Source organism: Streptomyces sp. NPDC053427, assembly GCF_044544985.1.
Taxonomy (GTDB): domain Bacteria; phylum Actinomycetota; class Actinomycetes; order Streptomycetales; family Streptomycetaceae; genus Streptomyces.
Genome location: NZ_JBITYA010000007.1, coordinates 1 through 56642, shown reverse-complemented (window position 1 = coordinate 56642; position 56642 = coordinate 1). Strand labels below are relative to the sequence as shown.

The 56642-nt window shown below is 71.6% G+C and carries 51 protein-coding genes, 1 tRNA gene and 2 pseudogenes (1 of these 54 running past the window's edge); 27 read left to right on the top strand and 27 right to left on the bottom strand.

Annotation, left to right across the window (positions count from 1 at the left end):
* Positions 1-291 carry the beginning of a dolichyl-phosphate-mannose--protein mannosyltransferase gene (locus ACIGWZ_RS20430; protein ID WP_400066564.1) on the bottom strand. The gene continues 1449 nt to the left of window position 1, outside the view, so the window shows 291 of its 1740 coding nt (coding positions 1-291); its start codon is at positions 289-291; its stop codon lies off the left edge, out of view.
* Between the two features lie 154 nt (positions 292-445).
* Between ACIGWZ_RS20430 and rsmI the strand changes: the two genes are divergently transcribed.
* The 6 genes from rsmI (at position 446) to ACIGWZ_RS20400 (ending at position 6019) form a co-directional block, all read left to right on the top strand.
* Positions 446-1324 carry a 16S rRNA (cytidine(1402)-2'-O)-methyltransferase gene (rsmI, locus tag ACIGWZ_RS20425; protein WP_400066562.1) on the top strand — a complete coding sequence of 293 codons (879 nt, stop codon included), beginning with the start codon at positions 446-448 and terminating at the stop codon, positions 1322-1324.
* A gap of 172 nt (positions 1325-1496) precedes the next feature.
* Positions 1497-1952: a hypothetical protein gene (locus tag ACIGWZ_RS20420; protein WP_400066561.1), complete on the top strand. Its 456-nt coding sequence runs from the start codon at positions 1497-1499 to the stop codon at positions 1950-1952.
* A 47-nt stretch (positions 1953-1999) separates the two neighbouring features.
* Entirely contained in the window at positions 2000-2878 is an 879-nt protein-coding gene (locus ACIGWZ_RS20415; RefSeq protein ID WP_400066559.1) for a TatD family hydrolase, read from the top strand.
* A 113-nt stretch (positions 2879-2991) separates the two neighbouring features.
* Entirely contained in the window at positions 2992-4146 is a 1155-nt protein-coding gene (locus tag ACIGWZ_RS20410) for a ubiquitin-like domain-containing protein (RefSeq protein WP_400066557.1), read from the top strand.
* Between the two features lie 62 nt (positions 4147-4208).
* The gene (gene rsmA / locus ACIGWZ_RS20405; RefSeq protein WP_400066555.1) at positions 4209-5105 is read left to right on the top strand and encodes a 16S rRNA (adenine(1518)-N(6)/adenine(1519)-N(6))-dimethyltransferase RsmA; all 897 of its coding nucleotides are present in this window, start codon (positions 4209-4211) and stop codon (positions 5103-5105) included.
* On the top strand, positions 5102-6019 hold the full coding sequence (locus tag ACIGWZ_RS20400; protein WP_400066553.1) for a 4-(cytidine 5'-diphospho)-2-C-methyl-D-erythritol kinase: 918 nt from the start codon (positions 5102-5104) through the stop codon (positions 6017-6019). Before rsmA ends, ACIGWZ_RS20400 begins: the two co-directional genes overlap by 4 nt.
* A 9-nt stretch (positions 6020-6028) precedes the next feature.
* Here ACIGWZ_RS20400 and ACIGWZ_RS20395 read toward each other — a convergent pair whose 3' ends face one another.
* Positions 6029-6754, bottom strand: coding sequence for an alpha/beta hydrolase (locus tag ACIGWZ_RS20395; protein WP_400066552.1), 726 nt, complete (start codon positions 6752-6754; stop codon positions 6029-6031).
* 87 nt (positions 6755-6841) lie between these two features.
* Here ACIGWZ_RS20395 and ACIGWZ_RS20390 point away from each other — a divergent pair, with 87 nt between their 5' ends.
* Together ACIGWZ_RS20390 and ACIGWZ_RS20385 are read left to right on the top strand one after the other, a co-directional pair.
* Complete coding sequence (locus tag ACIGWZ_RS20390; protein WP_400067237.1) at positions 6842-8641, top strand: ABC-F family ATP-binding cassette domain-containing protein; 1800 nt, start codon at positions 6842-6844, stop codon at positions 8639-8641.
* Positions 8642-8861: 220 nt separating this feature from the next.
* Positions 8862-9611, top strand: coding sequence for a response regulator transcription factor (locus ACIGWZ_RS20385; protein WP_400066550.1), 750 nt, complete (start codon positions 8862-8864; stop codon positions 9609-9611).
* Between the two features lie 379 nt (positions 9612-9990).
* Here the strand turns inward: ACIGWZ_RS20385 and ACIGWZ_RS20380 are convergent, their stop codons facing one another.
* Positions 9991-10563, bottom strand: coding sequence for an RNA polymerase sigma factor (locus ACIGWZ_RS20380; RefSeq protein ID WP_400066548.1), 573 nt, complete (start codon positions 10561-10563; stop codon positions 9991-9993).
* Between the two features lie 337 nt (positions 10564-10900).
* On the opposite strand from ACIGWZ_RS20380, the gene ACIGWZ_RS20375 reads away from it, so the two are divergent.
* Both ACIGWZ_RS20375 and ACIGWZ_RS20370 read left to right on the top strand, forming a co-directional pair.
* Positions 10901-11497, top strand: coding sequence for a TetR/AcrR family transcriptional regulator (locus ACIGWZ_RS20375; RefSeq protein ID WP_400066547.1), 597 nt, complete (start codon positions 10901-10903; stop codon positions 11495-11497).
* Between the two features lie 157 nt (positions 11498-11654).
* Positions 11655-12842 (top strand): MFS transporter, encoded by a 1188-nt coding sequence (locus ACIGWZ_RS20370; RefSeq protein ID WP_400066545.1) that lies wholly within the window; start codon positions 11655-11657, stop codon positions 12840-12842.
* 244 nt (positions 12843-13086) lie between these two features.
* On the opposite strand, the gene ACIGWZ_RS20365 is transcribed toward ACIGWZ_RS20370, so the two are convergent.
* The 7 genes and pseudogenes from ACIGWZ_RS20365 to ACIGWZ_RS20335 all read right to left on the bottom strand — a co-directional run bounded on the left by ACIGWZ_RS20365 (position 13087) and on the right by ACIGWZ_RS20335 (position 16254).
* Entirely contained in the window at positions 13087-13284 is a 198-nt protein-coding gene (locus tag ACIGWZ_RS20365) for a hypothetical protein (RefSeq protein WP_400066543.1), read from the bottom strand.
* A gap of 188 nt (positions 13285-13472) precedes the next feature.
* Positions 13473-14327, bottom strand: coding sequence for a helix-turn-helix domain-containing protein (locus ACIGWZ_RS20360; RefSeq protein ID WP_400066541.1), 855 nt, complete (start codon positions 14325-14327; stop codon positions 13473-13475).
* Between the two features lie 24 nt (positions 14328-14351).
* Positions 14352-14879, bottom strand: a complete 528-nt coding sequence (locus ACIGWZ_RS20355) for a DUF6879 family protein (RefSeq protein ID WP_400066540.1) — start codon at positions 14877-14879, stop codon at positions 14352-14354.
* Complete coding sequence (locus ACIGWZ_RS20350; RefSeq protein ID WP_400066538.1) at positions 14857-15084, bottom strand: hypothetical protein; 228 nt, start codon at positions 15082-15084, stop codon at positions 14857-14859. The genes ACIGWZ_RS20355 and ACIGWZ_RS20350 overlap by 23 nt, the downstream gene beginning before the upstream one ends.
* A 109-nt stretch (positions 15085-15193) precedes the next feature.
* On the bottom strand, positions 15194-15373 hold the full coding sequence (locus ACIGWZ_RS20345) for a DUF397 domain-containing protein (protein ID WP_400066536.1): 180 nt from the start codon (positions 15371-15373) through the stop codon (positions 15194-15196).
* A gap of 44 nt (positions 15374-15417) precedes the next feature.
* Positions 15418-15705: pseudogene (locus ACIGWZ_RS20340) on the bottom strand (UTRA domain-containing protein); the annotation flags it as partial.
* A 6-nt stretch (positions 15706-15711) separates the two neighbouring features.
* Positions 15712-16254, bottom strand: coding sequence for a GntR family transcriptional regulator (locus ACIGWZ_RS20335; RefSeq protein WP_400066534.1), 543 nt, complete (start codon positions 16252-16254; stop codon positions 15712-15714).
* Between the two features lie 69 nt (positions 16255-16323).
* On the opposite strand from ACIGWZ_RS20335, the pseudogene ACIGWZ_RS20330 reads away from it, so the two are divergent.
* Positions 16324-16638 (top strand): annotated as a pseudogene (locus ACIGWZ_RS20330) (protein-L-isoaspartate(D-aspartate) O-methyltransferase); the annotation flags it as partial.
* Between the two features lie 100 nt (positions 16639-16738).
* On the opposite strand, the gene ACIGWZ_RS20325 reads toward ACIGWZ_RS20330, so the two are convergent.
* Together ACIGWZ_RS20325 and ACIGWZ_RS20320 are read right to left on the bottom strand one after the other, a co-directional pair.
* Positions 16739-17041 carry a hypothetical protein gene (locus ACIGWZ_RS20325; RefSeq protein WP_400066533.1) on the bottom strand — a complete coding sequence of 101 codons (303 nt, stop codon included), beginning with the start codon at positions 17039-17041 and terminating at the stop codon, positions 16739-16741.
* A gap of 18 nt (positions 17042-17059) precedes the next feature.
* The gene (locus ACIGWZ_RS20320; RefSeq protein WP_400066531.1) at positions 17060-18730 is read right to left on the bottom strand and encodes a sodium:solute symporter family protein; all 1671 of its coding nucleotides are present in this window, start codon (positions 18728-18730) and stop codon (positions 17060-17062) included.
* Positions 18731-18965: 235 nt separating this feature from the next.
* On the opposite strand from ACIGWZ_RS20320, the gene galT reads away from it, so the two are divergent.
* The 4 genes from galT (at position 18966) to ACIGWZ_RS20300 (ending at position 23275) form a co-directional block, all read left to right on the top strand.
* A complete protein-coding gene (galT, locus tag ACIGWZ_RS20315; protein ID WP_400066529.1) occupies positions 18966-20015 on the top strand; it encodes a galactose-1-phosphate uridylyltransferase in 1050 nt (349 codons plus the stop codon).
* A gap of 8 nt (positions 20016-20023) precedes the next feature.
* Positions 20024-21013, top strand: a complete 990-nt coding sequence (gene galE / locus ACIGWZ_RS20310) for a UDP-glucose 4-epimerase GalE (RefSeq protein WP_400067235.1) — start codon at positions 20024-20026, stop codon at positions 21011-21013.
* Positions 21013-22185, top strand: a complete 1173-nt coding sequence (gene galK, locus ACIGWZ_RS20305) for a galactokinase (protein WP_400066527.1) — start codon at positions 21013-21015, stop codon at positions 22183-22185. Before galE ends, galK begins: the two co-directional genes overlap by 1 nt.
* A gap of 304 nt (positions 22186-22489) precedes the next feature.
* The gene (locus tag ACIGWZ_RS20300) at positions 22490-23275 is read left to right on the top strand and encodes a response regulator transcription factor (protein ID WP_400066526.1); all 786 of its coding nucleotides are present in this window, start codon (positions 22490-22492) and stop codon (positions 23273-23275) included.
* Here the strand turns inward: ACIGWZ_RS20300 and ACIGWZ_RS20295 are convergent.
* The 3 genes from ACIGWZ_RS20295 to ACIGWZ_RS20285 form a co-directional block, all read right to left on the bottom strand.
* Complete coding sequence (locus ACIGWZ_RS20295) at positions 23272-25299, bottom strand: beta-galactosidase (RefSeq protein WP_400067233.1); 2028 nt, start codon at positions 25297-25299, stop codon at positions 23272-23274. The genes ACIGWZ_RS20300 and ACIGWZ_RS20295 overlap by 4 nt on opposite strands.
* Positions 25300-25340: 41 nt before the next feature.
* Positions 25341-26147 carry an SDR family NAD(P)-dependent oxidoreductase gene (locus ACIGWZ_RS20290; RefSeq protein WP_400066524.1) on the bottom strand — a complete coding sequence of 269 codons (807 nt, stop codon included), beginning with the start codon at positions 26145-26147 and terminating at the stop codon, positions 25341-25343.
* Between the two features lie 126 nt (positions 26148-26273).
* The gene (locus tag ACIGWZ_RS20285) at positions 26274-26771 is read right to left on the bottom strand and encodes a MarR family transcriptional regulator (protein WP_362705066.1); all 498 of its coding nucleotides are present in this window, start codon (positions 26769-26771) and stop codon (positions 26274-26276) included.
* Positions 26772-26937: 166 nt separating this feature from the next.
* Here ACIGWZ_RS20285 and ACIGWZ_RS20280 point away from each other — a divergent pair, with 166 nt between their 5' ends.
* Both ACIGWZ_RS20280 and ACIGWZ_RS20275 read left to right on the top strand, forming a co-directional pair.
* Positions 26938-27759 (top strand): trans-aconitate 2-methyltransferase, encoded by an 822-nt coding sequence (locus ACIGWZ_RS20280; RefSeq protein ID WP_400066523.1) that lies wholly within the window; start codon positions 26938-26940, stop codon positions 27757-27759.
* A 20-nt stretch (positions 27760-27779) separates the two neighbouring features.
* The gene (locus ACIGWZ_RS20275; RefSeq protein ID WP_400066521.1) at positions 27780-28142 is read left to right on the top strand and encodes a VOC family protein; all 363 of its coding nucleotides are present in this window, start codon (positions 27780-27782) and stop codon (positions 28140-28142) included.
* A 54-nt stretch (positions 28143-28196) separates the two neighbouring features.
* On the opposite strand, the gene ACIGWZ_RS20270 is transcribed toward ACIGWZ_RS20275, so the two are convergent.
* Both ACIGWZ_RS20270 and ACIGWZ_RS20265 read right to left on the bottom strand, forming a co-directional pair.
* Entirely contained in the window at positions 28197-28883 is a 687-nt protein-coding gene (locus ACIGWZ_RS20270; protein WP_400066520.1) for a TetR family transcriptional regulator, read from the bottom strand.
* A 22-nt stretch (positions 28884-28905) separates the two neighbouring features.
* Complete coding sequence (locus tag ACIGWZ_RS20265) at positions 28906-29901, bottom strand: acyl-CoA desaturase (RefSeq protein ID WP_400066518.1); 996 nt, start codon at positions 29899-29901, stop codon at positions 28906-28908.
* Between the two features lie 351 nt (positions 29902-30252).
* Here ACIGWZ_RS20265 and ppc point away from each other — a divergent pair, with 351 nt between their 5' ends.
* Complete coding sequence (gene ppc, locus ACIGWZ_RS20260) at positions 30253-33027, top strand: phosphoenolpyruvate carboxylase (protein WP_400066516.1); 2775 nt, start codon at positions 30253-30255, stop codon at positions 33025-33027.
* A gap of 217 nt (positions 33028-33244) precedes the next feature.
* The gene (locus tag ACIGWZ_RS20255; RefSeq protein WP_400066514.1) at positions 33245-33454 is read left to right on the top strand and encodes a hypothetical protein; all 210 of its coding nucleotides are present in this window, start codon (positions 33245-33247) and stop codon (positions 33452-33454) included.
* A gap of 144 nt (positions 33455-33598) precedes the next feature.
* On the opposite strand, the gene ACIGWZ_RS20250 is transcribed toward ACIGWZ_RS20255, so the two are convergent.
* The 6 genes from ACIGWZ_RS20250 to ACIGWZ_RS20225 all read right to left on the bottom strand — a co-directional run bounded on the left by ACIGWZ_RS20250 (position 33599) and on the right by ACIGWZ_RS20225 (position 38407).
* The gene (locus ACIGWZ_RS20250; RefSeq protein WP_400066512.1) at positions 33599-34123 is read right to left on the bottom strand and encodes a hypothetical protein; all 525 of its coding nucleotides are present in this window, start codon (positions 34121-34123) and stop codon (positions 33599-33601) included.
* 92 nt (positions 34124-34215) lie between these two features.
* Positions 34216-34806: an aminoacyl-tRNA hydrolase gene (pth, locus tag ACIGWZ_RS20245; protein ID WP_400066510.1), complete on the bottom strand. Its 591-nt coding sequence runs from the start codon at positions 34804-34806 to the stop codon at positions 34216-34218.
* Between the two features lie 110 nt (positions 34807-34916).
* Positions 34917-35513, bottom strand: a complete 597-nt coding sequence (locus ACIGWZ_RS20240; RefSeq protein WP_400066509.1) for a 50S ribosomal protein L25/general stress protein Ctc — start codon at positions 35511-35513, stop codon at positions 34917-34919.
* 183 nt (positions 35514-35696) lie between these two features.
* Complete coding sequence (locus ACIGWZ_RS20235; RefSeq protein ID WP_393908514.1) at positions 35697-36671, bottom strand: ribose-phosphate diphosphokinase; 975 nt, start codon at positions 36669-36671, stop codon at positions 35697-35699.
* Between the two features lie 72 nt (positions 36672-36743).
* Positions 36744-38201: a bifunctional UDP-N-acetylglucosamine diphosphorylase/glucosamine-1-phosphate N-acetyltransferase GlmU gene (gene glmU, locus ACIGWZ_RS20230; RefSeq protein ID WP_400066506.1), complete on the bottom strand. Its 1458-nt coding sequence runs from the start codon at positions 38199-38201 to the stop codon at positions 36744-36746.
* A 134-nt stretch (positions 38202-38335) separates the two neighbouring features.
* Positions 38336-38407, bottom strand: a tRNA-Gln gene (locus tag ACIGWZ_RS20225).
* 358 nt (positions 38408-38765) lie between these two features.
* Between ACIGWZ_RS20225 and ACIGWZ_RS20220 the strand changes: the two genes are divergently transcribed.
* Together ACIGWZ_RS20220 and ACIGWZ_RS20215 are read left to right on the top strand one after the other, a co-directional pair.
* The gene (locus ACIGWZ_RS20220) at positions 38766-40136 is read left to right on the top strand and encodes a sensor histidine kinase (RefSeq protein WP_400066504.1); all 1371 of its coding nucleotides are present in this window, start codon (positions 38766-38768) and stop codon (positions 40134-40136) included.
* Between the two features lie 85 nt (positions 40137-40221).
* The gene (locus ACIGWZ_RS20215; RefSeq protein ID WP_400066502.1) at positions 40222-40881 is read left to right on the top strand and encodes a class I SAM-dependent DNA methyltransferase; all 660 of its coding nucleotides are present in this window, start codon (positions 40222-40224) and stop codon (positions 40879-40881) included.
* Positions 40882-40915: 34 nt separating this feature from the next.
* Here ACIGWZ_RS20215 and ACIGWZ_RS20210 read toward each other — a convergent pair whose 3' ends face one another.
* Together ACIGWZ_RS20210 and ACIGWZ_RS20205 are read right to left on the bottom strand one after the other, a co-directional pair.
* Positions 40916-41479 carry an SUKH-3 domain-containing protein gene (locus tag ACIGWZ_RS20210; protein ID WP_400066500.1) on the bottom strand — a complete coding sequence of 188 codons (564 nt, stop codon included), beginning with the start codon at positions 41477-41479 and terminating at the stop codon, positions 40916-40918.
* A gap of 8 nt (positions 41480-41487) precedes the next feature.
* The gene (locus ACIGWZ_RS20205) at positions 41488-42006 is read right to left on the bottom strand and encodes a YwqJ-related putative deaminase (protein WP_400066498.1); all 519 of its coding nucleotides are present in this window, start codon (positions 42004-42006) and stop codon (positions 41488-41490) included.
* A gap of 298 nt (positions 42007-42304) precedes the next feature.
* On the opposite strand from ACIGWZ_RS20205, the gene ACIGWZ_RS20200 reads away from it, so the two are divergent.
* The 4 genes from ACIGWZ_RS20200 to ACIGWZ_RS20185 all read left to right on the top strand — a co-directional run bounded on the left by ACIGWZ_RS20200 (position 42305) and on the right by ACIGWZ_RS20185 (position 48413).
* Positions 42305-43285: an SMI1/KNR4 family protein gene (locus ACIGWZ_RS20200; RefSeq protein WP_400066496.1), complete on the top strand. Its 981-nt coding sequence runs from the start codon at positions 42305-42307 to the stop codon at positions 43283-43285.
* 7 nt (positions 43286-43292) lie between these two features.
* Complete coding sequence (locus ACIGWZ_RS20195; protein ID WP_400066494.1) at positions 43293-46046, top strand: SUKH-4 family immunity protein; 2754 nt, start codon at positions 43293-43295, stop codon at positions 46044-46046.
* Between the two features lie 214 nt (positions 46047-46260).
* Complete coding sequence (locus ACIGWZ_RS20190) at positions 46261-47181, top strand: LCP family protein (protein ID WP_400066492.1); 921 nt, start codon at positions 46261-46263, stop codon at positions 47179-47181.
* Between the two features lie 77 nt (positions 47182-47258).
* A complete protein-coding gene (locus ACIGWZ_RS20185) occupies positions 47259-48413 on the top strand; it encodes a cellulose-binding protein (RefSeq protein ID WP_400066490.1) in 1155 nt (384 codons plus the stop codon).
* A 27-nt stretch (positions 48414-48440) separates the two neighbouring features.
* On the opposite strand, the gene ACIGWZ_RS20180 is transcribed toward ACIGWZ_RS20185, so the two are convergent.
* Positions 48441-49967 carry an MFS transporter gene (locus tag ACIGWZ_RS20180; RefSeq protein ID WP_400067231.1) on the bottom strand — a complete coding sequence of 509 codons (1527 nt, stop codon included), beginning with the start codon at positions 49965-49967 and terminating at the stop codon, positions 48441-48443.
* Between the two features lie 354 nt (positions 49968-50321).
* On the opposite strand from ACIGWZ_RS20180, the gene mfd reads away from it, so the two are divergent.
* Positions 50322-53867 carry a transcription-repair coupling factor gene (gene mfd, locus ACIGWZ_RS20175; RefSeq protein ID WP_400066488.1) on the top strand — a complete coding sequence of 1182 codons (3546 nt, stop codon included), beginning with the start codon at positions 50322-50324 and terminating at the stop codon, positions 53865-53867.
* Between the two features lie 19 nt (positions 53868-53886).
* Here the strand turns inward: mfd and ACIGWZ_RS20170 are convergent, their stop codons facing one another.
* Positions 53887-55389 carry a DUF2079 domain-containing protein gene (locus ACIGWZ_RS20170; RefSeq protein WP_400066486.1) on the bottom strand — a complete coding sequence of 501 codons (1503 nt, stop codon included), beginning with the start codon at positions 55387-55389 and terminating at the stop codon, positions 53887-53889.
* A gap of 181 nt (positions 55390-55570) precedes the next feature.
* On the opposite strand from ACIGWZ_RS20170, the gene ACIGWZ_RS20165 reads away from it, so the two are divergent.
* The gene (locus tag ACIGWZ_RS20165; RefSeq protein ID WP_400067229.1) at positions 55571-56374 is read left to right on the top strand and encodes an HNH endonuclease family protein; all 804 of its coding nucleotides are present in this window, start codon (positions 55571-55573) and stop codon (positions 56372-56374) included.
* Positions 56375-56642 lie beyond the last annotated feature (268 nt).

Sequence of the window (56642 nt, the reverse complement as noted above, 5' to 3'; positions counted from 1 at the left end):
ATGCCAGAAGCGCAGCACTCCCGCGACCAGCGCCACCAGGAGCGGGCCGCCCCAGGCCGCCCAGCGCGACAGCCGCACGGCGGCGTCCGGGCCCGCCCCGAGCACCGCCCACAGCCGGGTCGCCGGTCCCGGGAAGGCGGGTACCAGCCGCGCGCGGAGATCGCCTTGCGGGCGGGCCGGGTAACCGAAGCGGCGCAGCCGCCGCTGCCACACGGGGGGCTGCTGGGCCGGATACCCGGCGCGGTGCGCGCCGGCCTCGGTCGCGGTGGTGTCACTCGTCACCCGGCCCATCGTAGGGAAGCAGCCTGTGGACCGGCGCTCTGCACCGCGGACCGGGGTGCCGTGCCGTTGAGGTGGTGAGCGACCGGTTGTCCGGGAACGGCGACGGCTCCCGTCCCGGGCCCGCCCGCCGCGGGGCGCCGAGCGGCCCTGGGAGGATGGGGACGTGACTGGAACGCTGGTACTTGCAGGGACGCCCATCGGCGAGATCGCGGACGCGCCGCCGCGGCTGGCCACCGAACTCGCGGCCGCCGATGTGATCGCCGCCGAGGACACCCGGCGGCTGCGCCGACTGACCCAGGCGCTGGAGGTGCAGCCGGCCGGGCGGATCGTGTCGTACTTCGAGGGGAACGAAGCGGCGCGGACGCCGGAGCTGGCGGAGGCGCTGGCGGGCGGTGCGCGGGTGCTGCTGGTCACCGACGCCGGAATGCCGTCCGTCTCCGACCCCGGCTACCGGCTGGTGGCGGCGGCGGTGGAGCGCGGGGTGAAGGTGACGGCCGTACCGGGCCCGTCCGCGGTGCTCACCGCGCTGGCGGTGTCCGGTCTGCCGGTGGACCGCTTCTGCTTCGAGGGATTCCCGCCCCGTAAGTCCGGTGAGCGGCTCTCGCGGCTGCGCGAGGTCGCGGACGAGCGCCGGACCCTGGTCTATTTCGAAGCGCCCCATCGCCTGGACGACACCCTCGCCGCGATGGCCGAGGTGTTCGGCGCGGACCGGCGGGCCGCCGTCTGCCGCGAGCTGACCAAGACGTACGAGGAGGTCAAGCGGGGGCCGCTGGGGGAGCTGGCGGCCTGGGCGGCGGAGGGCGTACGGGGCGAGATCACCGTCGTCGTCGAGGGCGCGCCGGAGAGCGGGCCCGAGGAGCTGGGGCCCGAGGAGCTGGTGCGCAGGGTGCGGGTGCGGGAGGAGGCGGGGGAGCGACGCAAGGAGGCCATTGCGGCGGTTGCCGCCGATGCCGGGCTGCCCAAGCGGCAGGTTTTCGACGCGGTGGTCGCGGCGAAGAATGCCGCTCGGCCAGAACCGACCCACGGGAAGGTAAATGACTGACCTGGAAGGTAAAGGCAGAGGCCGCGCAGTGGGGTGTTTTCCCTGCCACCTGTCAAATCTGGGCCAATAGGCAGCAGCTCAGGTGCGCATCCGGCCGGAAAAGGCGTCCACTGGGGGTGGGACGTACGGTCCCGGAAACCTTGCCTTGTCCTGTGGACAAGAGGGAGCGCACATGAGCGACATCGCCAAGACCAGCAGCACGACTTCCCCGCGCGGAGTTTCCCCTTTTCCCCGGTCCGCCGAGCCGGCGGCGCATGAGGCGTATGCCTTCGCCTGCATGCGGTGCGGCCACGGCTGGGAGCAGGCGTACGAAATAGACCACCAGGTGGACGCCAAGGGTGACCTGCACGTCGTCTACTACGCGGACGGCGAGCGTGTGCCGTCTCCGTTGACCCGGCCCACGTGCCTGAACTGCGGCAGCAACGTCGTACGGATCATGCGCTCGGGCCAGGTCTCGATGGTCTCCGACGCGATAGCGAACATGCACCAGCGCCAAAGCAACAACGGGAAGAAGAAGGCTGCGGCTTCCGAGTCCGAGGACCGTACGGACCGCGGCGCCGAGGGCGCCGGGCGCCATCACTGGCACCTCTCCGACCTGCTGCACCCCTTCCAGCACCATCGCAAGTGACCATCTGCGGGTGAAGGCCTGGCCGCGGTCCTCGTAGGATCGCGGCCATGGCACCGCAGGACGACAAGACCACCCCGCCGCCGCTGCCCGAACCGCTCCGGGTACCGGTCGCGGATGCGCACACCCACCTCGACATGCAGGAAACCACCGTCGAGGAGGCGCTCGCCAAGGCCGCCTCGGTCGGGGTGACCACCGTGGTGCAGGTGGGCTGCGACCTGGCCGGATCGCGCTGGGCCGCGGACACCGCCGCCGCGTACGAGAGCGTGCACGCCACCGTCGCGCTGCATCCGAACGAGGCGCCCCGGATCGTGCTCGGCGACCCCGACGGCTGGTCGCGGCAGGGCGCGCGGCAGCCCGGTGGCGACGCCGCCCTGGACGCGGCGCTCGACGGGATCGACGCGCTCGCCGCCCGCCCCGAGGTCCGCGGCGTCGGCGAGACCGGCCTGGACCACTTCCGTACGGGCCCCGAGGGCATGGCCGCCCAGCAGCGGTCCTTCCGCGCCCATATCGAGATCGCCAAGCGGCACGGCAAGGCCCTGGTCATCCACGACCGGGAGGCCCACGAGGACGTGCTGCGGATCCTGCGCGAGGAGGGCGCGCCGGAGCGGGTCGTCTTCCACTGCTATTCGGGCGACGCGGAGATGGCCAAGATCTGCGCCGAGGCCGGCTATTTCCTGTCCTTCGCCGGCAACGTCACCTTCAAGAACGCCCAGCCGCTGCGCGACGCGCTCGCCGTCGCCCCGCCCGAACTGGTGCTCGTCGAGACCGACGCCCCCTTCCTCACTCCCGTGCCGTACCGCGGACGAGCGAACGCGCCCTATCTGATTCCGCTCACTTTGCGCGCGATGGCCGAGGTCAAGGGGATGACCGAGGACGCGCTGGCCTCGGCCGTCGCGGCGAACACCGCCCGCGCCTTCGACTACTGAGCCCCGCCGCACGACCCCGCGGCGACCACGCTCCGTAACGGCTCGACTTTGGACGGTCACCGTTGCTCCGCTACCCTCCGGCCGTCAACCGGATCCGTGGCATCTGGAGCGTCGTGAGTCCTTCGCAGAGCAGCCACCGCGCCGCGCGCGGCCGTCGCAGGCGCGTCCCCGAGCGCCCGGAAACCCTGCGGCGGCTGCTGCCGCGGGCCCTGGTCCTGGCTTTCCTGGCCGGCGGCACCACCGCCTTCATCGCGCACGACAAGGCCGTCCGGCTCAGCGTCGACGGCACACCGCGCACCCTGCACACCTTCGCCGACGGCGTCGACGACCTGCTCGCCGACGAGAACCTGGACATCGCCCGGCACGACATCGTCGCGCCCGCCCCCGGCGCCGAACTCCACAGCGGCGACGAGGTCGTCGTCCGGCACGGCCGCCCGGTCGTCCTCACTCTCGACGGCCGGCGCCGCCAGGTGTGGACCACCGCCACGACCGTGGACGACGCGCTGCGCCAGTTCGGGGTGCGCGCCGAGGGCGCCGTCCTGTCCAGCTCCCGCTCCCGCCGCATCGAGCGGCACGGTCTGGAGCTGGCCGTACGCACCGAACGCTCGATGGTGTTCGTCGCCGACGGCCGCGCACACCACGTCCGCACCAACGCCGCCACCGTCCGCGAGGCCCTGGCCGACGCCGGGCTCGCGCTGCACGACGAGGACACCGCCTCGGTGCCGCTGGAGAGCTTCCCGCGCGAGGGGCAGACCGTCTCGGTGCTGCGCATCACCGGCTCGAAGGAGGTCCGGGAGGAGCCCATCCCGTTCCGTACGGTCAAACGGCGCAACGCCGGGCTGGCCCGCGGCACCGAGTCCGTCGTCCAGCAGGGACGGCCCGGGGTCCGGCGGGTCACCTACCGCCTGCGGACCGTCAACGGCGTCCGGCAGAAGCCGCAGCGGGTGGACTCGGACGTGGTGCACAGGCCGCGCGCGCAGATCGTGCACATCGGCACCAAAGCGCTGCCCACCTCCGTCGCGGGCGCCGACCATCTCGCCTGGGGCGAGCTGGCGCGGTGCGAGGCGGGCGGCCGGCCGGACGCGGTCGATGCGTCGGGGGCGTACGGCGGGCTCTACCAGTTCGACGTCGGCACCTGGCACGCGCTCGGCGGCAGCGGCCGCCCGCAGGACGCCCCCGCCCAGGAGCAGACCTTCCGCGCCAAGAAGCTCTATCTCACCCGGGGTACGAGCCCCTGGCCGGTCTGCGGCGGCAGGCTCCACGGGTGAGGTCCGTGGGCTTGAGGGGTGAGGACCGAAGGCTTCCGGGGCGGGGGCCGTAAGCTTCACGGGTGAGCAAGAGCAGCAGTAGCAGCGACGATTCCGGTCCCCTCCTCGGGCCCGCCGACATCCGGGAGCTGGCCGCCGCGCTGGGCGTACGTCCCACCAAGCAGCGCGGCCAGAACTTCGTCATCGACGCCAACACGGTCCGCCGCATCGTGCGGACCGCCGGAGTGCGGCCCGACGACGTGGTGGTCGAGGTCGGGCCCGGTCTCGGGTCGCTGACGCTGGCGCTGCTGGAGGCCGCCGACCGGGTCACCGCGGTGGAGATCGACGAGGTGCTGGCGGCCGCGCTGCCGGACACCGTCGCCGCCCGGCTGCCCGAGCGCGCCGACCGCTTCGCGCTGGTGCACAGCGACGCGATGCACATCACCGAGCTGCCCGGTGCCGCGCCCACCGCGCTGGTCGCCAACCTCCCCTACAACGTCGCGGTCCCCGTACTGCTGCACATGCTCGCGACCTTCCCCACCATCGACCGCACCCTGGTCATGGTGCAGGCCGAGGTCGCCGACCGGCTCGCGGCCCGCCCCGGCAACAAGGTCTACGGCGTGCCGTCGGTCAAGGCCAACTGGTACGCCGAGGTCAAGCGGGCCGGCGCCATCGGCCGCAATGTCTTCTGGCCCGCGCCGAACGTCGACTCGGGGCTGGTCTCGCTCGTCCGGCGGGAGAAGCCGCTGGAGACGACGGCGAGCCGGGAAGAGGTCTTCGCGGTGGTCGACGCCGCCTTCGCCCAGCGCCGCAAGACCCTGCGGGCCGCGCTGTCGGGCTGGGCCGGCTCGGCCGCCGCCGCGGAGGCCGCACTGGTCGCCGCGGGCATCTCGCCGCAGGCCCGCGGCGAGGCGCTGACCGTGGAAGAGTTCGCGCGGATCGCCGAGCACAAGGGCGCGAAAGAGGGAGACAACGGATGAGGGCTTGCGGGACGAGCGGCGCTGCGGTCACCGTACGCGTACCGGCCAAGGTCAATGTCCAGCTGGCGGTGGGCGCGGCCCGGCCCGACGGCTTCCATGACCTGGCGAACGTCTTCCTGGCCGTCGGCCTCTACGACGAGGTCACCGCCACCGCCTCGGACGCCCTGCGGATCACCGCCGAGGGTCATGACGTCGACCAGATCCCGCTGGACCGCACGAACCTGGCGGCCCGCGCCGCCGAACTGCTCGCGGCCCGGCACGGCATCGAGCCGAACGTCCACCTCCACATCACCAAGGGCATCCCCGTCGCGGGCGGTATGGCGGGCGGCAGCGCGGACGCCGCGGGCGCCCTGCTCGCCTGCGACACCCTCTGGTCCACGGGCGCCGACCGCGCCGAACTCCTCGACATCTGCGCGGAGTTGGGCAGCGACGTGCCCTTCAGCCTGGTCGGTGGCGCGGCGCTGGGCCGCGGCCGGGGCGAACTGCTGACGTCGCTGCCCGTCGGCGACGCCTTCCACTGGGTCTTCGCGGTCGCCGACGGCGGGCTGTCCACCCCGGCCGTCTACCGGGAGTTCGACCGGCTGACGGCCGGTACGGACGTGCCCGAGCCGGAGCCCGCGCCCGAGCTGCTGGCCGCCCTGGAGGCCGGCGACGCCACCGCCCTCGCCGCGGCCCTCACCAACGATCTCCAGCCCGCCGCGCTCTCCCTGCGGCCCGCCCTGGCCGCCACTCTGGACGCCGGCACCGCCGCCGGCGCCCTGGCCGCCCTGGTCTCCGGCTCCGGGCCGACCACCGCCTTCCTGGTCAAGGACGCGCAGGCGGCGCAGCATGTGGCGGCGGCGCTGCGGGAGTCGGGCACCTGCCGCGAGGTACGGCTCGCGGACTCGCCCGCCCCGGGCGCGACCCTGACCTGACCGGGCGGCTCAGCCGGCCGCCAGCACCTCGGCCACCAGCCGCCCGGCCCGTACGGCGTGCTCCGCCGTCGTCGGGCGGCAGCGGTTCGCCGCGGGGTCGAACCCGGTCATGATGACGCCCGCGTGATCGGTGGCGGGTTCCTGGAGGGTCACCGGCAGGCCCGCGGCGCGCAGCGCGGCGGCCAGGTCCCGGGAGTGCCGGGCGTCCACGACGGTGTCGCGGGCGCCGTGCACGAGGTGCACCGGCACGGCCGGGGCCAGGCCCGCGGCGAGGTCGTCCAGCGGGACCGTGCCGGTGGTGCGGGCCGGCACGTCGTAGCGGCCCGCCACACCGACCACCGCCGTCGGCCGCGGGCCGTCCGTCGCCTCGGGCCGCAGCGCGACGCCCAGCGCGGCCCCGGCTCCGGCCGACCAGCCGGCCAGGACGAACGACTCCCCGTCGCCGCCCAGCCCGCCCGCTTCCTTGCCCGCGAACGCCATCGACTCCTGAAGCTGCGCCCGGCCGCCGTCCGCGGCGTCCGAGCGCCAGTCCGGTACCAGGACCAGCAGGCCGCGCGCCGCGGCGGCCCGCGCCAGCGGTTCCAGGACGTCCCGCTCGTCGGGGCCGATGCCGTGCCACAGCAGCACCGTCGGCACCGGCCCGGTCACCCCCGCCGGACGGTGCACGTCCAGCCGCTTGCCGCTCGGGCCGTAGACCAGCCCGCGTTCCGTTTCCCCTGCCCACTCCGGTCGCATGACGGGCACGCTATCCAACGGGTGAAGGGCGGCTTTCGCGCGCCGACTAGGCTGGGGAGGTCGATCGATGTGAAGCACAGGAGTGAGATGGCCGTCAACCTCGTCAATCTGGAAGCCGTCGGCAAGGTCTACGGAACCCGTGCCCTGCTCGACGGTGTCTCCCTCGGCGTCAACGAGGGGGACCGGATCGGCGTCGTCGGGCGCAACGGGGACGGCAAGACCACCCTGATCCGGATCCTCGCCAAGCTGGAGGACGCGGACAACGGCCGGGTCACCCACAGCGGCGGCCTGCGGCTGGGGGTGCTCACCCAGCACGACTCCCTCGACCCGGCCGCCACCATCCGGCACGAGGTCATCGGCGATCTGGCCGACCACGAGTGGGCCGGCAACGCCAAGATCCGTGACGTCCTGACCGGACTCTTCGGCGATCTGCATCTGCCGGGCTTCGACAAGGGCCTGGACACCGTCATCGGACCGCTGTCCGGCGGCGAGCGCCGCCGGATCGCCCTGGCCAAGCTGCTCATCGCCGAACAGGACCTGATCGTTCTCGACGAGCCCACCAACCACCTCGACGTGGAAGGCATTTCGTGGCTCGCCGGGCATCTGCGGGCCCGCCGCAGCGCGCTGGTGGTCGTCACCCACGACCGGTGGTTCCTGGACCAGGTCTGTACGCGGATGTGGGACGTCCAGCGCGGCGCGATCCACGAGTACGAGGGCGGCTACAGCGACTACGTCTTCGCGCGGGCCGAGCGGGAGCGGATCGCGGCCACCGAAGAGGCCAAGCGGCAGAACCTGATGCGCAAGGAGCTGGCGTGGCTGCGGCGCGGCGCCCCGGCCCGTACGAGCAAGCCCCGCTTCCGTATCGAGGCCGCCAACGAACTGATCGCGGACGTACCGCCGCCGCGCGACACCGCCGAGCTGATGAAGTTCGCCAACTCCCGTCTCGGCAAGACCGTCTTCGAGCTGGAGAACGTCACCGTCCAGGCCGGCCCGAAGGAGCTGCTGAAGCATCTGACCTGGCAGCTGGGGCCCGGCGACCGGATCGGCCTGGTGGGCGTGAACGGCGCCGGCAAGACCTCGCTGCTGCGGGTGCTGGAGCAGGCCGCCCGTACTCAGGGCGAGGCGCAGCCCGCGGTCGGCAAGATCGCCGTCGGCAAGACCGTCAAGCTGGCGTACCTCTCGCAGGAGGTCGCCGAGCTGAACCCGGCCTGGCGGGTGCTGGAAGCCGTGCAGCAGGTGCGCGAGCGGGTCGACCTCGGCAAGGGCCGGGAGATGACCGCGGGGCAGCTGTGCGAGAAGTTCGGCTTCACCAAGGAGAAGCAGTGGACACCGGTCGGCGATCTCTCGGGCGGTGAGCGGCGCCGCCTGCAGATCCTCCGCCTCCTCATGGACGAGCCCAACGTCCTCTTCCTCGACGAGCCGACCAACGACCTCGACATCCAGACCCTGACCCAGCTGGAGGACCTGCTCGACGGCTGGCCCGGCTCGCTGATCGTCATCAGCCACGACCGGTACTTCATAGAGCGGACGACGGACCGGGTCTTCGCGCTCCTGGGTGACGCCGCGCTGCGGATGCTGCCGCGCGGCATCGACGAGTACCTGGAGCGCCGCCTGAAGGTCATCGAGGCCGCGGTGCCCGCCCCCGCTGCGGCGGCCGCCGCGCCCAAGAAGGCGGCCGCCGTCAACCGCGCGGCACAGAAGGAACTCCAGAAGATCGAGCGCCAGCTGGACAAGATCGGCGACAAGGAGAGCAAGCTGCACGCGCAGATCGCCGAGCACGCCACCGACTTCGAGAAGGTCGCCGGCCTCGACGCCCAGCTCCGTGAACTGATCGGCGAGCGCGAGGAGTTGGAGATGCGCTGGCTGGAGCTGGCGGAGGACGCGTAACGGAGGGCCGCGCGGGCCGTACCGGCGGTCCTCCCGGACGGGGCCCGGGGGAGGCAATCGGCCCCGATTGGCCAAGAAGACCGCATTCCTGCGGTCTTCTCCCCGGTAGGGGGCGCGCGAGATCGGCCGAGCGTGTAGCTTCCCGGGGACAATTCCCGGGCACAAAGGGGCCCGGTGGGGGCCGGGGGCGGGGGCCCGCCGGGAGGTGAGGGGGTTCGCGATGGTCGTGCGGCTCATGGTGGTCGACGATCACCGTCTGCTCGCCGAGGCGCTCGCCTCGGCCCTGAAGCTGCGCGGGCACCGCGTCCTGGCGGCGGCCGCGCCGAGCGCCGGGGCCGCGGATCTGGTGGTGAGCCGGGCGCCCGAGGTGTGCCTGCTGGGCACCGCCGCGCCCGCCGCGCCGGGCGCCTTCGACCCGGTCGTACGGATCAAGAAGGAGCGGCCGGGGATCGCGGTGGTGGTGCTGGGCCCGGTGCCCAGCCCGCGCGGTATCGCGGCGGCCTTTGCCGCCGGGGCGTCCGGCTACGTCCGTAACGACGAGCGGATCGAGGGCGTCGAGCGCGCCATGCTCAAGGCGCGGGCGGGCGAGGCGGCGATCGCGCCGCAGCTGCTCCAGCAGGCCTTCGAGGAACTGCTGCACCCGGCGGCCCAGCCGGACGACGAGGGCGCGCGGCTGCTCCAGCTGCTCACCCCGCGCGAGGTCGAGGTACTGATGCGGGTCGCGGACGGCGAGGACACCCGGCTGATCGCGGCCGGGATGGCCATCGCGCCGAGCACCGCCCGCACGCACGTCCAACGGGTGCTGATGAAGCTGGAGGTGGGCTCCCGCCTGGAGGCCGCCGCGCTGGCCGCCCGTACCGGGCTGCTGGAGCGGGCGGCCCGGGGCGGGGGCCTGCGCGCCCCGGCCACGGAAGCGGACGAGGACACGACGCCGGCGGGGCCGGAGGACGCGGAACGGGGAGGCGAGTAGCCCGGCCGGGGCCGGGCGCCGGGAGGCGAAGCCCCGGAGGGGGGCGGGCGGCCCCGGTGGGCGCCGCGCTCGTCCTCAAGACGGAAACCCTCGCTGACGCTGTCCACCCGCACCCGCGCCATCTCCGGCGCCTGCCATGGTCAGTTGGCACCGACCGTCCTCGCAGGAGCGCTGCAAGCGGCCTCGGGAAAGGGTCTGCATCAGCCCGACCGCCCAGCACATCGGGCACCCGCGCAACGCGAACAGGCCGGCCGGCAGAAGCACCAGGCTGACCGGTCCGACGACCGGCAGGAGCGCGACCGAGCCCACCAACGCCCCGAATCCCACCGCACCGCGCACCAGATGCCGGGGCAGTGAGGCGCTTGCGAAGTCGGCACCGTCAGCCTTCGTTCCGGTCATCGTTTCCTCCAAGAGCCGAGTCGGGCGAGGCACGGAGCGTGTGCTGAACCGCCGCGCGGGCTCGGTGCAGACGGGATTTCATCGCCGCCGTACTGAGGCCCAGCGCGTCGGCGACCTGCCGTCCGCTGTGGCCCTGGATGTCGCGCATGATCAGCACCCGGCGCTGGTCGGGCGGCAAAGCAGCGACCGCCGCCGCCACCAGACTCGCGTCCAGCCGCCGCAGCGCCTCGTCCTCGGCCGAGTCCACGGCGGTGTCCGGCAACGGGAGGCGGTCCCGCATCATCGTCCGCGCGCGCCGCAGGCACTCGTTGCGGACGATGCGGAACATCCACGACGCCAGTGCGCCGGAGGCCCGCAGCATCCCGATCTTGCGGTACAGGATGATCAGGGCCTCCTGCGCCGCGTCCTCGGCGTCCTCCGGGGTCGCGCAGAGAGAGTGGGCGAAGCGCCGCACGGTGGGGTGCGAGCCCGACACCAACGCGGCGATCGAATCGACGTCACCGCGCTGCGCGGCGACGATCAGCTGCTCGCTGGGCCAGGCCGAGTCAGCCACGCTCGCCTCGCCTGCGCTTCATGACGAACATGCACGTGCAGAGCAGCACCAAGCCGACCGCGATACCGATGCCCACCATCATGACAACCTCCAGGTCCTGGCCCGACGTTTGCCGGTACAGGCATAAGAGACGCGGGCCGCGCAAAAGGATTCACGTCGAGGCCAGGGGGATCGGCGACCTTCGGGCCACCCACCCGACACGGTGCGGTGCCGACACGGCAGCGGCCCCCGTCGGGTTGAGGAGTCGTTGCATGTGGCGATGGGGGCTACGCGGGCGTCGCGTGCGCGAGGCGTGCGTATATTGAAATGGTCGATCCAAAATGGTTAAGCTGACGCCATGGCCCGACCGAGGATGTTCGACGAGGAGCGGGCCCTGGACGCGGCGATGCGCACGTTCTGGGAGAAGGGCTACGAGGCCACTTCCACCCAGGACCTGTGTGAAGCCACCGGACTGGGGCGCAGCAGCATCTACAACACGTTCAAGAGCAAGCGCGACCTGTTCGAGCGTGCCCTGGCCCACTACATCGACACCATGACCACCGCCCAGTTGGCCGTCCTGGAGGATGCGAGGCACAGTGCCGCCGACCGCATCCGCGCCCTGTTCGCCATGGTCGTCGACGGCGAGACCGAGCACAGGGCCGGCGGCCGAAGCCTGGGCTGCCTGACCGTGAACACCACGGTCGAACTGGCCGCTCGCGACGGCCTGGCGGCGGAAATGCTGGAGCGCGACACGGCCCGCAGGCTCGCGGTGCTGCGTGCCGTGCTCGAAGAGGGCCGCCGGGACGGCAGCATCACCTCCCGACGGGACGCCGGAGCGCTGGCCCGCTTCATCAACGCTGCGATCGGCGGCATGCGCATCTCGAGCCAGGGTGGCGCCGACCGGACCGCGCTGGAGTCGATCGCCGAAGTCACCCTCGACGCACTGACGCACTGACGCACTGACGCACTGGCCCGCGCCGACGCACTGACCCGCACTCCGCCCGGGCGGAGCCTGCCCATGCCCACGTTTTGAACTGATCAATCCATAACCTTTCATCGCCACGCCACCCGGCCCCGCGCCGGTCGGCGTCGACCCGCTAAGGAGACCGAACGTGCCTCGCGCCGTATACGTCCTGGCACTCGGCATCTTTGCCATGGTGACCAGCGAGTTCGTGGTCGCCGGACTGATGCCGCAGATGGCTGACGGCCTGAACGCCACCATTCCGCAGATCGGATACCTCATCACCGCGTTCGCGGTGGCCATGGCGGCCGGCGGGCCGTTCCTCACCGTGGCCGTCATGAAACTCCCGCCGCGGACGGCACTGATGGTGCTGTTCGTCGTCTTCCTGGCGGGCAACGTCCTGGCGGCCACCGCGACCGGCTACGCCACGATGATGACCGCGCGGATCATCACCGGCATCGCCTCCCAGGCCTTCTTCGGCGTGGGCATCTCGATGTGCGCCCAGCTCACCCGCCCCGAGAACCGAGGCCGGGCGATCGCGGTCGCGATGAACGGACTGATGCTCGGCACCCTGCTCGGCCTGCCCATCTCCACCCTGGTCGGTGAGCACTTCGGCTGGCGTGCGGCGTTCTGGACCATCACCGCAATCACCATGATCGCAGCCGTCGCCACGCTGTTCGGCGTGCCCCGCATCGAGCGTGCCGAGGGCGGCGGCTTCCGCCAGGAGATCGGCGTCTTCCGGAAGCCCAAGCTGTGGATGGTGCTGTCCACCAGCACGTTCATCATCGGCGCGACCTTCTCGGCCTTCAGCTACTTCAACCCGATCCTCACCGACGTCACCGGCTTCTCCACCGGCACCGTCCCCCTCCTGCTGATCGCCTACGGTGCCGCCACCGTCGTCGGCAACACCATCGTCGGCCGCTTCGCCGACCGCCACACCGTCCCCGTCCTCACCGTCGGCCTCGTCCTCAACACCGTGTTCCTGACCGGTTTCGCACTGCTCGCCGACCTGCCCGCACCGGCCCTCATCTGCATGATGGGCATCGGCCTGGCCGGCGTCACCATGAACCCGGCCATGGCAACCCGCGTCCAGCGCACCGGGAACGCCGGTCCGCTGGTCAACACCGTCCACTCCTCCTTCATCACCCTCGGCATCATCCTCGGCTCCTCCATCGGCGCAGCCGCGATCGGCACCTGGGGCCTGCGCGCCCCGCTCTGGCTCGGCGCGATCATGGCCGTGGCAGGCCTGGTCACCGTGCTGCCCGACCTCGCCCGCCCTTCCACCCCCGCAACGCGCCTTGCCTCCCCCTCTCCTGCCGAACAGGCAGAACGAGTGTGAGCGAGTGCGTCACTCGGCAAGGCGGCGGTAGCAGATGACGGCTACGGCAATACCGGTGAACGCAAGGAAGCGCTCGGCCTTGCGCCCGTAACGGCGATGCAGCCGACGGAAGCCGTCCAGCCGGCTCATGGTGCGCTCGACAGCCCACCCACCCCCGAACAGCGCGAGGCCCCGCCCACACGCCAAAGGAGGCGCACGGACGGGGCTACGCGTCGCTCACGGATCGGGGGTTCAGGATGACCGGCTACGTGCCGCCCTCTCCGCCCTGCGGCTCCGGGTCACGCGGAGCCTCGGGCGGCATCGGGCCCCCGTCGTGTTTCCCGCCGTCGGCCATTGCCGCGGGCACGTCTTCCGGATGACGGAACGGGACCCCGCGCCAACCTGTGGCGTCCGGAACCCGCGTCTCGTAGCGGTCGACGAGCTCAGGGTGTGCAAAGCTCATGGATGCTCTCCTTTCTGAGGCTGCCAGTCCGGGAATTCGGGACGGCGAAGGAGCGGGAATGGAGCTTGGCGAACGTACGGAAGAGGCGGGTTCGCGGGAGAGATTGAGCTCGCCCGCCCAGGACCGTGTGACGAAGTTATGGATTGTTCAAGTCGGCCTGCAATGAACTTCTACGGACTTGCACGGCTTCACCCGAGGGTGTCGATTGCCGACGCAATTACCTTCCGGGCGGGGGCTCCGTAGACGGCGATTCCTGCCAGTGCGGAGAAGGTCTTGGCGTACTCGGCGATCTCACGCGGCTGCTTCACGGTGAGATTCGCGGACACCAGCTCAACCGATACCTGTGCCTCGTCGTAGATGGCGAAGGATTCGGTAGGCCACGCATTGCCCCGCACAGTTCCCATGGGAAGGACACCAAGACTCACGGCGGGTATGGCGGTCATGCCGATCAGATGTCCGAGCTGGCGCACCATCGTTGCATGGTCACCGATGATCGTCCGAAGGACCCATTCCTCCATCAGGAAGGCGAATCGGCGTCCCCCTATATGCAGCACACGCTGGCGGTCCATGCGTGCGGCGACGGCGTCTTCGGTGTCGTCCGGGGTGTGCCTGAGTGAGACGACCGTGTTGAGGACGGCTCGCGTGTAGTCCTGGGTCTGGAGCAGTCCGGGGATGACCCACGACTGGTAGAAGCGGAACCGGTGGGTGCGCTCGAACAACGGCAGCACCGACTCTTGGACGCGCTTCAGGCCCGTACTTTCCAGACGGCGCCACTCGATGTACATACCGTCGATGCCGCGGGCCGTGGCAATGAGGTCAGCGGTTTGATCCTCTGCATTGCAGATACACGTCCAGGCCCGAATATCCGCGTCTGAGGGAGGGGTTTTGCCGCTTTCGAGCCGAGAACTCTTTGATTCGTGCCACCCGGCCGCCGCCGCCACGGCGCGAGCTGTCAGACCAGACTCCTTGCGGATCTCTCGGAGGCGTTTTCCGAGTGCTTCCCTGGCCTGCTGAACACTGGATGATGACGACGACGGAGTCACGGGAGGTTCGGCCTTGCTCGTGGATCAGGCCGGCCGGTATCCCTTGTGCGGGACTGCGCGTTCCCAGACGGCTTCGAAGGCCGTCGAGCAAAGACGCACCACAGAGGGATCGGCCGTGCGCTCCTCATCACCCTCGGGAGACAATTCGCCCTCGCCGGTGAAGTGCAGGAATACGACGAGGCTGTCATCGAACAGCCAGAAGTCATTTCCTGGGAGCGCAAGATCGGATGCCTTGCGACGAGGCAACCAGCGAACCTGTTCGCCGGCCGCCACATTGCTGGGCGTGAGGTGATGCTCGTAGCGGAGGTAGTCACTCATCGGCTCCGAGAAGATCCGGGCGCGTCGAACCTCAACACCCCGACCGGTGATCTCCTTCATCAGCGCAAGCCACGGCCGCGAGTGCGGATCGCGCTCGGCCGCAATGCTTTGAGGATCCCGCAGCCACGAGACGAAATGCGGATCGGACCGCATATAGCCGTCCCGCATCTCCAGATGCACGGCAGAGCGCTTGGCCTGCCGGAACAGCTCCTCAAACGTCGGTTCCTCGGCCACCGTTCACCTCCGGGAAGAACTGCATCATGCGCTTGGGGATCTCGACAACCGTCTCGTGGGACGGGAGGTCGAGCTGTGACAGCCGCTCGGCATCCGCGACTTTCCACCCTTGGACCAGATAGTTGTCGGTCTGGTCGTCGTAGTACACAGTCGGCGATTTACCCTCAGGTGACTCAGGGTCTTTACCGAGCATGTGCAGTGCCATGTGACCACCTCGCTCGTGGGAGAGGATCTGTGTGTACGAGCCTGCTCCCTACTTCCCCTGCGGCGCACCGGACTTGCACGAACTTGCACGTGCTCGCGCTCCGGTCGGCTCAAGCGGGGAAGTCCCCACGCTTGACGGCGGAGACGAACGATGACCAGCTTCCGGCAGAGAAGACCAGCGCCGGGCCGGTCGGGCGCTTGCTGTCGCTTACGGGCACACCAGCGTGGCCATGAGCGACTGCGCCCCCACGCCGTACGGCACTACGTGCAGGCGCAGTCGCCCCCGCCATGTGGGCGAGCACACCACGCTGCCAGTCCTGCCACGGCCGTGGCTTCACTCCGGTGTGAACTCGTATTGGAGCTCATAGAGGTGGCCGGCCTTGACCATGACGGTGGCCTCAATGGGCCGTTCATGGTTGCTGTAGACGACGCGCAGGGTCCGAAGGACGGGCAGGTTGCTGGAGAGGTGCAGGGCCTCGTACTGCTCTTGAGTGGGTACGCGGGCCGAGAGCCGGTCGACGCTGAGTCTGGGTGGGTATCCCAGTTCGGCCAGGAGGGTCGGTGTGCCGCCCTTGATTCTGCGGCGTTCCGTCATCGCGGTGCCGCGGGTGATGTCCAGTGGGCACGGTCATCCGATCCTGATCTCGTAGCGCAGCCGCTGAAGGTGTCCGGGCACGGCCGTCCTGTCGACTTGGATCGGTCGGTCGTGACCGTCCAGCGTGACCCGTGTCAGCTGGAGCACCGGCTCGCCCGCGCCGGTCCGCAGGGCATCACGCTCCTCGTCGCCGGGCATCCGGGCGATCACGTCCTCCCGCACCCGGACGCCTGTGTGCCCGAGCTCGGCGAGGAGCGAGACCGCACCGCCGGGAATCTTTGCCGTCCCGGCCAGACGGGTTCCTCGTGCGATGTGGACGGGGTAAGAGGTATCGGTCAACTCGCAGGGCACGTCGTCGAGATACATCACACGGCGTCGTACGACGACGTCCTCGCCCTCGGTGATCCCCAGGCATTCCGCGATCTCGGCCGGTGCCGCGATCTCCCCGGCATGGACGATGCGTTGCCTGCCCCGGCGACCACGGGCGGCAGCCTCCGCGCCCCAGGCGTCGGGCTGCCCCTTCTCACGGGGCGTCAGATACGGCATCGAGGTACTGACCCACTCGCCGGTGCTCACGGCGTCCTCCTGCGCGGTAGGTGATCCCAACCCTTCGCGTGCACGGTAAGCGACTACCTGGCGGCAACCAGGTTCGGTGCGGGACGGTTCGCCGTGGGGCTCCGGGTCCGCGACTGCCGGCACGCCGTCGGCGACAAGCGCGACGGGGCGCGGCCCGTCTGGTTCTACGGCCTGACCGACCGCTCGTGGGCGTGCGTGATGTTCCGCGACGACGACACGGCGCGCGTATGGCAGTCGGGCCCCCGCCGTCTCTGGGACGAGGCGGAGACCGCCTGCCGATGGTGGGCGGCACACGGGCGTCCGGGCTTCACGCGCTTCGGCCTGACCGTGGACGAGGACGGCCAGCGGGTGTGGTGGGACGATCCACAGGACGCCTGGTCGCTCTGGAGACAGCCGCGCTGCCCCGGAGGCACTTCCGGCTCCGGGACAGCGGCGAGGGCGCGCGGCGTACCGCCGACTCGGGTCGTGCACCGTGACCCTCGGTTCAGTGCGCCGAGGGCCCGTCGGCCGCCTCGATCTCCTCCTCCGTAGGCGGCACCGCCGGCCGCAGCTTCATCCAGCCCAGGAAGAACAGTCCCAGGACGAGCATGCCGAGCCCCGTCCACAGGTTGATGTTGATGCCCTCGGCCTTCTTCAGGTCGGCATCGGAGGCGGTGATGCCGGCGATGGTGACGATCACGCCGTAGACGACGAACAGGCCGCCGATGATGCGCCGGATGTCGAAGAGCCGGGCCGCGGTCGCGGACGTGCGCTCCAGCTCGGAGACTTCTTTCTGCAGGTCGGACATGGGAGTTCGGGCCTCCGATCAGAGGGAGTAGGGCAGGTAGCAGGCGGCAGCGAGGACGATCGCGCCCCAGCCGAGGAGCGCCGGCTTGCGGTACCAGGCGTCGTCGCCCTTCGCGGGCGGCTCCGGCAGGCCGGGCGCCGTCGTGCCGTACACCAGGCCCGCCAGCTCGGCCTCCGGCTTGGGGGTGGTGAAGAGCGTGACCACGACCATGACCACGGCACCGGCGACGAAGCCGACGATCGCGGAGACGAAGTTGGCGCCCTGGTCGGTGGGGATGGAGATGATGCCCTGCTTGTAGATCCAGAAGTAGTTGACCATCGCGGCCGTGGTGCCGGCGACCAGGCCCCATACGCCGGACTTCATGGAGGCGCGCTTCCAGAACATGCCGATGATGAAGACCACGAACATCGGGACGTTGAAGAAGGAGAACAGGGTCTGGAGGTAGCTCATGATGTTCGAGAAGGAGGAGGCGATGAAGGCCGTGCCGATCGAGGCGAGCACGCCGATCGCGGTGATGAGGCGGCCGAACTTCAGGTAGTAGCCGTCGGGCTTGCCGGTCTTCACGTACTTGGCCCAGATGTCGTACGTGAAGACGGTGTTGAAGGACGAGACGTTGGCGGCCATGCCCGCCATGAAGGCGGCGAGCAGACCGGTCACCGCGATGCCGAGGACGCCGTTGGGCAGCAGTTCCTGCATCAGGTACGGGATCGCGTCGTTGTACGTCAGATCCGAGCCGGCCGTGCCGATCTTCGGGACGAGGACGGCGGCGACCAGGCCCGGGATCATCACCAGGAAGACGATGAACATCTTCGGGAAGGCGCCGATCAGCGGGGTGCGCTGGGCGGCGGAGAGGTTCTTCGCGGACAGGGCGCGCTGGACCTCGGCGAAGTTCGTCGTCCAGTAGCCGAAGGAGAGTACGAAGCCCAGGCCGAGGATGATCGTCAGCCAGTTCGCGCCGAGCGGGTTGGGGTCACCGATGCCCGTACCGCCCCAGGCGGTGAGGAAGTTGTGGCCGTGCGAGGACTCCAGGGAGTCGCTCAGGCCGCCCCAGCCGCCGACGCGCTTGAGGCCTATGACGCAGAGGGGTATCAGCGCGGCGAGGATGACGAAGAACTGGAGCACTTCGTTGTAGATCGCCGAGGACAGTCCGCCGATGGTGATGTACGCGAGGACGAACAGGCCCGCGACGACGATCGCCACCCACTGCGGCCAGCCCAGCAGCGCCTCGACGACGATCGACAGGGCGTAGAGGTTCACGCCCGCGATGAGTATCGCGGCGAAGGCGAACAGCACCGAGCTGAGGAGATGCGCGGACCTGTCGAACCGCTGGAGCAGGAATTCGGGGACCGAGCGGACCTTGGAGCGGTAGTAGAACGGCATCATGACCAGGCCCAGGAAGACCATGGCCGGGATGGCGCCGATCCAGTACCAGTGCACCACCGCGACGCCGTACTGGGCGCCGGTGGCGGCCATTCCGAGGATCTCGGTGGCGCCGAGGTTGGCGGCGACGAACGCGAGACCGGTCACCCAGGCGGGCAGCGACCGGCCGGAGAGAAAGAAGTCCAGGCTCGTCTTCACGCTGCGCCGGGCCGCGAATCCGATGCCGAGGACGACGATGAAGTAGAGGGCCAGGAGCGTGTAGTCGAGCCCGTTGGTGGGGAGCCGGAGGCCTTCGGCCAGGGTGGTCATGGGGGCACTCGCTTCTTCGGGAGCGATCTGAACGCACAGAAAGCTACGCGCGAGCTTTCAGAAACTGAACACTTTTGTTGATTTTATTTGTTGGATCGTGATCGAGCTGGACGCTTTCGCCCGGTATGGGCATGTGGCCGGTCCCGGCAATCCCGGCGTTGACGTCGCTGTTTAGTTGTGCTTCATTGTGTTTGTTTGTGTTTGGTCGACGCGGTGATGCGGTGAGGAGCTCCCGGTGAAGAAGACGACGACCCGGCTCGCGGACGGCCGGGAGTTGATCTACTACGACGCACGCGACGACGCCGTACGCGACGCGGACGACCGCCGCCCCCTCGACCCGGTCTCCACCGCCTCCGAAATCCGCCACGACCGCCTCCTCGGCGACCGCGTCGCCATCGCCTCGCACCGCCAGGGCCGCACCTACCACCCCCCGGCCGACGAGTGCCCGCTGTGCCCCTCCCGCGAGGGCCGGCACTCCGAGATCCCCGAAGCCGACTACGACGTCGCCGTCTTCGAGAACCGCTTCCCCTCCCTCGCCGGGGACAGCGGCCGCTGCGAGGTCGTCTGCTTCACCCCCGACCACGACGCCTCCTTCGCCGACCTCACCGAAGAACAGGCCGCCCTGGTCCTCGAAGCCTGGACCGACCGCACCGCCGAGCTGTCCCAACTCCCCGGCGTGCAGCAGGTGTTCTGCTTCGAGAACCGCGGCGCCGAGATCGGCGTCACCCTCGCCCACCCGCACGGCCAGATCTACGCCTACCCCTTCGTCACCCCCCGCACCGAGCGGATGCTGCGCTCCCTCGCCGCCCACCGCGAGGCCACCGGCGGCGGCAACCTCTTCGACGCCGTCGTGGCCGACGAGCGCGCCGACGGAAGCCGCATCGTCCTCGAGGGCGAGCACTGGCTGGCCTTCGTCCCGTACGCCGCCCACTGGCCCTACGAGGTGCACCTCTACCCCAAGCGCCGCGTCCCCGACCTGCTCGCCCTCGACGAGGCGGCCCGCACAGAGTTCCCACAGCTCTACCTGGAAGTCTTGCGGCGGTTCGACCGGATCTTCGGGCCGGACGCGCCCCCGACGCCGTACATCGCCGCCTGGCACCAGGCGCCGCTGCACGCCCCGGACCGCGCGGAATTCGCACTTCACCTCGAGCTTTTCACCATTCGCCGGACTTCCGGCAAGCTGAAGTTCCTCGCGGGTTCCGAATCCGGCATGAACGTGTTCATCAACGATGTGCCGCCGGAGGCCGCGGCCGAGCGACTGCGAGAGGTAGCGAGCAAGCCATGAGCAAGCCTGTGTCGTCCAAGTACCTGGTGACGGGTGGAGCCGGATACGTCGGAAGCGTGGTGGCCCAGCACCTGCTGGAGGCCGGCCATGCCGTGACGGTCCTCGACAACCTCTCCACCGGCTTCCGGGCCGGCGTCCCCGCGGGCGCCGAATTCATCGAGGGCGACATCCGCGACGCCGCCAAATGGCTCGACGCCTCGTACGACGCCGTGCTGCACTTCGCCGCGTTCTCGCAGGTCGGCGAGTCCGTCGTCAAGCCCGAGAAGTACTGGGACAACAACGTCGGCGGCACCATGGAGCTGCTGGCCGCCATGCGCACGGCGGGCGTCCGCAAGCTCGTCTTCTCGTCCACCGCGGCGACCTACGGCGAGCCCGAGCAGATCCCGATCGTGGAGTCCGCCCCGACCGCCCCGACCAACCCCTACGGCGCCAGCAAGCTCGCCGTCGACCACATGATCAGCGGCGAGGCCGCCGCCCACGGCCTGGCCGCCGTCTCGCTGCGCTACTTCAACGTCGCCGGCGCCTACGGCAGCTGCGGCGAGCGCCACCAGCCCGAATCGCACCTGATCCCGCTGGTCCTCCAGGTCGCCCAGGGCAAGCGCGAGGCGATCTCCGTCTTCGGCGACGACTACCCCACCCCCGACGGCACCTGCATCCGCGACTACATCCACGTCGCCGACCTCGCCGACGCCCACCTCCTCGCCCTCGATGCGGCCACCGCCGGCGAGCACCTGATCTGCAACCTCGGCAACGGCAACGGCTTCTCCGTCCGCGAGGTCGTCGAGACCGTCCGCAAGGTCACCGGGCACCCGATCCCCGAGGTCATCGCCCCCCGCCGCGGCGGCGACCCCGCCGTCCTGGTGGCGTCCGCCCGGACCGCCGTCGACCGGCTCGGCTGGCGCCCCCGCCGTGCCGACCTCGCCGGCATCGTCGCCGACGCCTGGCAGTTCGCCCAGCAGCTCGACGCCCGGCAGCCGGAGAGGACGAAGGAGTCCTGATGAGTGATCACGAAGCCGCGACCCGGACGGCCGAGGCATTCCACGCCGTGTACGGCGCCGCCCCGGCCGGCGTCTGGGCCGCCCCCGGCCGGGTCAACCTGATCGGTGAACACACCGACTACAACGACGGCTTCGTGATGCCGCTGGCCCTCCCGCACACCACCGTCGCCGCCGCCTCGGCCCGCCCGGACGGCGTACTGCGCCTGCACTCCGGCGGCGCCGACGGAGGCGTCGTCGAGCTGGTCATCGACGACCTGCGGCCGGGCCCCGTGGCGACCGCCGGCTGGGCCGCGTACCCGGCGGGCATCCTCTGGGCGATGCGGGAGGCCGGGCTGCCGGTGGGCGGCGCCGATCTGCACTACGAGAGCACTGTGCCCACCGGCGCGGGCCTGTCCTCCTCCGCCGCCCTGGAGGTCGTCACCGCCCTCGCCCTCAACGACCTCTACGGCCTGGGCCTCGACCTCCAGCGTCTGGCCCGGCTCGCCCAGCGCGCCGAGAACGCCTTCGTCGGCGTGCCCTGCGGGATCATGGACCAGACCGCCGCCGCCTGCTGCACCGACGGCCACGCCCTGTTCCTGGACACCCGGGACCTCACCCGGCGTCAAGTACCGTTCGATTTGGCGGGGGAAGGGCTCCGGCTCCTCGTCGTGGACACCTGCGTCAAACACGAACTGGGAGACGGCGCATACGCGGCGCGGCGCGCCGGCTGCGAGCGTGGCGCGCGGGCGCTCGGTGTGCGCGCCCTGCGCGATGTGCCGTACGCGCATCTGCCCGAGGCGTTGGACAGGCTCGCCGACGACCCCGTCGTCCGGGGCCTCGTACGCCACATCGTCACCGAGAACCACCGCGTCGAAGAGGTCATCGCCCGCCTCGACGCCGGCGAGACCCGCGCGATCGGCCCGCTGCTGACCGCCGGACACGCCTCGCTCCGCGACGACTTCAGGATCTCCTGCGCCGAGCTGGACCTCGCGGTCGACACGGCGGTCGCGGCGGGCGCGGTCGGGGCCCGGATGACCGGCGGCGGCTTCGGCGGCTCGGCCGTCGTCCTCGTCGAGGAAGGCGACGAGAAGGCGGTCACCACCGCCGTCACCGACGCATTTGAGGCGGCCGGATTCGTACCCCCGCGCGTCTTCACCGCGGTGCCCAGCGCGGGCGCCCGTCGCCTGGTGTAACGGGGGCGGCCCACCGGCGGCCATGGCAAAACGGCCACGAGGCCGCCGCACATCTTCCACCGGACCGTCGCAAAAACGCCCGGCGGTACGGACCAGTTCGGCCATTCGGCTTCCCTGGCCGCGTCCTGTCCGTACTCTGAGATCAGCACCGGTGGGGGCCGGTGCGGATCAGGGGGCGAGACCGTCGGGTACGGCGCCCGGGGTGGGGTAGTCATGGCGGGACGGCGGCGGCCGTGCGGCCGAGGCGATCTTCAATCCGGGCGTCGTGCCCGCTATGGTCCGTTCACCGAGACAGGGGGTCTCCGTGCAACGCATCCGGGTTCTGGTGGTCGACGACCACCGCATCTTCGCCGAATCCCTGGCGGCCGCGCTCGCGGCGGAACAGGACGTGGACGTGGCGGCGGCGGGCAGCGCGCCGGCGGCCCTGCGCAATCTGGAACGGGCGGCCGCCGAGGGCCGCCGCTTCGACGTGCTGCTCGCCGACGCCGAACTGGCCGCCGTCGCGCCGCTGGCAGCGGTGCCGCCGCAGCCGTCCGCCGCTCAGCAGGGCGCGCCGCGCGCCGCGGCCTCGGCCGGTATCGCGCTCGTCTCCGGCCTGCGCAACAGCCACCCGTATCTGCGGACGGTCGTCCTCGCCGAGCGCGACGACCCGCGCCGCGCGGCCGCCGCCCTCCAGGCCGGCGCCTCGGGCTGGGTCGCCAAGGACTGCTCGCTCTCCCGGCTGCTCGCCGTCATCCGCGGCGTACTGCGCGATGAAACGCATCTGCCGCCCGCCCTGCTGACCGGCGTCCTGCGCGAGCTGACGGCGGCCCGCAAGCACCGCAGCGAGAGCGAGCGGCTGGTGGAGTCGCTGACGCCGCGCGAGCGCGAGGTGCTGCGCTGCATGGTCGCGGGCCTGGGCCGCAAGGCGGTCGCCGAGCGGCTGTTCCTCTCCCCGCACACCGTCCGTACGCATATGCAGAACGTCCTGGGCAAGCTCGGGGTGCACTCCACCCTCGCGGCGGTGGCGCTGGCCCGCCGGGCCGGAGTGGGCCCGGCGGAGGTCGGGGCGGCGCCGGCAGCGGCCGCCGCCCCGGTGGGCGCCGGTTAGGGCGCCCCGGGTTCGGTCAGTACGGCCACGCCCCGCCCCGGCAGCGTGATCCGGTCCGCGGGCGGCGGGGCGGCCCCCGATGCCGTGCCCACCGCCGCCAGCACATCCGTCATCGGCGCGGGCAGCGCGACCTCGACGGCCTCGGCCCGGTGATTGAGCAGGAACGTGAACCGCCCGTACCGCCCCTCCGGATCCACGCGGACCGTCGCCTGCACACCGGCCGGCAGCCCCGGCAGTACGGGCGCGACCCCGGCCGCCTCCCGGACGTCGTCCAGCAGGGCCCGCAGCAGCCCCGGCGCGAGGCGCGTACCGAGGTACCAGGCCGTGCCCCGCCCGTACACATGCCGGGTCACCGCGGGCCGCCCGGCCAGCTCCCCGTCCGTGAAGTACGCGAGCGCCTCCGCCCCTTCGAGGTCGATGGTCTCCGACCACAGGTCCGCCGACCCCGTATGGCGCCCGCCGCCGACCGGCACCGTACGGCCCGCGTCCAGCGGCCAGAACTCCTCCACCCGCAGCCCCAGCAGCTCCCGCAGCGGCGCCGGATAGCCCCCGGGATGCACCCGGTCGTGCTCGTCGACGATCCCGGAGAAGAACGACACCACCAGATGCCCGCCGCCCCGTACATAGGCGGCCAGCCGCTCGGCGTCCCGCTCCGTCAGCAGATACAGATTGGGGACGACCACCAGCCGGTAGCCGGACAGCTCGCGCTGCGGCGGCACCACATCGCACGCCACCCCCGCCTCGAAGAACGGCCGGTAGTGCTCCAGCGCGATCCGGGAGTGGTCGAGCGCGGTGGACGGCTTGGAGTCGACCTCCAGCGCCCACCAGCTGTGCCAGTCCGCCAGCAGCGCCACCTCGGCCGTCGACCGCATGCCCGCGATCTCCGGAAGCGATGCGAACTCCCGCCCCAGCCCCTGCACTTCGCGGAAGACGCGGGTGTCCGTCCCGCCGTGCGGCAGCATCGCCGAGTGGAACTTCTCCGCCCCGCCCAGCGACTGCCGCCACTGGAAGAACAGCACCGCATCCGCACCCTGCGCGACCGCCTGCCAGCTCCACAGCCGCATCGCGCCCGGCGGCTTGGGGCCGTTGCGGGGCCGCCAGTTGACCGCGCCGGGCGCCTGCTCCAGCAGCAGCCACGGCTGCCCGGACCGGGCGGAGCGCATCAGGTCGAAGACGTACCCCGCCCGGATGTGGTCATCGGCCGCATACGGATCCTGATAGAAGTCCAGCGCCATCGCATCCATGTGCGCGGACCAGGCGAACGCGTCGACGGGCTTGTGCTGCGGCATCAGATTCGTGGTCACCGGCACGCCGGGCGTGAGGCGCGCCAGCACCTCCTTCTCGGCCAGATAGCACTCCCGCAGCGCCGCATCGCCGAACCGCAGATAGTCCAGCTGCTGGGCGGGGTTGGGGAAGGTGGGCGCGGTGCGCGGCGGCAGCACCTCGTCGAAATCCCCGTACGCCTGCGACCAGAACGCCGTCGACCAGGCATCGTTCAGCGCCTCGACGCTCTCGTACCGCTCCCTCAGCCAGCCCCGGAAGTGCTCGGCCGACACCTCGCAGAAGCACTGCCGGGTGTGGCACCCGTACTCGTTGCCCACATGCCACATGGCCAGCGCCGGGTGGCCGGCGTAGCGGGCGGCGAGCTGCTCGACGAGGCGTACGGCGTGCGCGCGGTAGACGGGGCTGGAGGGGCAGTAGTGCTGCCGGCCGCCGGGCCAGCGGCGCTGCCCGTCGGGGCCCTCGGGCAGGATCTCCGGGTGCGCGCGGGAGAGCCAGGGCGGGGGAGAGGCGGTCATCGTCGCCAGGCACACCGCGATCTCCGCGCTCGCGAGGCCGTCCATCACCCTGTCGAACCAGCCGAAGTCCCATTGCCCGGACCGGGGTTCGACCTTGGCCCAGGAGAAGATCCCGGCGGTGACCATGGTGACATGGGCCGCCTTCATCAGCTTCAGGTCCTCGGCCCACACCTCCTCGGGCCACTGCTCGGGGTTGTAGTCGCCGCCGAAGTGAATGCCGCCCATCGGACCCCCAGGGTCGAAGTTCAGATCCTCGCTGTCCCGCTTCAACTTGAGTTCTTGTACACGCTCCAGCCGCCGTCGACGACGAGGCTCGCCCCGGTGACGAAGGATGCCTCCGGGGAGAGCAGGAACGCGATGGCCGCCGCGACCTCTTCGGGCCGCCCCAGCCGCCGCGCCGCCGTCTCCGCGGCGCTGGCCCGCCGCTCCTCCTCGCCGATCCCGTCCCACGCGGCGGTCAGCACCGGCCCCGGCAGCACGCTGTTGACCCGCACCTCGGGCCCGTACTCCACGGCCAGCTGCCGCCCGAGCCCGGTCAGCCCGGCCTTGGACGCGGCGTATGCGGGGCGCCCCGGCAGCCCGACCAGCGCGTGGACGGACGAGGTCAGCACCACCGCTCCGTGCCGCCGGTGCAGATCGTCCAGCGCGGCGCGCACGCCGAGGAAGGAACCCGTGAGGTTGACCGCCAGCTGCCGCTCCCAGTCGGCGAGCGGGGTGCGGTCGGCGGCCGCCATATAGGGCAGGAAGGCGTTGCTGACCAGCCCGTCGACCGGCCCGTAACGCTGCCGCGCCGCCTCCACCGCCCGCCGCCAGTCGTCCTCCTCCGCCACATCGCAGTGCTCGTACGAGGCCTGGCCGCCGGCTGTCCGGATGCGCCGCGCGGTGTGCTCGCCGCGCGCGTCGTCGATGTCCAGCAGCAGTACGGCGGCCCCTTCGGCCGCCAGCCGGTCGGCGGTCGCCGCCCCGATCCCGGCCGCGGCGCCGGTCACCAGGACCGTACGGCCCGCGAACCGCCTGCCGTACGGGCCGCCGTGGCCGCCGTTCGCCGGGTGCGGTGCGCGCTGCTGGCTCATGGCGCGATCCAAGCCGACGGGGGAGCGGCGGGCAAGGGGACGTCGTACGAGTGGGGGCGCGCCCGTCACCCCGGAGAGGGCGCCTGCCCTGCGCGGGGACCGTGGGTTTGTCCCCGCCGGGTTCCGTCAGCCCGGAATATTGTCGAAAGGCCCCGTCAACCTGCGCAGCAGACCGGCCAATTCATGGCGCTGCTGGCGGGAGAGCTCGGCGAGGATGGCGCGCTCCTGGGCCAGCAGCCCGGCGAGCGACTGATCGGCCTTGTCGCGGCCCTCGGCGGTCAGCCTGACCAGGACTCCGCGCCGGTCGCTGGGGTCGGGCAGCCGCTCGACGAGGTCTTTCTTGGCGAGCCGGTCGATGCGGTTGGTCATCGTGCCGGAGGTGACCAGCGTCTGCGTCAGCAGGGCGCCGGGCGAGAGCTGATAGGGCGCACCGGCCCGCCGCAGGGCGGTCAGTACATCGAACTCCCAGGGCTCCAGCCCCACCTCGGAGAAGGCGATCCGGCGGGCCCGGTCGAGGTGTCTGGCCAGCCTGGACACCCGACTGAGGACCTCCAGCGGTTCCACGTCGAGGTCCGGGCGCTCGCGGCGCCATGCTGCGACCAGTCGGTCGACCTCGTCCTCCATGACGATCAGTGTAAAGGGTCCCTCGACATGAAGTCTCTTGACGTCAAGATATATTTGGGTGGACTATTGGGCATCGTCGGCGGGAAGCTCGCTTCACCAGTGTTGGCCAAAACCAACCGTTCGTGAGCTTCAGAGTCAGCCCTGTACCAGCGAAGGGGTTTCGAACATGCACGACGCACCAACCTGGGATCCGCAGCAGTATCTCCACCACTCCGGGCACCGCACCCGCCCGTTCCACGACCTGCTCAACCGCATACCCGAACTGCCCCGGCACGCGGGCCCCACGCGCATCGCCGACCTCGGATGCGGTCCCGGGAACGTCACCGTCCAGCTGGCCGACCGCTGGCCCGACGCCCACATCACCGGCTTCGACAACTCCCCCGAGATGCTGAGCGAAGCCAAGACCTACGCCGGCCCCACGCCCGGCGGCGGCCTCCTCGACTTCGCCCCCGCCGACGCCGCCGACTGGACCCCCGACGAGCAGTACGACCTGATCGTCTCCAACGCGGCACTCCAATGGGTCCCCAATCACCCCGAGTCCTTCCCCCGCTGGATCGACGCCCTCGCCCCCGGCGGCACCCTCGCCTTCCAGGTCCCCGGCAACTTCACCTCACCCAGCCACGCCCTCCTGGGCGAGCTGTGCGACGCCCCCCCATGGCGCGACCGCCTCACCACCCACGGCCGCCGCTTCATCCACATCCTCGAACCGGCGGGATACCTCGGCCGCCTCACCGACCTCGGCTGCACCGCAGACGTCTGGGAAACCACCTACGTCCAGCTCCTCCAGGGCGACGACCCCGTCCTGGACTGGGTCAAGGGCACCGCCCTGCGCCCCGTCCTGACGGCCCTCGAGGACGACCCCGCCGCCCGCGACGCCTTCCTCGCCGAATTCCGCGACCTCCTCCGCCAGGCCTACCCCACCGGCCCCCACGGCACGGTCTTCCCGTTCCGCCGCATCTTCGCCGTCGCCCACAAGCCACCGCACTGAGCCTCCGGAGACGACCCGCCGTGATCACCGGCCTCGACCACATCCAGCTCGCCGCACTCCCCGGCACCGAGGACGCCCTGCGCGCGTACTACGTCGGCACCCTCGGCATGGCGGAGGCCCCCAAACCCCCGTCGCTCGCCACTCGTGGCGGATGGTGGTTCGAGGCCGGCACGGCCCGCCTCCACCTGGGCATCGACCCCGACCACCAGCCCTCGAAGAAGTCCCACCCCGGCATCCGGGTCACCCGCATCGACGCCTTCGCCGCCCGCCTCACCGCGGCCGGCGCCCCCGTCACCTGGGACGACGACCTGCCGGGCCACCGACGCTTCTACTCGACCGATCCGGCGGGCAACCGGCTGGAGTTCCTGGAGGCGGTGGGCTGACGCGGTGTCCGCGCACCTCCGGCGCAGCGAACGCACCGAACGCACCGAACGCACTCAGTACTTGCGGTGCCCTATCAGCCGAGGCTTCGCCTCCAGGCCGTCCAGGCCGTGCCACGCCAGATTCACCAGGTGGGCCGCGACCTCGGCCTTCTTCGGCTTGCGGACGTTCAGCCACCACTGGCCGGTCAGCGCCACCATGCCGACCAGGGCCTGCGCGTAGAGGGGAGCCAGCTTGGGGTCGAAGCCGCGGGCCTTGAACTCCAGGCCGAGGATGTCTTCCACCTGGGTGGCGATATCGCTGATCAGGGACGCGAAGGTGCCGGTGGACTGGGCGACGGGGGAATCGCGGACGAGGATGCGGAAGCCGTCCGTGTACGTCTCGATGTAGTCGAGGAGGGCGAACGCGGCCTGTTCGAGGAGTTCGCGGGGATGGCCGGCGGTCAGTGCGCCGGTCACCATGTCGAGCAGCTGGCGCATCTCGCGGTCCACGACCACCGCGTACAGCCCCTCCTTGCCGCCGAAGTGCTCGTAGACGACCGGCTTGGACACGCCCGCCTTCGCCGCGATCTCCTCGACGGAGGTGCCCTCGAAGCCGCGCTCGGCGAAGAGCGTGCGACCGATGTCCAGCAGCTGCTCACGGCGCTCGGCGCCGGTCATGCGGACCCTGCGGGTCCGCCGGGTACCTGTACCGGAGGGAGTCTTGCCCTTGCCGTTGCTCACGCTGCTGCCGTCGATCGCCACCCGTCAATCATGCCTCCCCCGGCTACCGCTGGGAGGTACCCCCATGGCGGCCCGCCTGTTCCGAGCGCCGGGCGTCGATCCGGGAAGCGTTCGGCCAGCGGACGTCGTACGCCCAGCCCGCCTTCTCGAACCAGCGGATGAGACGGGCGCTGGAGTCCAGCTGCCCCTTCAGCACACCGTGGCGGGCGCTGGTCGGGTCCGCGTGGTGGAGGTTGTGCCAGGACTCGCCGCAGGACAGCACCGCCAGCCACCACACGTTGCCGGAGCGGTCCCGGGACTTGAACGGGCGCTTGCCGACCGCATGGCAGATGGAGTTGATCGACCACGTGACGTGGTGCAGCAGCGCCACGCGGACGAGCGAGCCCCAGAAGAGCGCCGTGAGGGCGCCCTGCCAGGACCAGGTGACCAGCCCGCCGACCAGCGGCGGGAGGAGAAGCGACACCGTCGTCCAGAGAACGAACTGGCGGGAGATCGTGCGGATCGCGGGGTCTTTGATCAGGTCGGGGGCGTACTTGTGCTGCGGCGTCTGCTCCTCGTCGAACATCCAGCCGACGTGCGCCCACCACAGGCCCTTCAGCAGGGCGGGGACGGTTTCGCCGTAACGCCACGGCGAGTGCGGGTCACCCTCGGCGTCGGAGAACTTGTGGTGCTTGCGGTGATCGGCGACCCACCGGACCAGCGGGCCCTCCACGGCCAGCGAACCCATGATCGCCAAGGCGATGCGCAGCGGACGCTTCGCCTTGAAGGCGCCATGGGTGAAGTAACGGTGGAAGCCGATCGTGATGCCATGGCAGCCGATGTAGTACATCGCCGTCATCAGGCCGAGATCCAGCCAGCTCACCCCCCAGCCCCACGCCAGCGGCACCGCGGCCAGCAGCGCCACGAACGGAACGGCGATGAAGAGCAGCAGCGTGATCTGCTCGAGCGAACGCTTGCTGTCGCCGCCCAGCGTCGCCGACGGCAGCGGCGAATCGGTGGAAATCGGTGACTCTTCGACGGCTTCTGGACCAGCGGTCATGTGATGTCCCTCGGGCGGGGGTCTCGGGGGTCTCGGTGACTCGGGGAGCAAGATCACTCCCGGAGTGGAGCGCCGTAACGGCTACGGGACCGTAACCTACGGGCTCGTAAGTATGGCAGTGACGCCGTCCCCGGCAAGGCCGTGACAGGGCCCACACCCCCACTCACCGCATACGCTGCCCAGCAATCGGACGGTGTGATCCGCCGATTTCGGGGAGACCTATCCTGGGGGCGTCGGACAGCGCGGTCCGCAACCCGCCCGCAAGCCCAGACGGCACCCGTCGCCCGCCCGCTCCTATCGAACGAGTCGCGGTGCGACGCCCCTCCTAGATCGCTGCAAGGAGCCGCACCTGTGAGCAGTGCCGACAACACCGCCGCCGAGCCCACACCCGCTGTGACCACGGACACCACCGACGGCGCCGCCCGCGACAACACCGCCCTGCGCGCCGACATCCGCCGCCTCGGCGACCTCCTCGGCGAAACCCTCGTCCGCCAGGAAGGCCAGGAGCTCCTCGACCTCGTCGAGCGCGTACGAGCCCTGACCCGCTCCGACGGCGAAGCGGCCGCCCGGCTCCTGGGCGACACCGACCTGGCCACCGCCGCCAAGCTGGTACGCGCCTTCTCCACCTACTTCCACCTCGCCAACGTCACCGAGCAGGTCCACCGCGGCCGCGAGCTGCGCGCCAAGCGCGCCACCGAGGGCGGCATCCTCGCCCGCACCGCCGACATGCTCAAGGACGCCGACCCCGAGCACCTGCGCGAGACCGCCCGCAATCTCGGCGTACGCCCCGTCTTCACCGCGCACCCCACCGAGGCCGCCCGCCGCTCCGTCCTCACCAAGCTCCGCAAGGTCGCCGAGCTCCTGGACCACGCGGACACCACCGAACGCCGCCGCACCGACCTCCGTCTCGCCGAGAACATCGACCTCATCTGGCAGACGGACGAGCTGCGCGTCGCCCGCCCCGAGCCCACCGACGAGGCCCGCAACGCCATCTACTACCTCGACGAACTGGGCCGCGGCGCGGTCGGCGACGTCCTCGAGGACCTCGCCGCCGAACTGGAGCGAGCCGGCACCGAGCTGCCCGCCGGCACCCGCCCCCTCACCTTCGGCACCTGGATCGGCGGCGACCGCGACGGCAATCCCAACGTCACCCCCCAGGTCACCTGGGACGTCCTGATCCTCCAGCACGAACACGGCATCACCGACGCCCTGGAGCACATCGACGAGCTGCGCGGCGCGCTGTCCAACTCCATCCGCAACTGCGGAGCCACCGACGAGCTGCTGGACTCCCTCAAGCGCGATCTGGACCTCCTCCCCGAGTTCAGCCCCCGCTACAAGCGGCTGAACGCCGAGGAGCCCTACCGCCTCAAGGCCACCTGCATCCGCCAGAAGCTCCTCAACACCCGCGAGCGCCTCGCCGCCGGCGCCCCGCACGTCCCCGGCCGCGACTACCTCGGCACCGTCGAACTCCTCGACGACCTCGCTCTGATCCAGACCTCGCTGCGCGCGCACCGCGGCGGCCTGGTCGCCGACGGCCGCCTCGAGCGCACCCTGCGCACCATCGCCGCCTTCGGCCTCCAGCTCGCCACCATGGACGTACGCGAGCACGCCGACGCCCACCACCAGGCCCTCGGCCAGCTCTTCGACCGTCTCGGCGAAGAATCCTGGCGCTACGTGGACATGCCACGCGACTACCGCCGCAAGCTCCTCGCCAAGGAACTGCGCTCCCGCCGCCCCCTGGCCCCCCACCCCGCCCCCCTCGACGAGGCCGGCGCCAAGACCCTCGGCGTCTTCCGCACCATCCTCAAGGCCAAGGACACCTTCGGCCCCGAGGTCATCGAGTCCTACATCATCTCCATGTGCCAGGGCTCGGACGACGTCTTCGCCGCCGCCGTCCTCGCCCGCGAGGCAGGCCTCATCGACCTCCACGCCGGCTGGGCCAAGATCGGCATCGTCCCCCTCCTCGAGACCACCGACGAGCTGAAGATCGCCGACCGGCTGCTGGACGAGATGCTCTCCGACCCGTCCTACCGGCGGCTGGTGGCCCTGCGCGGCGACGTCCAGGAGGTCATGCTCGGCTACTCCGACTCCTCCAAGTTCGGCGGCATCACCACCTCCCAGTGGGAGATCCACCGCGCCCAGCGCCTGCTGCGCGACGTCGCCCACCGGCACGGCGTACGACTGCGCCTCTTCCACGGCCGCGGCGGCACCGTCGGCCGCGGCGGCGGCCCCTCCCACGACGCCATCCTCGCCCAGCCCTACGGCACCCTCGAAGGCGAGATCAAGGTCACCGAGCAGGGCGAGGTCATCTCCGACAAGTACCTGGTGCCGTCACTGGCCCGGGAAAACCTGGAACTGACCGTCGCCGCCACCCTCCAGGCGTCCGCGCTGCACACCGCCCCGCGCCAGTCCGACGAAGCGCTGGCCCGCTGGGACGCCGCCATGGAAACGGTCTCCGAGGCCGCCCACGGCTCCTACCGCCGCCTCGTCGAGGACCCGGACCTGCCCGCGTACTTCTTCGCCTCCACCCCCGTCGACCAGCTCGCCGAACTGCACCTCGGCTCCCGCCCGTCCCGCCGCCCCGACTCCGGCGCCGGCCTCGACGGACTGCGCGCCATCCCCTGGGTCTTCGGCTGGACGCAGTCCCGCCAGATCGTCCCCGGCTGGTTCGGCGTCGGCACGGGACTGAAGGCCGCCCGCGAAGCCGGCCTGGGCCCCGTCCTCGACGAAATGCACGAACACTGGCACTTCTTCCGCAACTTCCTGTCCAACGTCGAGATGACGCTGGCCAAGACCGACCTGCGGATCGCCCAGCACTACGTCGACACCCTCGTCCCCGACGACCTCAAGCACGTCTTCGACGTCATCAAGGCCGAGCACGAACTCACCGTCGCCGAGGTCCTGCGCATCACCGGGGAGAACGAACTCCTCGACTCCAACCCGGTCCTCCAGCAGACCTTCCACATCCGCGACGCCTACCTCGACCCGATCTCCTACCTCCAGGTCTCCCTGCTGCACCGCCAGCGCGAGGCCGCGGAACACGGAGAAGAAGCCGACCCCGTGCTGGCCCGCGCACTCCTGCTCACCGTCAACGGCGTCGCAGCGGGCCTGCGCAACACCGGCTGACCCACCCCCGTCCCGGCCGGTCGATCCGGGGCCAGGTGTGACGCACTGCTTCCGCTTCAAAACGCGGTGTGTGCAGCACGTGAAGGGAGGGGCGTTTTTCTCACCACGCCCCTCCCGAGCGGGCAGTGTGACGCATGGCAGGAGCCGGACAAGAGGCTCCCGCTCCAGTGCGCCACGCATTGCGACACACCACTAGAGAAAAAGGACGCTCATCACCATGAGCAACGACTCCCGCATCGAGACCCGCGAGATAGCCGACGACGACCTCGACAACGTCGCCGGTGGCCTCTCCGTCAGCGGCTCCCTGAAAGGCCTGACCGCCAACTTCGTCCCGGGCCCGAACGGCATCCCCGTCCTGACCAGCGGCTCCATCAAGTCCGTCAGCCTCACCGTCTCGGACATCCCGCTGGGCCCGATCGGCAGCTGACACACCGCCTTGCCACGGCGCTCCGCCACCGGGCCCCAGAGCCACCCCGGGCCCGCCGTGGAGCACACCGGAGCCCCGTGTGACGCCGGCCTTCAGGACCCCGTCGTGGTCCTGAAGGCCGGCGTTCCGCTCTGCCGGGCGGACCTACATCGCGGCGAACGCCGCACCCAACAGCACCGCCCCGAACAAGCCCATCACCCACGCCGTACGCCGCAACCGCATGCCCCCGGCCACCACCAACGCCGCCAGCAACAACGACCCCGCGAACGGCACCCACGCATGCAGGATCCCGGCCAGCCCCGTCCGCACCGCAAGCGTCGACCCGGGCTTCACCGTCACATCGATCCGCTCGCCCAGATCCGGCGCCGCCGCCTGCGCAACCGACACCTTCGGCCGCGCCCTGCCCTTGCCCTCCGTCGGCACATACGGCCCCGTACACCGCTCGTCCCGGCACACCTTCACCGTCATCGTGCCCCGCTCCCGCGCCTTGACGAGCATCGCGTACTGCGCCGTGTTCCACGACGTCCAGACACCCGCCACCAACAACAGCAGCGCCAGCACGCCCATCAACCCCATCCGGGCGATCAGCAACGCCCCATAGGCGCTCTCACCCGCCCGACGGGTGCGACTGCGTTTGACCGAACTGGTGCGCGTACTGCTTCTGGGCATGGCGGCGATCCTTGGCCATCAACAGCCCCCGGTCAACCTCGGACAACCGGTTCGTCAGACCATGCCCCGAGCTGTCCCCTTCCGGAACCCGCTCACGAGTTGTACGTACTCTGCGCCCGCTCCAGCCCTTCGATGACCAACGCCTCCACCGCATCCGCCGCACGGTCCACGAAGTAGTCCAGCTCCTTGCGTTCCGCCGACGAGAAATCCTTCAGCACAAAGTCCGCCACCTGCATGCGACCCGGCGGACGACCGATCCCGAACCGCACCCGGTGGTACTCCGCACCCAGCGACTTCGTGATCGACTTCAGACCGTTGTGGCCGTTGTCCCCGCCGCCCAGCTTCAACCGCAGCGCACCGTAATCGATATCCAACTCATCGTGAATCGCGATGATGTTGGCCACCGGCACCTTGTAGAAATCCCGCAACGCGGTCGTCGGGCCACCCGACACATTCATGAACGACATCGGCTTCGCCACCACCACACGGCGACTCCCCGCCCCCGGCGCACCGAACCGCCCCTCCATCACCTGCGCCCGCGCCTTGTGCGCCTTGAAACGGCCACCAGCGCGCTCGGCCAGCAAGTCGGCCACCATGAAACCGACGTTGTGCCGATGGCCCGCGTACTCGGGACCAGGATTACCCAGACCCACGACCAGCCACGGGCTGCCCGCATCCGTCATCTGCATGCTCCTTCAACGACGCGACCGCCGCCCCGCGCCAGCGGCACGGAACGACGGTCACAAAATCAATGCCCAGGGCACGCCGACACCGGCGCCCACCCCGGAAAGGATCAGGCCTCGGCGGAGCCTTCGCCCTCACCCTCGGCGGCCTCCTCGGCCGGCGCCTCGGCCTGCGCCGCGACGACCTGCAGCACCACGGCGTCGTCCTCGACGGCCAGCGAAGCACCCGACGGCAGCGTGATGTCCTTGGCCAGGACCGAAGAACCGGCGTCCAGACCCGCGATGGAGACGGTCACCGACTCCGGGATGTGCGTGGCCTCGGCCTCGATCGGCAGCGCGTTCAGGACGTGCTCCAGCAGGTTGCCACCCGCCGCCAGGTCACCCTCGGTGTGGATCGGAACCTCGACGGTGACCTTCTCGCCCTTCTTCACGGCCAGGAAGTCCACGTGCACCAGGAAGCCACGGATGGCCTCACGCTGCACCGCCTTGGGGATGACCAGCGCGCTCTTGCCGTCCACGTCCAGGTTCAGCAGGACGTTCGGGGTCTTCAGCGCCATCATCAGCGCGTGGCTGTCGACCGCAACGTGCTGCGGCTCGGCACCGTGACCGTAGATGACACCGGGAACCTTGTTCGCGCGACGGGTACGGCGGGCAGCGCCCTTACCGAAGTCGGAACGAACCTCAGCGGCGAGCTTGACCTCAGCCATGACTGCACTCCTCGTATCTCAGAAACATCTGCTGGGCGTTACCCGGCCCACGACAGACCTGCTACGAAGAGCGCGTCGATAACGGACAGCCACCACATAAGGGCGGCCTCCCTCGCCGAGCAACTCAATGAGTCTACCCGGCGGGAAGGCCGCCCCAAAATGGATCTCCAGCGAGCGCAGTGGCTACTGCTCCTCGAAGAGGCTCGTCACCGAACCGTCCTCGAACACCTCACGCAGCGCCCGCGCGATCGTCGGCGCCATCGACAGCACCGTGATCTTGTCCAGCTCCAGCTCCGAAGGCGTCGGCAGCGTATTCGTGAACACGAACTCGCTCACCTTCGAATTCTTCAGCCGGTCCGCGGCCGGACCCGACAGCACGCCGTGCGTCGCCGTCACGATCACATCCGCCGCACCATTCGCGAACAGCGCATCCGCCGCCGCACAAATCGTGCCACCCGTGTCGATCATGTCGTCGACCAGGACACACACCCGGTCCTTCACATCGCCGACGACCTCGTGCACCGTGACCTGATTCGCCACGTCCTTGTCGCGCCGCTTGTGCACGATCGCCAGCGGCGCACCCAGACGGTCGCACCAGCGGTCGGCGACCCGCACCCGGCCCGCGTCCGGCGAAACCACCGTCAGCTTGTCGCGGTCGACCTTCGCGCCCACATAGTCCGCAAGAACCGGCAGCGCAAAAAGATGATCCACCGGACCGTCGAAGAAGCCCATGATCTGGTCCGTGTGCAGATCCACCGTCACCACACGGTGCGCACCCGCGGTCTTCATCAAATCCGCGATCAGACGGGCCGAAATCGGCTCCCGCCCACGGTGCTTCTTGTCCTGACGCGCATAGCCGTAGAACGGCACGACCACAGTGATGCTCCGGGCCGAAGCCCGCTTCAGCGCATCAATCATGATCAGCTGTTCCATGATCCACTTGTTGATCGGAGCCGTGTGGCTCTGAATCAAAAAGCAGTCCGCACCACGTGCCGACTCCTGATAGCGCACATAGATCTCACCATTGGCGAAGTCGAACGCCTTCGTCGGGACCAGGCCCACACCCAGCTGGTGCGCGACCTCCTCGGCCAGCTCGGGGTGGGCGCGGCCGGAGAAGAGCATGAGCTTCTTCTCGCCGGTCGTCTTGATCCCGGTCACAGCAAATCTCCTCGAATTCCTGTTTGCGTGCGCTCATCACGGTACGCCCCGCACGGCGCACCTGTTGCACGGTCACCGCTCGCCTTCGGACTCCTGGCGAGCGGCCGAAGCGGCCTGCGCGGCGGCGCTTCCGGGCCGCTTCCGCGCGACCCAACCCTCGATATTCCGCTGCTGGCCACGCGCGACCGCCAGCGAACCCGGGGGCACATCCTTGGTAATGACCGAGCCGGCCGCCGTATAGGCGCCGTCCCCGATCGTGACAGGAGCCACAAACATGTTGTCCGACCCCGTCTTGCAGTGCGAACCGACCGTGGTGTGGTGCTTGGCCTCACCGTCGTAATTCACAAAGACACTCGCCGCACCGATGTTGGTGTACTCGCCAATGGTCGCATCCCCCACATAAGAGAGATGCGGCACCTTCGTGCCCTCACCGATCGACGCGTTCTTCATCTCCACATACGTCCCGGCCTTGGCCTTCGGACCCAGATCCGTCCCCGGCCGCAGATACGCATACGGGCCCACCTGCGCCCCGTCCCCGATGCGCGCACCCTCTGCCACCGTGAAGGACGCCACGGCGCCCGCCCCGACGACCGTGTCCGTGAGACGGGAATTCGGCCCGACCTCCGCACCACCGCCGATACGCGTCGCCCCCAGCAACTGCGTACCCGGCTGCACGACCGCATCCGGCTCGAACTCCACCGCCACGTCGACCCACGTCGACGCCGGGTCCACCACCGTCACGCCGGCCAGCATCGCCCGCTCCAGCAACCGCTCGTTCAGCAGCCGGCGAGCCTCCGCCAGCTGCACCCGGTTGTTGATCCCCAGGATCTCGCGATGATCACCCGCAACCGCCGCACCCACCCGGTGCCCGGCCTCGCGCACGATCCCCAGAACGTCCGTCAGGTACTCCTCGCCCTGACTGTTGTCCGTACGCACCTTGCCCAGCGCATCCACCAGCAGCCGCCCGTCGAAGGCGAACACCCCGGAGTTGATCTCCCGGATCGCGCGCTGCTCCTCGCTCGCGTCCTTGTGCTCGACGATCGCGGTGACGGCGCCGGTGGCCCCGTCCCGCACGATGCGCCCGTAGCCGGTGGAGTCCGGCACCTCCGCGGAGAGAACGGTGACCGCATTCTTGTCCGCGGCGTGCGTGGTGCTGAGCTGCTCGAGCGTCTCGCCGGTCAGCAGCGGGGTGTCGCCGCAGACCACGATCACGGTGCCGTCGAGGGCGACACCGTCGTTGCTCAGCTCCTCCAGAGCCGTACGGACGGCGTGGCCGGTGCCGTTCTGCTCGTGCTGCACCGCGGTCCGCACGGCCGGGTCGACCTCGGCGAGATGGGCCCGCACCTGCTCCCGGGCATGGCCGACGACCACAACGAGGTTCTCGGGGTCCAGCTCGCGGGAGGCGGCGACGACGTGCCCCACGAGGGAGCGGCCGCAGATCGCGTGCAGGACCTTGGGGGTCGCCGACTTCATGCGGGTGCCCTCACCCGCTGCGAGAACGACGACGGCTGCCGGGCGGTTGGCGCTCACGGGGATGCCCTTCGGCTTCTTGACTGCTTCGGGTGGTGGTCATCCGAAGGATACCGGGGCGTATGGCAGATGAAACGACAGCGGGTCCTGACCGTGTGGTCAGGACCCGGACTTTGCTCGGCGGTAGGAAGTTGCTCCCCTGCCAGGACTCGAACCCGGACATAAGGCACCAAAAGCCTCAGTGCTGCCAATTACACCACAGGGGATGGTAGAGCAACCCAAACCGGACACTCCGTCAGGCTGGCCGCTCGGCACCCAACACTATGCCGTACCACCAGCCTTCGACGCGACGGTATACCTCGGCCGCTCGTACGACCCGGACGGCGAGGTGGCCTCGGTAGACGGCGGCTCCTGTCATGAGCGCTCCCTGTCCGGCGTCACGCCGATCTCGCCGGCCGCCTCCGCCTCGGTCTGCCCTCGCCGTCGATCCCGGGTCCCGAGGGGCGAAAATATGGCCGATTCAATAGTTCGAGCGATATATGGCGGTAACGGTCCGTAATGGGTCAGGGGTGTGAGGGGATGCTCGTCGGGGAGACCGGGGCGGGCGCCCGTACGCTGGTCGGTATGAGCGCGACGGGGGCAAGGGAAAGTACGGGTGCGCGGGGCGCGCCGAGAGGTGGGCCGTGGTGGTGGGCGCGGCGGCGTAGTGCCGTGCTGGATGTGCTGCTGGCGCTCGCTTCGACGATGGAGTGTGTCCTCGAGGGCATTCCGTTTGCGCACGAGGCGGGGCTGCCCGAGCCGGTCGGGATGTTGCTGGGGCTGGTGGCGGGGCCCGTTCTGCTGTTGCGGCGGCGGTGGCCGGTCGTGGTGGTGCTGGTGTCGATCGCGGTGATGCCGGCGGAGATGGGTGCGCTGCTCGGGATGATCGGGCTGTACACCTTGGCGGCGTCGGATGTGCCGCGGCGGATCACGGCGTTGCTGGCGGGGATGACGGTGGTCGGGACGCTGACCACGACGTACCTCAGCCTGCGGCAGGACGTGGTGTCGCAGGAGGACTTCAATCCGCCCGGGTGGTTCGTCGCGGCGATGGCGGTGGCGGTGGGGCTGGTGATGACGGCGCCGCCGGTGTTGTGGGGTTTGTACGTGGGGGCGCGTCGGCGGCTCGTGGAGAGTCTGCGGGAGCGGGCGGACGGGCTGGAGCGGGAGCTGTCGCTGTTGGCGGACCGGGCCGAGGAGCGGGCGGAGTGGGCCCGTAACGAGGAGCGGACGCGGATCGCGCGGGAGATGCACGACGTCGTCGCGCATCGGGTGAGCCTGATGGTGGTGCATGCGGCGGCGTTGCAGGCGGTGGCGCTGAAGGATCCGGAGAAGGCGTCGAAGAATGCCGCGTTGGTGGGGGACATGGGGCGGCAGGCGCTGACGGAGTTGCGGGAGATGTTGGGGGTGCTGCGTACGGCCGAGGGGGCGGCGGTGCGGGGTGCCGAGGGGGCGGTGCCGTCCGCGTCGGAGCGGTTGGCGGAGGTGGCGTCGCAGGCGAGTGTGACGGCGCCGGAGGTTCGGCCGTCGGCGGAGGCGGACGAGGGGCCGTCGCTGGCGGAGCTGGGGGATCTGGTGGGGCAGTCCCGGGCGGCCGGGATGGTGGTGGAGCTTTCGGTGCAGGGCGCGGAGGGCGCGGCCGGGCGCCGGTATGCGGCGGGGGTGGAGCAGACCGTGTTCCGGGTGGTGCAGGAGGCGCTGACGAATGTGCACAAGCATGCGCCGGGTGCGCGGGCGCGGGTGAGGCTGGCGCACCGGGGTGACGAGGTGGCGGTACAGGTGGAGAACGGGCCTTCGGAGCGGGGGGCGACGGATGCGGGTCTGCCCAGTGGGGGCAACGGTCTGGTGGGGATGCGGGAGCGGGTGACCGCTCTTGGCGGTGTGTTCGTGTCGGGGCCCACGGAGGCGGGGGGCTTCCGGGTGTCGGCGGTGGTGCCGGCGGCCGCGGCCGCCGGGTGAGGCGGCCGCAAGGCGTGGTCGTGGTTGCGGCCGGGGCGGTCCGATTCATGGGCGCCGTGGCTCCGTGACGCATACGGTCATGGGCATGACGGAACCTTCCTTTCTGCGCACCACCCGGGCGGGCTATGACGCCATCGCCGCCGCGTACACCGAGCACTTCCGGGGTGGCTTCGAGAAAGAGCCGCTGGGGCGGGCGATGCTCGGCGCGTTCGCGGAGTCCGTGCGGGGCGACGGCGGTGGGCGGGTGCTGGACGTGGGGTCCGGGCCGGGGTGGGTGACGGCGTACCTGGCGTCGCTGGGGCTGGCGGTGTCGGGGGTCGATCTGTCGCCGGAGATGGTGGCGCTGGCGCGGCGGGAGCATCCCGGGCTGCGGTTCGAGGAGGGGTCGATGACGGCCCTGGAGGTGGCGGACGGCGCGCTGGGGGGTGTCGTCGCCTGGTATTCGCTGATCCATCTCGCGCCGGAGGCGGTGCCGGGGGTGCTGGCGGAGTTCCACCGGGTGCTGGCGCCGGGGGGCCGGCTGGCGCTGGGGTTCCAGGTGGGGGAGGAGCCGCGGGAGTACGCGGAGGCGTTCGGGCAGCGGGTGTCGCTGGTGTTCCACCGGTTGTCGCCGGAGCGGGTGGCGGGGCAGCTGCGGGCGGCGGGGTTCGTGGTGGCGGCCCGGCTGGAGCGGGAGGCGCTGTCCGATGAGCCGACGCCGCAGGCGTATCTGCTGGCCCGTAAGCCGGGGCCGGACGAGGGGTAGCGCGCTGGGGCGGCTGGTCCGGGCCGGTGCGGGGTCAGTCCTGCGGTGCGACTTCCAGCCGCTGCGGTCGCGTCCCCAGTACGAGGGTGCCGAGGGCGTGGTCGATGCCGGGGCCGAGGTACCAGTCGCCGGTGTGGTCGAGGCTGTAGATGCGGCCCTGGGTGTCGATGGCGAGGACGGCCTGACCGGTGGGGGTGCCGTTGGCGTCGGGGATTTCTTCCTGGCCGAGGGGGGCGACGTCGGTGTCCAGGGCGCGGCCGAGGTCGCCGAGGGTGCGGGCGAGGTGCAGGCCGTGGAGGGGGTCGATGGTGAAGGGGGTGGGGGCGATGTGGCGGCCGGGGCCGGCGCCGGTGATGTGGAGGCCGCCGAATTCGGCCCAGGCTTCGACGGCGGCGGGGAAGACGGTGTGGCGGTGGCCGGCGGGGGAGGCGTGCGCGCGGAGGGTGTCGGCCCAGTGTTCGGCCTGCTTTATGTCCCAGCGGCCGGGTTGCCAGCCGGCTTGCTGGAGGGCGACGTCCACGGCGGCGGGGAAGCGGGTGGAGCCGGTGCGGTCGCGGGCGGGCGGCACGGTGGCGGCGCGGGGTGCGGTGGGTGGCATGGTGGCGGTCAGCTCCCGGTGGGCGTGGTGCCGTCGATGGGCATGACGCCGAAGTGGGCGAGGAGTGCGTCGCAGGAGCGGCAGGGCGGGGCGTAGCCGCCGTGCCGGGGGTCGCCGTCCTCGCGGATGTGGCGTGCGGTGATCTTGGAGTGTTTCAGGGAGCGGCGGGCTTCGCCGTTGGTGAGGGGCTTGCGGGAGGCGCGTTTGCTGCGGTTCGCCTCGACCGCGGTGAGGTGGCGGGAGAGCAGGACGGCCTCGGGGCAGCGGCCGGTGAAGCGTTCGCGTTGCGCGGTGCCGAGGGTGTCGAGGAAGTCCTGGACGAGGGGGTGCAGGGCGGGGGGCTGTTCCGCCTTGCTCGCGGTACAGGTGAGGGTTTGTCCGCGTACGGACAAGGCGGCGCCGATGGTGGGGAGGATGCCGTCGCGACGGTGGGCGAGGCCGGGTGCGCGCTCGGTGTCGGCGGTGGCGCTCCAGCCGATGCGGGGGTCGCCGGTGGCGGCGGTGTGCTGGTGTGCGGTGGTGCTCATTCTTGGTGCTTTCCCTCCCTGCAATCCCCCGCGGTTGCGGGGTCAGCCTGCCAAATGTGCTGGGTGTTGCGGTAGTCGGGCGGGCTGTCGGCGATGTCACTGGTGTGTGACGGTTCGTCGGCCGGGGGGAAACAGGGCTGGTGGGCGGGGTGGCTTACGACGGTCGGGGGACATCGGCGAAGGGGGTGTGGGTGGCGTATCGGCGGGCTGACGCAGGGGTGGCCGGGGGCGGCGGGAGGGTGTTGCGGCACGGCATAGGCTGTGCCTCAAACCCAGATCCAGCCAGGGGGCAACCGCGATGACGACAGGTCGGCTCGGGCAGCAGCATGCCGCGCCACCGAACACGGCCTATGCCGGGCAGGTCGTGCATTTCCCGGACCCGGTGCGGGCCGCCCGGTATCCCGCGGGGGTGCGGGTGGACGCGAACGGTTTTCCGGAGTTCTCCCCGTATGCGCGGGCGGCGGCGGAGATCGCCGAGCCGCCGGAGGGCTTCGGCGTCGATGAGCTGCGGTTGACGGACTATGTGTCGGCGAATGCGGCGCTGCATGCGCAGGGGCACGAGCTGTGGATAGATGTGCCGTCGGTGGCGACGCCGCACGGCTGGACCTGGCATCACGTACCCGGTACGCGGCGGATGGAGCTGATCCCCGTCGAGGTGAAGGCGCTGCTGCGGCATCACGGGGGGCTGGCGACGGCCGCGGTGGAGCACGACAAGCGGGGGACGCGGCCGTTGCAGGAGACCCGGCCGGCGCATTTCGGGCTGCCGCGGCGTGATCTGGCGGTCGCCGAGGAGCAGGTGGCGCAGGCGGAGGAGACGCTGGGCTATCGGCTGCCGGGCGCCTACCGGTCGTTCCTGAAGGCGGCGGGCGGCTGCGCGCCGGTGGGGGTGGCGCTGGATGCGGAGCTGGGGCTGCTGGTGGACCAGCCGTTCTTCACGGTGCGGGACGATGCGGCGGTCAACGACCTGGTGTACGTGAACAAGTGCCTGCGGGATCACTTCACCAAGGACTACCTGGGTGTGGCGTTCGTGCAGGGTGGCGTGGTCGCGGTGAAGGTGCGCGGCGAGGCGCTCGGCACGGTGTGGTTCTGTCCGTACGACGACGCCCGGGACCGGGACGGTCTGTCGGTGCAGGAGCGGGTGGCGCAGCTGCTGTTGCCGTGCGGTGCGGATTTCGATGAGTTCCTGCAGCGGCTGGCGGGGAATCCGCCGGAGCTGGAGACCGTGGCGAACCTGATGGTGGACGGTGGCTTCGCGCACGCCGTTCCGGTGGAGGGGTGAGCGCGCGATGGTGACGTTCGCGCAGGCGCAGGAGCGCGCGGAGCGCTGGGTCAACGGCGATGTGCCGGCGGTGCAGCACCGCGAGGTGCGGGTGCGGGAGTTCGATCTGGGCTTTGTGGCCTGGGCGGAGGACCGTGCGGGTGGTCCGGCGACGGACGGCGGCCGGGCCCGGCTGGTGATCGCGCGGGACAGCGGGGAGACGACGCTGTGGCCGGGGTTGCCGGTGGGTGAGGTGATCCGGCGGTACGAGGAGGAGTACGGCGCGCCGGTGGAGGGCGGGTCCGGGGCCGCCGAGCCGCCGCCGCAGCGGGTGGATCTGGAGGCGACGTCGTTCCTGCTGACGCCGCCGGAGTGGTTGCAGGAGGCGGCGGACGCGATGGGGCTTCCGGACCGGCGGCGCGGGGGCGGGGCTTCGGCGCCCGCAGCACCGCCTGCGCCTGCCCCGGCTCCGGCCGCCCCTGCGCCCCCCGGGCCCCCTGCGCCCCCCGCGGCCCCTTCGACCCCGTGGGCGGATGCGGACACGACGGGCGGGGCGGGCTCCGAGGACCGGTCGGTGGGGCTGCCCGAGACGGTGTTCGCGGCGCCGCTGACCGAGATCGACGAGTCGGACGACACCCCGCCGTCGACGCCGCGCGCGCGGCCCGACGCGAAGACCGAACTGCTGCAGGGCGGCAGCCAGTTGCCGCGTACGCAGGTGGCGCCGGCGCTGCCGGACCCGAACGGCGGCCCGGCCGGCCGGGCCGGTGGGCCGCCCACGCCGGCGCCGATGCCGCCCGCGCCGCCGGCTCTCTCGGACATGCCGCCGCCCTCCGGACCGCCGGTCGCCGATGTGCCGCCGCCGGTTGCGGGCGCGTCCGCCGGCCCGGGGCTGCCGCCGCCCCCGCCGCCCCCGCCACCCGCGGCCGGCGGGGTGCATGCCGCCGCGACGATGCTCGCCGATGGCTCCTCGCTGCCCGGAAGCGCCGGGAACACGGGTCACGCGGGTGGTCCGCCGCCGCCCCCCGGCGCGCCCGGTACGCCCGGCGCGGGCCGGGCCGGCCGGCGGCCGGACCCCGCGGAGATCGCGGACGCCGCGACGGGCAAGGCCGAGGTACGGCCGGGCGGCGGCCCCGCGCAGTCCGGCCCCGGTGCGCCCGGTGCGCCGGCCGGCGGTTACGTACCGACGCAGCTGGTTTCGCAGCTGGATGCGGCGGATCTGGACCTGAGTGCGGTGGACGGGCCGCAGGGTGGTGCGGCGTCCGGCGGCAGTGGGACGGCAGGGCCCGGCCAGGGGACGCCGCCGCCCGCCCCGCCCGCGGCCGGCGGGGTGCACGCCGCCGCGACGATGCTCGCCGACGGCGCGTCCTTGCAGGCCGCCATGGGCGGCGCGGGCGGGCCCGGCGTGCCGCCGCCGCCCTCGCCGCCCGGTGTGCCGGGTGTGCCGAAGCCGCCGGGCCCGCCCGGCAGGCCGGGCGCGGGCGGCCAGGGCAGTCAGGGCAGTCAGGGCGGCCAGGGGGGCCCGCCCCCGCCGCCGCCCGTACCGCCCGCCGCGGGCGGTGCCGCCGGTGGCGGGGTGCACGCCGCGGCGACGATGCTCGCCGGCGGCGCGGCCCTCGGCGGCCCCGGTGGCCCGCTTCCCGCACCGGGAATGCCTCCGGCGCCGCCGCCGGGCGGTCCCGCCGTGCCGCTGCCCGCCGGCCCCGTGGGCCCGCCCCCGGGCGTCGCCGCGGCCCCGCCCGGCGTGCCCGGTCCCGGTGGCCCGGGTGCGTACGGCTACCCGCAGGCGCCGAGCGGCCAGCCGACCGTCGGCCCCGGCTACATGGCGGTGCTGAGCTATCGCGCACCGGACGGCTCCGAGCAGAAGATCGTGCGCCGCTCCGCGCCCGGTACGCCGCACCCCGAGTGGCAGCTGCTGCACGAGCTGCGCGGGATGAACATTCCGCCGCAGCAGGTGCTGGAGCTGCACACCGAGCTGGAGTGCTGCGATCTGCCGGGCGGCTACTGCGCCCGGATGATCCGCGACAACTGGCCGCAGGTGCGGATCAGCCATACCGCCGCGTACGGCAAGGACCACGCCTCGCGGCAGCAGGGCGTACGGCATCTCGTCGAGCATCAGGGCGAGTTGCACCAGGTGGCGGACGGTCCGGCGCGGCCGGCGCCGGTGCGGGTGCCGTTGCCGCATCCCTCGCAGGTGCCGCCGGTCCCGCCGGTGCCGCCGCAGGCGATCGGGCAGGAGCTGGAGCAGTCCTTCGGGCCGCAGGGGATCTTCCGGTTCGATCAGCGGGCGGTCTCCCGGCAGGGTGTGCCCGAGGTGGTGGCGCAGACGCTGGTGTGGGCGGGGCTGCCGGTGGACTTCGGGCCGTTCTTCTGGGCGCAGGCGCAGCCGGGCCGTCCGGTGCCGACGCTGGCGGAGCTGGCGGCGGAGCGGATGGTGCAGCCGGCGCCGGATGCCGGTTCGTATCTGGTCATGGGCAATGACTTCGGCCGTCAGCTGTGTGTCCAGTTCGGGACCGCGAACATCGTGGCGGTCCCGGTGGAGGCGGGGCCCGGCGGGCAGCCGGCCACGCCGCAGTTCGTCAACAGCGGGCTGCCGGAGTTCGTGCGCTGTCTGGCGATGCTGGGACGGATGTGGCGGCTGCGGTTCGGGCTGACGCCGGAGCAGGCGGGACGCTGGACCGTCGACTTCCAGGCGCAGCTGGTCGCGCTGGATCCGCCGGCGCTGGGTTCGCCGGAGACCTGGTGGTCGGTGCTGCTGGAGCAGATGTGGGACGGGCTGCTGTAGCGGGAGCGCGGTAGCCGGCGGTACGACGGGACATGGCGCTCGACCTGCGGAACGGGTCGGGCGCCATGACCATGCGTATATGGCGTACATAGGTCAGCCGTCGTCGCCGCTGTCGCCGTCGTCGACGACGCTTTACCGGGCTCGGGGACGGGGGCCCCGTGGGCCCCGGCGTCGGGGGGCGTGGCGTCGTCGGATCCTGACGGCGCTGCTGCTCGTGCTCGTGCTGGTGGTGGCGTGCGGCGCGGCCCTGTACGGCTATGCGAGTGAACGCGTACGGCATGTGGCGGCGTTGGCGGACTATCCCGGGCGGCCGCCCGCGGGTAAGGGGACGAACTGGCTGCTGGTCGGCTCCGACAGCCGCGCCGGGCTGACGTCCCGGCAGCGCGAGGACCTGCACGTCGGCAATGACCGGGTCCGCAACACCGACACGATCATGGTGCTGCACTCCGGCCGGCACGGACCGTATCTGGTCAGCCTGCCGCGCGACAGCTATGTCCCGGTGCCGGGGCACGGGCGGGCGAAGATCAACGAGGCGTATGCGGACGGTGGGCCGCGGCTGTTGACCCGTACGGTCGAGCGGGCGACGGGTTTGCGTATCGACCGCTATGCCGAGGTCAGCTTCCTGGGAGTGGTGCGGCTCGTGGACGCGGTCGGCGGGGTGCGGCTGTGTCTGCCCGAGCCGCTGCGCGACACGCGGGCGGGGGCGGATTTCGCGGCGGGGTGCCATCGGATGGACGGGCGGCAGGCGCTGGCGTTCGTACGGGCCCGTTACGCCGACCCGCAGGGTGACCTCGGACGGGTGAAGCGGCAGCGCCGGCTGATCGGCGCGGTCGCGGACAAGATGCTGGGGCCCGGGGTGCTGTGGAATCCGTTCCGGCTGGTGCCGGTGCTCGGTGCCGCGCTGGCCTCGCTCGCCGTGGACGACGCGTCGGGGACGCCCGAACTGCTGGCCATGGCCCGGTCGATGAAGGAGGTCGCCGGGGGCGGTGGCGCGACGGTCACGGTCCCGGTGGCCAGTCCCGGGGTGTCGATGGGCGAGGCCGGGGACGTGCTGCTGTGGGACGCAAATGGGGCACGTCGGCTGTTCGGCGCTTTGCGCGTCGATGCGGTGATTCAGACTTCTGGGACCGATTGACGCATCCTTGTGCGGGAGAGGGGTGAAGTGTCGCGATAGGGCGGCTTCGGACTGATCCAGAAAAGGGGCTTTGAGGGATGAGTGCACCGGTTTCGCCTCACGGGTTCGAGACCGTACGAGGACGCGGTTACCGGCCGGACGACGTCGATCGGCGTGTCGAGGGGCTCTCGGTAGACCGTGACGCGTGCTGGGAGCGGGCGGCGCGGCTGACCGTGCTCGCCAACGAGATGGACGCGGAGCTGGCGGAACTGCAGGAGTATGTGGCGCAGCTGCCGCCGCAGACCTATGAGTCCCTGGGCGAGCCGGCCCGGCTCATCCTGACGACCGCTCAGTCGGAGGCGGAGCGGCTGCGGGTCGCTGCGCACGAAGCGGCCGAGCAGATCCGTGAGGAGGCGATGGGGCACGCCGACCAGATCCGCGATGCGGCGGACGCGGTGGCGCGGGAGCTGCGGACCGAGGTGGAGGAGCATGCGCGGCGCATCGAGGAGGCGGCGCGGTCGGAGGCCGCCGCGGTGGCGGCCTCGGCGGCCGAGGACGCCGAGCAGTGGCGCGGCGAGGCGGCCGCGGTGCTGGCCGACATGCAGCATCGCACCGAGCAGATGTCGCACGACCAGGAGCAGCGGCAGGCCGAGGAGTGGGATGCGGCCGGGCGTGAGCTGGCGGGCCTGGAGGCGGAGACGGACCGGCTGGTCGCCGAGCTGGAGGGGCGCGGCCATGCCGTGCTCGCCGAGCCGCGCCGCCGGCATGCGGAGGCCGAGGAGGCGGCCCGGCACAGCGACGAGGACGCGGCCGACCGTGCCACGGCGATCGTGGCCAGGGCCAGGGTGGAGGCGGAGCGCATCGAGCGCGGTACGGCGCGGGTGCTGCGCGAACACGAGGAGGAGCGCGCGGAGGTACAGGCCCATATGTCCCATGTACGCAACAGCCTGGCGGCGCTGACGGGGAAGGATCCGGAGGAGCTGGAGGACGAGGCGGCGCAGGAGCCGGGGGCAGGATCCGGGGCCGCGTCCGGGCCCGGCGGCGAAGGCCGCGATCCCGATGGCCGCGATCCCGAGGCTCGCGTTCCCGAGGGGCGCGTTCCTGACGGCCGTGAACCCGAAGCTCGCGTTCCCGAAGGCCGTATTCCCGACGGCCGCGATCCCGGCGACGGCGGTCCCGACGGCTGCGACCCCGACAACGAGGACACCCTGGAGACCGAGCTTCCCCGGCTGGACGGCGGGGCGGCGAGCTGAATCCGACGCCGCCGCGGCCGTCCGACCCTAGGTCCGGTCCGCGGCGGCCTCGGCGTCGTCCGTCTCCCGCTGCGTACGGGCGTCGGCATGCACCGGGAAGCGCCGGGGCGCCAGCAGGAGCAGGGCGAGCAGGGCGAGGACGGCAGCCGCGGCGGCGCCGAGGTAGACGTGGTCGACGCTGGTGTCGACGGCGCGCCGCAGGTAGTCGGTGGCGCGGGCGGTGAGGGAGCCGGCCCGCTCCAGGGCGTGCGAGACGGCGTCGAGGTCGTCGGGCAGGCCGGGGCGGATGTCGGCCGGGGCGTGCGCGAGGCGGTCGTTGAGGGTGGCGTTGGCGATGGCGCCGAAGAGGGCCGCGCCGAGGGACTGGCCGACCTGGCGGCAGAAGAGGACGGAGGCGGTGGTGGTGCCGCGCTCGGCGTAGCCGACGGACGACTGGACGCCGATGATCAGCGGGAGCTGGAAGAGGCCGAGGGCCGCGCCGAGCGCCAGCATGATCAGGGCGGGCTGCCAGGCGGCGCCGGGATAGGGCAGCAGCGGGAAGGCGAGCAGGAACAGGGCGGCCGCGCCGATGCCGATCAGGGCGCAGTTGCGGATGCCGATGCGGTTGTAGACGTGGCTGCTGAAGGCCGCCGAGACCGGCCAGCTCAGGGTCATCACCGACAGGACGAAACCGGCGGCGGTCGGCCCCAGGCCCAGGACCGCCTGGGCGTAGGTGGGCAGGAAGACGGTCGGGGCGACCATCAGCAGGCCCAGCGCGCCGAGGGCGAGGTTGACGGCGGAGATGGTGCGGCGGCGCCAGACCCAGCCGGGGATGACCGGCTCGGCGGCGCGGCGCTCGATCAATACGGTGAGTGCCGCGCACACCCCCGTACCCGCGAAGAGCAGCAGCGACGGGGCGGAGAGCCAGGGCCAGGCGACGCCGCCCTGGACGAGTGCGGTCAGCAGCAGCCCGCCGGTGGCGAAGACGGCGAGCGCGCCGGGCCAGTCGACGCGGTGGCGGCGGGTACCGGTGGGGCGGACGGGGCCGCGGGCGCCCTTGTCCTCGAAGAAATGCCTGACGATCAGCCACAGGGCGAGCGCGCCCACCGGCACATTCACCAGGAAGATCCACCGCCAGTCGGCATAGGCGGCGAGCAGCCCGCCCAGCGCGGGCCCGGCGACCGAGGAGGTGGCCCACACCGAGGAGAGCTTGGCCTGGATCTTGGGGCGTTCCTTCATCGGGTAGAGGTCGGCGGCGATGGTCTGGACGGTGCCCTGGAGGGCGCCGCCGCCCAGGCCCTGCAGTACGCGGAAGGCGATCAGGGAGGCCATGTTCCAGGCGCCCGCGCAGGCCAGCGAGCCGATGAGGAAGAGGATGATGCCGGCGATCAGGATGGGCTTGCGGCCGAAGGTGTCGGAGAGCTTGCCGTAGACGGGCAGGGTGACGGTGACGGCCAGCAGATAGCCGGAGAAGAGCCAGGAGAAGACCGCGAAGCCGCCGAGGTCGCCGACGATCTGCGGGACGGCGGTGGCGATGATCGTGGAGTCGAGGGCGGCCAGCGCCATGGCGAGCATCAGGGCGGCGACGACGGGGCCACGGCGGGAGCCGGGGGCGCGGCCGGCGGCTATGTCCGTGTCGTCGGCGCTGCCACGGTCGCTGTCCCTCGTGGTGCCGCTCACCGGGCCCCGCCTCTCCTCCGGCCGTTGCATGCACCGCACACCATTCCATGCGGGGCCGGTGTGCGGAACGGGGCTTCTCGCTGGGTGGACGGTCGGGGGGCGGGGCCGTTCGGGCGGCCGGTTGTCGGTGGGCGGGCGTATGGTGGGCAACCCCGGCACGTAGCACGTGTCGGGCTGCTCGCGTTGTTCACTGCGCGGTGATCTTCTGCGGTCTCCTGCGCGATCGCCTCCTGGGACGGAAGCCTTTTCATGAGCCTGACTGGTCTGCTCGACGCCGTCGTACGGGACCCGGCGCTCGCCGAAGCGGTGACGGCCGCGGCCGACGGCCACCGGCCGCATGTGGATCTGGTGGGACCGCCGGCCGCCCGTCCGTTCGCGGTGGCGGCGCTGGCCCGCCGGTCCGGCCGCACCGTCCTCGCGGTGACCGCCACCGGGCGCGAGGCCGAGGATCTGGCCGCGGCGGTGCGCACGCTGATGCCGGCCGGCGAGGACGGCTCCGTCGTCGAGTTCCCCTCCTGGGAGACGCTGCCGCACGAGCGGCTCTCGCCGCGCTCGGACACCGTCGGCCGCCGCCTCGCGGTGCTGCGCCGGCTCGCCCACCCGCGCCAGGACGACCCGTCGGCGGGCCCCGTCTCGGTCGTCGTCGCCCCGATCCGTTCCGTGCTCCAGCCGCAGGTCAAGGGGCTGGGGGAGCTGGAGCCGGTGAGTCTGCGCACGGGGCGGACCGCCGACTTGGAGGAGGTCGTCGAAGGGCTGGCGGCGGCCGCGTACGCGCGCGTCGAACTGGTCGAGAAGCGCGGCGAGTTCGCGGTCCGCGGCGGCATCCTGGACGTCTTCCCGCCCACCGAGGAGCACCCCCTGCGGGTCGAGTTCTGGGGCGACGACGTCGAGGAGATCCGCTACTTCAAAGTTGCCGACCAGCGGTCCTTGGAAGTCGCCGAGCACGGCCTGTGGGCGCCGCCGTGCCGCGAGCTGCTGCTGACCGACGAGGTACGGGAGCGGGCCGCGGCGCTCGCCGAGGCGCACCCCGAGCTGGGCGAACTGCTCGGCAAGATCGCCGAGGGGATCGCCGTCGAGGGCATGGAGTCTTTGGCTCCGGTCCTGGTCGACGACATGGAGCTGCTGCTGGACGTGCTGCCCAAGGGGTCCATGACCGTGGTGTGCGACCCCGAGCGGGTGCGGACCCGGGCCGCGGACCTGGTGGCGACCAGCCAGGAGTTCCTGCAGGCGTCCTGGGCCGCCAGCGCCGGCGGGGGAGAGGCCCCCATCGATGTCGGCGCGGCCTCCTTGTGGGGCATCGCGGACGTCCGCGACCGGGCCCGCGAGCTGGGCATGCCGTGGTGGTCGGTCTCGCCGTTCGCGGCGGACGAGGAGCTGGAGCTCAACGGCGACACCCTCAAGCTGGGCATGCACGCCCCGGAGACCTATCGCGGCGACACCCAGCGGGCCCTGTCCGACACCAAGCAGTGGCTCGCCGACGGCTGGCGCACGGTGTTCGTCACCGAGGCGCACGGCCCGGCGGCGCGTACGGCCGAGGTGCTCGGCGGCGAGGGCATCCCCGCCCGCCTGGACGCCGATCTCCCCGAGATCGCCCCCTCCCTCGTCCATGTCGCCTGCGGCTCCCTCGACAACGGCTTCATCGACCCGCACCTCAAGCTGGCCGTCCTGACCGAGACCGACCTCTCCGGCCAGAAGGCGGCCGGCAAGGACGCGGCCCGGATGCCGGCCCGCCGCCGCAAGACCATCGACCCGCTGACCCTCCAGGCCGGCGACTTCATCGTCCACGAGCAGCACGGCGTCGGCCGCTACATCGAGATGGTGCAGCGCACGGTCCAGGGCGCCACCCGCGAGTACCTACTCGTCGAGTACGCGCCCGCCAAGCGCGGCCAGCCCGGCGACCGGCTCTACATCCCCACCGACCAGCTGGAGCAGGTCACCAAGTACGTGGGCGGCGAGGCCCCGACCCTGCACCGCCTCGGCGGCGCCGACTGGACCAAGACCAAGGCGCGCGCCAAGAAGGCCGTCAAGGAGATCGCCGCCGACCTGATCAAGCTCTACTCCGCCCGGATGGCCGCCCCCGGCCACGTCTTCGGCCCGGACACCCCCTGGCAGCGCGAGCTGGAGGACGCCTTCCCGTACGCGGAGACGCCCGACCAGCTCACCACCATCGCCGAGGTCAAGGAGGACATGGAGAAGTCGGTCCCGATGGACCGCCTCATCTGCGGCGACGTCGGCTACGGCAAGACCGAGATCGCGGTCCGCGCCGCCTTCAAGGCCGTCCAGGACGGCAAGCAGGTCGCCGTCCTGGTGCCCACGACCCTCCTCGTCCAGCAGCACTACGGCACCTTCACCGAGCGCTACGGCCAGTTCCCGGTCAACGTCAAGGCGCTGTCCCGCTTCCAGACCGACACCGAGGCCAAGGCGACGCTGGAGGGCCTGCGGGAAGGCTCGGTCGACCTCGTCATCGGCACCCACCGCCTGTTCTCCGCCGAGACCAAGTTCAAGGACCTGGGCCTGGTCATCGTCGACGAGGAGCAGCGCTTCGGCGTCGAGCACAAGGAACAGCTCAAGAAGCTGCGCGCCAACGTCGACGTGCTGACGATGTCGGCCACGCCCATTCCCCGTACGCTCGAAATGGCGGTCACCGGCATCCGCGAGATGTCCACGATCACCACCCCGCCCGAGGAGCGGCACCCGGTCCTGACCTTCGTCGGCCCCTACGAGCAGAAGCAGATCGGCGCCGCCATCCGCCGTGAACTCCTGCGCGAGGGCCAGGTCTTCTACATCCACAACCGCGTCGAGTCCATCGACCGGGCCGCCGCCCGGCTCCGCGAGATCGTCCCCGAGGCCCGCATCCAGACCGCGCACGGCCAGATGGGCGAGTCCCAGCTGGAGCAGGTCGTCGTCGACTTCTGGGAGAAGAAGTTCGACGTCCTGGTCTCGACGACGATCGTCGAATCGGGCATCGACATCTCCAACGCCAACACCCTGATCGTCGAGCGCGGCGACAACTTCGGCCTCTCCCAGCTCCACCAGCTGCGCGGCCGCGTCGGCCGGGGCCGCGACCGCGGCTACGCCTACTTCCTCTACCCGCCCGAGAAGCCGCTCACGGAGACCGCGCACGAGCGGCTGGCGACCATCGCCCAGCACACCGAGATGGGTGCGGGCATGTACGTCGCCATGAAGGACCTGGAGATCCGCGGCGCCGGAAACCTCCTCGGCGGCGAGCAGTCCGGCCATATCGCGGGCGTCGGGTTCGACCTCTATGTGCGGATGGTGGGCGAGGCGGTCGCCGACTACCGCGCCTCGCTCGAAGGCGGCGTGGAGGAGGAGCCGCCGCTCGAAGTCAAGATCGAACTCCCGGTGGACGCCCACGTCCCGCACGACTACGCACCGGGCGAGCAGCTGCGCCTGCAGGCCTACCGCGCCATCGCCTCCGCCAACTCGGAGGAGGACATCGCCGCGGTCCGCGAGGAACTGACCGACCGCTACGGCAAGCTGCCCGAGCCGGTCGAGAACCTCCTCCTCGTCGCCGGTCTGCGCATGCTGGCCCGCGCCTGCGGCGTCTCGGACATCACGCTCCAGGGCTCCAACGTCCGCTTCGGGCCGGTGGAGTTGCGCGAGTCGCAGGAGCTGCGGCTGAAGCGGCTGTATCCGCGTACGGTCCTCAAACCGGCCACCAAGCAGGTGCTGGTGCCGCGCCCGACCACCGGCAAGATCGGCGGCAAGCCGCTGGTCGGGCGGGATCTGCTGGCGTGGGTGGGGGAGTTCCTGACGACGATCCTGGGGTCGTGACCCCGCGGCGCGCGGGGAGTCAGCGCGCCGACGTCCGGCGGAAGAGGAGGACGTTCCCGGCGTCGCCCAGCATGACGTAGGTGGACGCGGGGTGCCGGGCGGCCGCGTCGGCGAGGGCCTGGCGCGGGGAGCGGTCGGTGGGCCGCTGGACGGCGATGTAGTCGGGGGACAGGCCGCGGGTGTCGCCGGTCCAGAAGACCCGGGTGCGGCCGGTGAGGCGGGACAGCGGGCGGACGTCGGCCTCCACGGTCGCGCCGTCGGGTATCCGCTCCAGCAGCCGCGCGGCGGCGCTCGCCTCCGGCGGCATGCGGTAGGTGGCGGCCTCGGTGAGCCGGGACAGCGGCAGCGTGGTGGTCAGCGCGAGGGCGGTGGCCAGTACGGCGGCCGGCAGGTGATGGGCGTACGAGCGCAGCCAGGGGCGGGCGGAGACCCGGACCCGCGGCAGGGCGTCGACCAGCGCGAGAAAGACCACCGGCATCAGAACGGCGTTGTAGTGCCAGTCGATGCCCCAGTAATGCGGTTCGTGGGAGAGGAACCGCCAGCCGAGGGTCGGCAGCGCGACCAGGAGGACGGGGGAGCGCACGGCGAGCAGCCCGGTGGTGGGCAGCAGCACCCACAGCGTGGTGCGGACGGCGGTGTCGAGGGGGATGGTCGGGTCCGCGCCGCCGTCGGCGCCGAGCTTGCTCCAGTAGTCGTACGAGCCGGAGTTGTTGAAGCCGGGGATGATGACGCCGAGGGTGAGGGCGGTGGCGGTGAGCCCGAAGACGACCAGGGCGATGGGCAGCGGCGCGGCCCGCCGCGTCCGGATCAGGACGACCGCGCCGATCGCGGCGGCGGTGACGCCCAGGTCCTCCTTGACCAGCACCAGCGGCGCGGCCCAGCACACCGCCGCCGTCCAGCGCTCGCGCAGCACCGCCTCCAGGGCGAAGGCGATCAGCGGCAGCGCGAAGGCTATTTCGTGGAAGTCGAAGTCGACGGCCTTCTGTACGCCCCAGGACGTGCCGTACGCGATACCGATGGCCAGGCCCGGGAGGCGGCCCAGGTGGCGGGCGGCGGCGCGGGTGACCGGGACCGCGGACAGCGCGAACAGCGCGGCCTGCGCGAGGAGCAGGGTGAGCGGTGAGGGGACGAGGCGGTAGAGCGGGGCGAGCACGATCAGGATCGGGCTGAAGTGGTCGCCGAGGATGTTCGTGCCGGGACCCTTGAGATCGACGATCGGCGCCCGGAAGTGGGCGTAACCCCGTATGGCCTGTTCGAAGATGCCCAGGTCCCAGGACGAGGTGCCCAACGTGCGGAAGCGGCAGACCGACAGCGTCGCGAACGCGACGAAGAAGAACGCGGCCGTCCAGTACGGGTCGAGGCGCGGGGTGCGCAGCGGGGCGCTCGTCTCGCGCAGCCGGTGCGCGGCGCGTCGCAGGCGGCCGGCGGCCGTGCGGGGTGCTTCGGTGGTCGCGGGGCCGTCGCCGGCGGCCTGGGGCGGGGGTCCGCTGCCGCCCGCGGCCGTTGCTGCGGCCGTGTCCATGAAGGTCCTCACTCTCAATTTCCGAAAAGATACTCGAAATGGCGGACCGGACCGTCCCGGGCGCCCGCCTTCGCCCCCGCACCCGGATCGGACACCCGTGATACCCACCGCCCGCCGCGCCTCGTCGTCTCCCGCCCGCCCCGCCCCGCTTCCCCCGACCGCGGCCTCGGCGCCGGCCGCTCTGCTCACCCTCACCGGCCGCTCGCCGGACCAAACGCGCGGCGGCGCAAGGCGCGGGCGGAGGGCGGGCGTCGGCGTCCTGGCCGGTGTCCTGGCGGTGGCGGTGCTCTCCGGTTGCCGGGGCGGGCCGACGGCCGACACCAAGCCGCCCGCAACGGATGCGCGGGGCAACCACGGCGTCAGCCCGCTGAAGAATCCCGACGGCACGAAGCCGGGCCTCGCCCCGCTCTCGGCGGAGTCCGAGAAGGCGGCGGCGCGGCGGCTCATCGCGAAGGTGCCGACCGCCGGCCGGGGACCGAAGACCGGCTACGCCCGGGACAGGTTCGGCTACGCGTGGATGGACACGGCCGACGGGGTCCCGCTGGCCCGGAACGGGTGCGACACCCGGAACGATCTCTTGGCCAGGGACGGCCGCGCTCTCCGCCACCGCCCCGGCTCCGACTGCATCGTCGAGTCCATGACCTTGGACGACCCCTATACGGGCAGGGCCATCGAGTGGCAGAAGAAGAAGGCCACCGAGGTGCAGATCGACCACGTCATGCCGCTGTCCTACGACTGGCAGATGGGCGCCGCCCGCTGGACCGCGGGCAAGCGCAAGCAGATCGCGAACGATCCGCTGAACCTGCTGCCCTCGGACGGCCGGGCCAACGCGTCCAAGGGCGATTCCGGCCCGGCGTCCTGGCTGCCGCCGAACCGGCGGATCCGCTGTTCGTACGCGGTCCGGTTCTCCCAGGTCGCCCTCAAGTACGGCCTTCCGGTGACGTCCGCGGACAAGCGGATCATGCTGGAGCAGTGCGCCGGCTGAGCGCGAGCAGACCTGGTGGGGCATCCGCCCCACGGACAGGCGTGGGGGGGGGGGCCCCCCGGGGGGGGGGGGGGGGGGGGCGGGGGGGGGGGGGGGGTGGGGGGGGGGGGGGGGGGGGGGGGGGGTGGCGGGGGGGGGGGGGGGGGGGGGGGGGGGGGGGGGGGGGGGGGGGGCGGGGGCGGCGGGGGGGGCGGGGGGGGGGGGCGCCCCCCCCCCGCCCCCCCCCCCCCCCCCCCCGGCCCCCCCCCCCGCCCCGGGGGGGGGGCCG

Coding starts and splice junctions, on each gene's coding strand:
- ACIGWZ_RS20195 (WP_400066494.1), top strand. CDS start 43,293: ATGGTGACGTTCGCGCAGGCGCAGGAGCGCGCGGAGCGCTGGGTCAAC.
- ACIGWZ_RS20325 (WP_400066533.1), bottom strand. CDS start 17,041: ATGTCCGACCTGCAGAAAGAAGTCTCCGAGCTGGAGCGCACGTCCGCG.
- galK (WP_400066527.1), top strand. CDS start 21,013: ATGAGTGATCACGAAGCCGCGACCCGGACGGCCGAGGCATTCCACGCC.
- pth (WP_400066510.1), bottom strand. CDS start 34,806: ATGACGGATGCGGGCAGCCCGTGGCTGGTCGTGGGTCTGGGTAATCCT.
- ACIGWZ_RS20210 (WP_400066500.1), bottom strand. CDS start 41,479: ATGCCACCCACCGCACCCCGCGCCGCCACCGTGCCGCCCGCCCGCGAC.
- ACIGWZ_RS20250 (WP_400066512.1), bottom strand. CDS start 34,123: ATGCCCAGAAGCAGTACGCGCACCAGTTCGGTCAAACGCAGTCGCACC.
- ACIGWZ_RS20220 (WP_400066504.1), top strand. CDS start 38,766: ATGAGCGCGACGGGGGCAAGGGAAAGTACGGGTGCGCGGGGCGCGCCG.
- ACIGWZ_RS20365 (WP_400066543.1), bottom strand. CDS start 13,284: ATGAGCTTTGCACACCCTGAGCTCGTCGACCGCTACGAGACGCGGGTT.
- ACIGWZ_RS20265 (WP_400066518.1), bottom strand. CDS start 29,901: ATGACCGCTGGTCCAGAAGCCGTCGAAGAGTCACCGATTTCCACCGAT.
- ACIGWZ_RS20205 (WP_400066498.1), bottom strand. CDS start 42,006: ATGAGCACCACCGCACACCAGCACACCGCCGCCACCGGCGACCCCCGC.
- ACIGWZ_RS20170 (WP_400066486.1), bottom strand. CDS start 55,389: ATGGACACGGCCGCAGCAACGGCCGCGGGCGGCAGCGGACCCCCGCCC.
- ACIGWZ_RS20295 (WP_400067233.1), bottom strand. CDS start 25,299: ATGGGCGGCATTCACTTCGGCGGCGACTACAACCCCGAGCAGTGGCCC.
- ACIGWZ_RS20350 (WP_400066538.1), bottom strand. CDS start 15,084: ATGGCACTGCACATGCTCGGTAAAGACCCTGAGTCACCTGAGGGTAAA.
- ACIGWZ_RS20215 (WP_400066502.1), top strand. CDS start 40,222: ATGACGGAACCTTCCTTTCTGCGCACCACCCGGGCGGGCTATGACGCC.
- ACIGWZ_RS20185 (WP_400066490.1), top strand. CDS start 47,259: ATGAGTGCACCGGTTTCGCCTCACGGGTTCGAGACCGTACGAGGACGC.
- ACIGWZ_RS20285 (WP_362705066.1), bottom strand. CDS start 26,771: ATGGAGGACGAGGTCGACCGACTGGTCGCAGCATGGCGCCGCGAGCGC.
- ACIGWZ_RS20180 (WP_400067231.1), bottom strand. CDS start 49,967: ATGCTCGCCATGGCGCTGGCCGCCCTCGACTCCACGATCATCGCCACC.
- ACIGWZ_RS20415 (WP_400066559.1), top strand. CDS start 2,000: ATGGCACCGCAGGACGACAAGACCACCCCGCCGCCGCTGCCCGAACCG.
- ACIGWZ_RS20240 (WP_400066509.1), bottom strand. CDS start 35,513: ATGGCTGAGGTCAAGCTCGCCGCTGAGGTTCGTTCCGACTTCGGTAAG.
- ACIGWZ_RS20255 (WP_400066514.1), top strand. CDS start 33,245: ATGAGCAACGACTCCCGCATCGAGACCCGCGAGATAGCCGACGACGAC.
- ACIGWZ_RS20385 (WP_400066550.1), top strand. CDS start 8,862: ATGGTCGTGCGGCTCATGGTGGTCGACGATCACCGTCTGCTCGCCGAG.
- ACIGWZ_RS20390 (WP_400067237.1), top strand. CDS start 6,842: ATGGCCGTCAACCTCGTCAATCTGGAAGCCGTCGGCAAGGTCTACGGA.
- ACIGWZ_RS20200 (WP_400066496.1), top strand. CDS start 42,305: ATGACGACAGGTCGGCTCGGGCAGCAGCATGCCGCGCCACCGAACACG.
- ACIGWZ_RS20320 (WP_400066531.1), bottom strand. CDS start 18,730: ATGACCACCCTGGCCGAAGGCCTCCGGCTCCCCACCAACGGGCTCGAC.
- ACIGWZ_RS20345 (WP_400066536.1), bottom strand. CDS start 15,373: ATGGCGGGGGCGACTGCGCCTGCACGTAGTGCCGTACGGCGTGGGGGC.
- ACIGWZ_RS20395 (WP_400066552.1), bottom strand. CDS start 6,754: ATGCGACCGGAGTGGGCAGGGGAAACGGAACGCGGGCTGGTCTACGGC.
- mfd (WP_400066488.1), top strand. CDS start 50,322: ATGAGCCTGACTGGTCTGCTCGACGCCGTCGTACGGGACCCGGCGCTC.
- ACIGWZ_RS20280 (WP_400066523.1), top strand. CDS start 26,938: ATGCACGACGCACCAACCTGGGATCCGCAGCAGTATCTCCACCACTCC.
- ACIGWZ_RS20400 (WP_400066553.1), top strand. CDS start 5,102: ATGAGGGCTTGCGGGACGAGCGGCGCTGCGGTCACCGTACGCGTACCG.
- ACIGWZ_RS20375 (WP_400066547.1), top strand. CDS start 10,901: ATGGCCCGACCGAGGATGTTCGACGAGGAGCGGGCCCTGGACGCGGCG.
- ACIGWZ_RS20290 (WP_400066524.1), bottom strand. CDS start 26,147: ATGAGCCAGCAGCGCGCACCGCACCCGGCGAACGGCGGCCACGGCGGC.
- ACIGWZ_RS20420 (WP_400066561.1), top strand. CDS start 1,497: ATGAGCGACATCGCCAAGACCAGCAGCACGACTTCCCCGCGCGGAGTT.